Source organism: Streptomyces sp. NPDC031426, assembly GCF_055581585.1.
This window is the reverse complement of the sequence record NZ_JBVIJE010000005.1, coordinates 135,281-185,569: the sequence shown is the minus strand read 5'-3', so window position 1 is coordinate 185,569 and position 50,289 is coordinate 135,281. Positions and strand designations below refer to the sequence as shown.

Sequence of the window (50,289 nt, the reverse complement as noted above, 5' to 3'; positions counted from 1 at the left end):
CCGCCGAAGTGCCGCCGTGGTTGGCGCATGCATTGCCCACGGCCGGGTTGAGCAGCCCGACGATGTTCACGGTGTTGCCGCAGACGTTCACCGGCACGTGCACCGGTGCCTGCACGACGTTGCCGGACAGTACGCCGGGTGAGCCGGCGGCGGCGCCGGACGCGCCCGCGTCGGCGTGGGCGTAGCCGCTCGCGGCGGCGATCACACCGGTCGCGGCGGCCATGGTCATCAGGCCCTTGCGGGTGCTCTGTCGCATGGTGGGTTCCCCCCTGCCTTCGTTTCGGTTCTTCGAATCCCCGAGACCGGGTCCGAATGCGTGTGAAAAGACCGGTCGGCCTCGGAGCGCATGGCGCGCGCTACGAGGCCGACGGCTCGTGGAAGACGCCCCCTCGGGACCAACGCCCCCTCAGGGAGCCGACGTCAGTGGTTGACGCAGGTGTTGCCGAAGGCGGGGTTCAGGAGCCCGATCACGTTGACCGTGTTGCCGCAGACGTTCACCGGCACGTGCACGGGCACCTGGATGACGTTGCCGGAGACGACGCCCGGGGACTGCACGGCGGCTCCCTGGGCACCGGAGTCGGCGACGGCGAGGCCCGCGCCCGCGAGAACCAGCCCACCGGTGGCAGCCGCAGCAGCGACGACCTTCTTGATCATTCTTCCTCCTTGTTGGCAATGCGATCCCAAGGTGCGGGATCGCATCACCTGTAACGAGGAGGGAGTAATGGGGCTACGAGCTTATGGTCGCATTCACCCTTCTCAGTCGGTCTCGTACGACTGCCCGAATCCTCAGGGCCACGGCCTGACCACGCGTCCCGCCTTGGCCCGGGGGCTCACGACGCGTCGATGAACCGGTCGAGCACCCGCACGCCGAACTGCAGCCCGTCCACCGGCACCCGCTCGTCCACGCCGTGGAACATGCCGGCGAAGTCCAGCTCCGGCGGCAGCTTCAGCGGGGCGAAGCCGAAGCCGCGGATGCCGAGGTCGTCGAAGGACTTGGCGTCGGTGCCGCCGGAGAGCATGTAGGGGATCGCCTTGGCGGTGGGGTCCTCGGCGACGAGTGCGGACTGCATGGCATCCACCAGTGCCCCGTCGAACCCGGTCTCGACCGCCTTGTCGGTGTGCACGTCCTCGCGCCGCACATGGGGTCCGAGCAGCCGGTCGAGGTCGCCGAGGAACTCCTCCTCGTAGCCCGGCAGGAAGCGCCCGTCGATGTGTGCGGTGGCCTCGCCCGGGATGACGTTGACCTTGTAGCCGGCGCTCAGCTGGGTGGGGTTGGCGGTGTTGCTGAGGGTGGCGCCGATGAACTTGGCGATGCCGCCGAGCCGGACGAGGGTGGACTCCATGTCCTCCGGGTCCAGCTCGGTGCCGAGCGCGTCGCCGAGCTCGTCGAGGAACGCCCGGGTGGTCTTGGTGACCCGCACCGGGAACTTGTGCCGGCCGACGCGGGCCACGGCCTCGGACAGCTCGGTGATGGCGTTGTCGCGGTGGATCATCGAACCGTGCCCGGCGGTGCCGGCCACGGTCAGCTTCATCCAGTGCATGCCCTTCTCGGCCGTCTGGATCAGATAGAGCCGGCGCTGCTCGTTCACGGTGAACGAGAACCCGCCGACCTCGCTGATCGCCTCGGTGACGCCCTCGAACAGCTCGGGGTGGCGGTCGACCAGGTGGCGGGCGCCGTACGTGCCGCCCGCCTCCTCGTCGGCGAGGAAGGCGAGCACGATGTCCCGCGGGGGCCGCCGCCCGCTCCGGAGCCGGTCGCGCACGACCGCGAGGGTCATGGCGTCCATGTCCTTCATGTCGACGGCCCCGCGCCCCCACACGCACCCGTCGGCGACCTCGCCGGAGAACGGGTGGTGGGTCCAGTCGATGGCATTGGCCGGTACGACGTCCAGATGGCCGTGGATCAGCAGCGCGGGCCGGGACGGGTCCTCCCCCTCGATGCGGGCCACCGTCGAGGCGCGGCCCGGGTGCGACTCGAAGATCTCCGGTTCGAGACCGACCTCGGCGAGCCTCTCGGCGACCCACTCGGCGGCCTGGCGCTCGCCGGGGCCGGAGTGGTCGCCGTAGTTGCTGGTGTCGAATCGGATCAGCTCGCGGCAGAGGTCCACGACCTCGTCCTCGCCGGTGACGCTCCTGGCCGTGTCCGTCTCGCTCACGTGCTTCCTCCCGCGCTGTCGCTGCTGGTGGTCGTCCTCATCCTCCCTCTCCCCCGCCCGCGGCCCAAGACCGGTCCCGGCCCGTCACACACCGTTCACGGGCGGCCGGCGCCGCAGGCGGGGGGTGATCAGCCACCCTCGAAAGCCTGGTAATGTTTCCTTCGTCGCCGCGAGGGAAACCCCGCCGAAAGGGTTCCCCGAGCACGACAGACACCTTGTCCGGGTGGCGGAATGGCAGACGCGCTAGCTTGAGGTGCTAGTGCCCTTTATCGGGCGTGGGGGTTCAAGTCCCCCCTCGGACACCAGTGAGGGCCCCTGCTCAGCAGGGGCCCTTCGCTTTGCCCGCGAGTAGACGCGGAAGACCCAACCACCCCGGCACACCCCCTCCTTGACGGTGTGTGAGGCATGTCTCGCCCGGCGTGAGGATCGGCAGGTCAGGGCCCCGAAGTCGCGGTAGGCCAGTCACCCGAACGGCCCTCTCGGGCGGCCGGACGAAGGGAGTGGACCCTAACGTCGTACTAATATTTCCGGCTTGTCACTCAGCCGGACACGACGTGAGGACCCGATGGCAGCCATAGACGAGAGCAGCGCTCTCGGCCTGCTCGACGAAGAGATCCGCACGCAGTTCGGCGACCTGGCGCGCTTCTCCGCCGGGCCCGCCGCCTCGCCTCGCACGCTGGTCGACGTCTTCGAGGCGACCGTGCGGTCCCATCCGGACGAGCCGGCGCTGGACGACGGTACGACGTGCCTGAGCTACCGCGCGCTGGCCGGCGAGGTGGAGCGGCTGCGGCGGCGGCTCGCCGGGGCGGGCGTCGGGCTCGGGGACCGGGTCGGTGTGCGGGTGCCCTCGGGGACCAACGAGCTGTACGTCGCCGTCCTCGCCGTCCTCGCCGTCGGTGCCGCCTATGTCCCCGTCGACGCCGAGGACCCGGACGAGCGGGCCGACCTGGTGTTCGGGGAGGCAAAGGTGCGGGCCGTCATCGGGGCCGGGCACACCATCACCGTCCAGGGCACCTCCGGCTCCCCCGCGGCGCGGCCCGGCATCGAGCACGACGCCTGGATCATCTTCACCTCGGGGTCCACCGGGAAGCCCAAGGGTGTCGCCGTCACGCATCGCAGCGCCGCCGCGTTCGTGGACGCCGAGGCGGCCCTGTTCCTCACGGAGGAGCCGATCGGGCCCGGCGACCGGGTCATGGCCGGACTCTCCGTCGCCTTCGACGCCTCCTGCGAGGAGATGTGGCTGGCCTGGCGGTACGGCGCCTGTCTGGTGCCCGTGCCCCGGTCGCAGGTCAGGAGCGGTGCCGATCTCGGGCCCTGGCTGGTCGAGCAGGAGATCACCGTCGTCTCGACCGTTCCCACGCTGGCCGCGCTGTGGGAGCCGGAGACACTCAACGACGTACGGCTGCTGATCTTCGGCGGCGAGGCCTGCCCGCCCGAACTGGCGCAGCGCCTGGTCATCGAGGGACGCGAGGTGTGGAACACCTACGGGCCGACCGAGGCGACCGTCGTGGCCTGTGCGGCACTGCTGACCGGTGCCGAGCCCATCCGGATCGGGCTGCCGCTCGACGGCTGGGAGCTGGCCGTCGTCGACGAGGCCGGTGAGCCGGTGCCCATGGGCGGCAGCGGGCAGCTCGTGATCGGTGGGGTCGGGCTCGCGCGGTATCTCGATCCCGGGAAGGACGCCGAGAAGTACGCGCCGCTGCACTCGCTGGGCTGGGAGCGGGCCTATCGCAGTGGTGACCTGGTCAGGGCCGAGCCCGAGGGGCTGATCTTCCTGGGCCGGGCCGACGAGCAGATCAAGCTCGGCGGGCGGCGGATCGAGCTCGGTGAGGTGGACGCCGCGCTGCAGGCCCTGCCCGGGGTCGCCGGGGCCGCGGCCGCCGTGCGCACCGCCCGCGGCGGCAATCAGCTTCTCGTCGGTTACGTGGTCACCCAGGACGGCTGGGACCATGCGGGCGCCGTGGAGAAGCTGCGGGCCGAGCTGCCCGCCGCGCTGGTGCCGCTGCTCGCGCCCGTCGCCGAGCTGCCGACCCGGACGTCCGGCAAGGTGGACCGAAACGCCCTCCCGTGGCCCCTGGAGGGCGTCGAAGCGCCCAAGGCCGAGCTGTACGGCACCGAGGCCTGGCTGGCCGAGCAGTGGGCCGAGGTGCTGGGCATCCCGGTGACCGGCGCGTCCGACGACTTCTTCGCGATCGGCGGCGGCTCGCTGGCCGCCGCCCAGCTCACCACGCGGCTGCGCACCCGCTACCCGAGCGCCGCCGTCCTCGACATCTACCAGCAGCCGACCCTGCGCAAGCTGGCCCGGCGGCTGGAGGCCTCGGCGCAGGACGACGGCGGGGCCCGCACGATCGTGCCGGTTCCGGTCCGCGCCCAGGCCGTCCAGCTTCTGCTGCTGCTTCCGCTGGTCACCCTGCTCGGGCTGCGCTGGACGGTGGTCCTGGCCGCCGCCGGGAACCTGCTGGCCGGCTACTCCTGGCTGCCGACCGCCCCCTGGTGGCTGCTCGCGGCCGCCGCGCTGCTGTTCTTCACCCCGCCCGGCCGGATCGCGCTCGCGGCGGGCGGGTCGCGGCTGCTGCTGCGGGGCGTGCAGCCCGGCCGGTACCCGCGCGGCGGCAGCGTGCATCTGCGGCTGTGGACGGCCGAGCGGCTGGCCGAGTTCAGCGGGGCCACCTCGCTGACCGGGTCCTGGCTGGAGCGGTACGCGCGGGCGCTGGGCGCGAAGGTCGGGCCCGAGGTGGACCTGCACTCGCTGCCGCCGGTCACCGGCATGCTCAAGCTGGGCCGGGGCGCGGCCGTGGAGTCCGAGGTCGATCTGTCCGGGCACTGGCTGGACGGCGACCGGCTGGAGATCGGCCCGGTCAAGGTCGGCGCGCACGCCACCGTCGGCACCCGCAGCATGCTCTTCCCGGGCGCCCGCGTCGGCAAGCGGGCCGAGGTGGCTCCCGGCTCGGCGGTCGGCGGGCAGGTCCCTACCGGCCAGCGCTGGGCGGGCGCGCCCGCGGTCAAGCTCGGCAGGGCCAAGCGCAACTGGCCGAAGGAGCGGCCGCAGCGGGGCACGTACTGGCGGGTGATGTACGGCATCACCGGATTCGCGCTGAGCGCGCTGCCGCTGCTCGCGGGGGCGGCCGCGCTGCTGGTCGCCCGGGTCTTCGTGACGCCCGGAGGCTCGCTCACCAAGGCGTTGCGCGGAGCGGCTCTCGGGCTGGTGCCGGCCACGCTCGCCTACGGGCTGGCGTACGCGCTGCTGATCCTGGTCGCCGTACGCGTGCTGGGTCTGGGGCTGCGCGAGGGCACGTATCCGACGCACAGCCGGGTGGGCTGGCAGGCGTGGACCGTGACGCAGCTGATGGACCGGTCCCGGGAAACGCTGTTCCCGCTGTACGCGGGGCTGGTCACGCCGGTGTGGCTACGGCTGCTGGGCATGCGGATCGGGCGCCGCGCCGAGGTGTCGACGGTGCTCGCGCTGCCGAGCCTGACCACGGTCGGCGACGGGGCGTTCCTGGCGGACGACACGCTGACGGCGCCGTACGAGCTGGGCGGCGGCTGGGTGCGGATCGGGCGTGCGGAGATCGGGCGGCGGGCCTTCCTGGGGAACTCCGGGATGACCGGGCCGGGCCGGAGCGTGCCGGACGGCGGGCTGGTCGGCGTGCTGTCGGCGACGCCGAAGAAGGCGAAGAAGGGCACCTCGTATCTGGGGCTGCCGCCGGTGAAGCTGCCGCGCAGTGCGGCCTGCGGGGATCAGAGCCGTACCTTCGAGCCGCCGGCCCGGCTGCTGTGGGCGCGCGGTCTGGTGGAGCTGTGCCGGATCGTGCCGGTGCTGTGTTCGGCGGCGCTGGCCGCGGCGACGGTGGCGGCGCTGTGCGTGCTGGGGCCGTGGGCCTGGGCCCTGTCGGGGGCGGTGCTGCTCGGGGCGGGTGTGGTCGCGGGGGTCGTCTCGGTCGTCGCGAAGTGGCTGCTCGTGGGGCGGCACCGGGCCGGGGAGCATCCGCTGTGGAGTTCCTTCGTGTGGCGGAACGAACTGGCGGACACGTTCGTCGAGGTGCTGGCGGTGCCGTGGCTGGCCGGGGCCGTGCCGGGGACGCCGGTGCTGACGGCGTGGCTGCGCGGGCTCGGCGCGCGCATCGGCAGGGGCGTGTGGGTGGAGAGCTACTGGCTGCCGGAGACGGACCTGGTGACCCTTCAGGACGCGGCGACCGTCAACCGTGGCTGTGTGCTGCAGACACACCTCTTCCACGACCGGATCTTGCGGACGGATACTGTGGTCCTCCGTGAGGGCGCCACGCTGGGCCCTGGCGGCATCGTGCTGCCCGGCAGCACGGTCGGGGCCCGTACGACCCTGGGGCCCGCGTCGCTCGTCATGGCCGCGGAGTCCGTCCCGGACGACACCCGCTGGCTCGGCAATCCGATCGAGGCATGGCGTCCCTGAGCGCGGGCCACTCGGTTCCGGCCCCGGCACCCAGTGGTGGCACAGCGCAGGGAGCGGACACAGCAGTGGCAGTTCAGCAGTCGGCCGGACGGGACCCGTACTTCCCGGACAACGGTGACGCCCGGTACCGGGTGCACCGCTACGAACTCGCGCTGGACTACCGCCCCGGCCCGAACCGGCTGTCCGGCACGGCCCGGATCAACGCCATAGCGGGACCGGCGCCGCTCACCGAGTTCCAGCTCAACCTGGCGGGCTTCAGGATCGGCCGGGTCCGGGTGGACGGCCGGCAGCCGCACTTCACGCACCGCGGCGGACGGCTGCGGATCCGCCTGGCCAAGCCCGTCCGGGCCGGTGCCGCGTTCACGGTGGAGGTCCAGTGGTCCGGCAACCCCAAGCCGGTGGCCAGCCCGTGGGGCGGGCTGGGCTGGGAGGAGCTGGCCGACGGGGCGCTGGTGGCGAGCCAGCCGATCGGGGCGCCGTCCTGGTACCCGTGCAACGACCGGCCCGCCGACAAGGCCTCCTATCTGATCTCGGTCACCGTCCCGTCCGCGTACGCGGTCGTCACGGGCGGGCGCCTGCTGACCCGTACGACGAAGGCCTCGACGACGACCTGGGTGTACGAGCAGTCCGCGCCCACGTCCAGCTATCTCGTGGGCCTGGCGATCGGCCGGTTCCAGACGGTGCTGCTGGGCGACCCCGGTCCGGGGGGCGTGCCGCAGCACGGGCACATCCCGGCGCGGCTGCTGCCGGAGTTCTCCCGGGACTTCGCGCGGCAACCCGCGATGATGGAGCTGTTCCAGGAGCTGTTCGGGCCGTACCCGTTCGACGGTTACGCGGTCGCGGTGACCGAGGAGGAGCTCGATGTGCCGGTCGAGGCACAGGGGTTGTCGCTGTTCGGCTCCAACCACGTGGACGGTGCCCGGGGTTCGGAGCGGCTGGTGGCGCACGAGCTGGCGCACCAGTGGTTCGGCAACTGCGTGACCATCGCCGACTGGCGGCACATCTGGCTGAACGAGGGCTTCGCCAAGTACGCGGAATGGCTGTGGTCCGAGCGCTCGGGCGGCCGCAGCGCGCAGCAACTGGCCGCGGCGGCACACCGGTTGCTGGCCACGCTGCCGCAGGACCTCAGGCTGGCCGATCCGGGCCGCAAGGCGATGTTCGACGACCGGCTCTACGAGCGGGGCGGCCTGGCCCTGCACGCGGTGCGCTGCGCGCTGGGTGACGACGCGTTCTTCCGCATGCTGCGCGGCTGGGTGCGGCTGCACCGGAACGGGTCGGTGACGACGGAGGCGTTCACCGGGCACGTGGCCCGGTTCGCTCAGGAGCCGCTCGACGGGCTGTTCCAGGAGTGGGTGCACGGGGCGAAGCTGCCGTCACTGCCGGTGCTCGGGGGAGTTTCCTAGACTTGAAGGGTGGCCCGGCCCAATGACGAGGTCGAGGCGCTCCTGCGGGAGTACGCGGACCTCATCGCGATCACCGGAGGCGACGCCTTCAAGGCGCGCGCCTACGAGAAGGCGGCACGTGCCATCGGCGGGTATCCGGCCGACATCTCCAAGCTGGACGAGGGCGGCCTGAAGGAGATCCCGAACGTGGGGAAGTCGATCGCCGACAAGGTGGCCGAATACCTGCGCACCGGGAAGATGGCGGTCGTCGAGGAGCGCCGGGCGAAGATCCCCGCCGGGGTCCGGGAGCTGATCACGATCCCCACGCTGGGCCCGAAGAAGGCGCTGCGGCTCTACGAGGACCTGCACATCTCGTCGGTGAACGAGCTGGCCGCGGCGATCGAGGCGGACGCGCTGGCCGATCTGAAGGGCTTCGGCGAGAAGACGCAGGACAACATCCGGCACGGCATCGAGCTGCTGCAGCGGGCGGGCGCCCGGGTGCCGCTGTCGCTGGCCCTGGACACCGCCGAGGAGATCGTCGCGGAGCTGTCCGCGGTGACCGGGTGCAAGCGCTGCGCGTACGCCGGGTCGCTGCGCCGGATGCGGGAGACCGTAGGGGATCTGGACGTCCTGGTCGCGGCGAAGAAGTCGGAGCCCTTCATGGCGGCGCTGTGCGAGCTGCCGGCCACCGCCGAGGTCATCGCGCGGGGCTCGAAGAAGACGTCGATCCGCACGGGCAAGGGGCTCCAGGTGGATCTGCGGGTGGTGCCGCCGGAGTCGTGGGGTGCCGCGCTGCAGTACTTCACCGGCTCGAAGGCGCACAACATCCGTACTCGCACCATCGCCGTGCACCAGGGTCTGAAGCTGTCCGAGTACGGCCTGTTCGACGCCGAGAGCGGGGACTCGCTGGCCTCCCGCACCGAGGAGGAGGTGTACGCCCGGCTCGGGCTGCCGTGGATCGAACCGACGCTGCGGGAGGACCGCGGGGAGATCGAGGCGGCCCTGAACGACGGGCTGCCCGAGGTGGTCACCGAGAAGGACATCCGCGGTGACCTGCACACCCACACCGACCTCACCGACGGTCTCGCCCCGCTGGAGGAGATGGTGGCGGCGGCCGCCGAGCGCGGTCACAAGTACTACGCGGTCACCGACCACGCGCCCAACCTGTACATGCAGCGCATGACCGACGAGAAGATCCTCGCCCAGCGGGAGCGGGTGCGGGAGCTGGACGGCACCCGTCACAGGATGCGACTGCTGCACGGCACGGAGCTCAACATCGACCCGGACGGCTCGGTGGACTGGCCCGAGGAGTTCCTGGCCGGCTTCGACCTGTGCGTGGCCTCGCTGCACTCGCACTTCGACCTGGACCGCGAGGCCATGACCCGGCGGCTGGTGCGGGCCTGCGAGAACCCGTACGTCAACATCATCGGGCATCCGACGACGCGGCTGATCGGCAAGCGGCCGGGCGTCGACGCCGACTGGGACGAGGTGTTCGCGGCCTGCGCGCGCACCGGCACCGCGCTGGAGGTCAACGCCCAGCCGGACCGTCTCGACCTGCGCGACGAGGACATCCTGCGCGCCCGGGAGCAGGGCGTGAAGTTCGCCGTGAACAGCGACGCGCACTCCGTCCCGCACCTCGCGCAACTGCGCTACGGCGTCGGCACCGCGCAGCGCGGCTGGCTCACCGGGGAGGACGTGATCAACACCTGGCCGCTGACCCGGCTGCGGCGGTTCCTGCAGAAGGGCCGCGGGGGCGGGTGAGGGGCGTCATTCCCGGTCCAGCCACAGGGGTGACAGGTCCTCCTCGGTTTCCGCCGCTCCCACCGCCTTGATGTCCCCGTCCGCGGCGCGCAGCAGCCTGCGGCCCATGGCGATCAGGGCGCGTCCGGCGGCGAGTTCGTCGCCTATCTCCGGTACATCGGGGTCGTAGGGGTTGCGGCGGGCCTCCGCGTGGCTCTCCAGGACGTTGTCGCCGGTGTCCAGGACGATCCGGGCGGTGGTGTCCGGGTCGTGCTCGGAGAGGTACAGGTTCAGCCGCCACTCCTTGACGGTCGGAGGACGGCTGGTCACGGGTCGGGTCATGGTCCGCCTCCCTGGGCTGCACTGCCCTTCCACTGTGCACCCCGCCCGGGACGAACGCCTCCCCTGGTGCGGGCACAATGATGGCCATGACCTCGCGCACCTGCCCGTGTGGACTCCCCCAGCCCTACGACGCCTGCTGCGGCCGTTTCCACTCGGGGGCCGCGAGCGCGCCGACCGCTGAACTGCTCATGCGCTCGCGGTACAGCGCGTTCGTGAAGGGGGACGCGGGGTATCTGATGCGCACCTGGCATCCGCGGACCCGGCCCGGGCGGCTGGACCTCGACCCGCCGATGAAGTGGACGGGACTGGAGATCCTCGGCACCACCGACGGGTCCGCCTTCCACAGCACGGGCACGGTGACCTTCCGCGCCTCCTACCGGGGCGGCTCGCTGCACGAGCGGAGCCGGTTCGAGCGGGTCGACGGGGCGTGGGTGTACGTGGACGGGGACTTCCTGGACTGAGACCTGCGCGAACAACCCGAACTAGGGCGCCAGGATGTCCAGTTCGTGCAGGGCGCCCACGGTGATCTCCCTGGTCAGCTGTTCGGCGCGGGTCGCGTCGCCCGCGCGGACCGCCTCCGCCACCTGCACATGCAGGGTGACCGCCGCCGGGTCGGGGTCCTCGAACATGACCTCGTGATGGGTGCGGCCGGCCAGCACCTCCGCGACGACGTCGCCGAGCCGGGCGAACATCTCGTTGCCCGAGGCGTTCAGGATGACCCGGTGGAAGGCGATGTCGTGGACCAGGTACGCCTCCAGCTTGTGGCCGCGTGAGTTGGCCACCATGCCGAGCGCGCACTCGGTGAGTTCGGCGCACTGCTGAGCCGTGGCGTGCTTGGCGGCGAGGCCGGCCGCGACCGGTTCGATCGCGGAGCGCAGCACGGTCAGCGAGCGCAGTTGGTGCGGGCGGTCGGCGCCGGCCAGGCGCCAGCGGATGACCTGCGGGTCGTAGACGTTCCACTCGGACTTGGGGCGGACCGTCACGCCCACTCTGCGGCGGGACTCGACCAGGTGCATGGATTCGAGCACCCGGACCGCTTCCCGCATCACGGAGCGTGACACCTCGAAGTGCTGTGCCAGCTCGTCGGTGCGCAGCACGCTGCCCGGCGGGTACTCGCCCGCGGTGATCGCGGGGCCGAGGGTGTCCAGTACATGGCCGTGCAGCCCCCGGCCCGGTGTGGTCATGCACTCAGCGTACGGCGTGGATCACCGGCGGAAAAAGTCAGACTTATATGTCACAGAGTCTTGAATTCGTCGTACCTAATGGGTTTCAGTGTGGCGACGCCGCTGCGGCGTCGGATGTCGAGGAAGACAGCGAGGCAGTAATGCGAACCCCCCAGGTCGTCGTCGTGATGGGCGTCGCGGGGACGGGCAAGACCACGATCGGTCCCTTGCTCGCCGCGCGGCTGGGCGTCCCGTACGCCGAGGGCGACGACTTCCACCCGCAGGCCAACATCGACAAGATGTCGGCCGGGGTCCCGCTCGACGACACCGACCGTTGGCCCTGGCTGGACGCCATCGGTCACTGGGCGCACGGGCGGGCCGGACTGGGCGGGGTGGTCAGCAGCTCGGCGCTGAAGCGGTCGTACCGCGACCGGCTTCGGGCCGCCGCTCCCGGAGTGGTGTTCGTGCACCTCTCCGGCGACCGGAAGCTGATCGAGGACCGGATGACACAGCGGCAGGGGCACTTCATGCCGACCGCGCTGCTGGACTCCCAGTTCGCGACGCTGCAGCCCCTGGAGCCGGACGAGGCGGGAGTCGCCGTGGACGTCAGCGGCAGCCCCGAGGAGATCACCGAGCGTGCCGTGAAGGCACTCGAAGCGCTTCCCGACACCACCGCGTAGCACTCACCCCCGTCCCCCCGTAACGCAAGGGAACCCCCGTGACCAGACTCAGCGTCGAGATGCTGGCAGCGGACACACCTCCGCCGATCACCTCCGCCGGACACGCCCAGCTGGGCATCGCGGTGCTGGTGGGCATCGCCGTGATCGTCCTGCTCATCACCAAGTTCAAGCTCCATGCCTTCCTGGCGCTGACCATCGGGTCACTGGCGCTCGGGGCGGTCGCCGGAGCGCCGCTCGACAAGGCCATCACCAGCTTCACCACTGGGCTCGGCACCACCGTGGCCGGCGTGGGCGTCCTGATCGCGCTCGGGGCGATCCTGGGCAAGCTCCTCGCCGACTCCGGTGGCGCGGACCAGATCGTCGACACGATCCTCGCCAAGGCCGGCGGGCGCGCCATGCCCTGGGCGATGGTGCTCATCGCCTCCGTGATCGGCCTGCCGCTGTTCTTCGAGGTCGGCATCGTGCTGCTGATCCCGGTCGTGCTGATGGTCGCCAAGCGCGGCAACTACTCCCTGATGCGCATCGGTATCCCGGCGCTCGCCGGTCTGTCCGTGATGCACGGTCTGATCCCGCCGCACCCCGGCCCGCTGGTCGCGATCGACGCGGTCAAGGCCAACCTGGGCGTGACCCTGGCGCTGGGCATCCTGGTCGCCATCCCGACGGTGATCATCGCGGGTCCGCTGTTCTCCAAGGTCGCCGCCCGCTGGGTGGACGTCCAGGCGCCCGACCGGATGCTGCCGCAGCGCGCCTCGGACGAACTGGAGCGCCGTCCCGGCTTCGGCGCGACGCTCGCCACCGTGCTGCTGCCGGTGGTGCTGATGCTCGCCAAGGCGCTGGTGGACATCGTCGTCGACGACCCCACGAACATGAACCAGCGGGTCTTCGACATCATCGGCTCCCCGCTGATCGCGCTGCTCGCGGCCGTGATCGTCGGCTTCTTCACGCTGGGCCGGCCCGCCGGCTTCAGCAAGGAGCGGCTGCAGCAGACCGTCGACAAGGGCCTGATGCCCATCGCCGGCATCCTGCTGATCGTGGGCGCGGGCGGCGGCTTCAAGCAGACGCTGATCGACTCCGGTGTGGGCCACATGATCCTGGACATATCCAAGAGCTGGTCGATCCCGGCACTGCTGCTGGCCTGGCTGATCGCGGTCGCGATCCGGCTGGCCACGGGTTCGGCGACGGTGGCGACGGTCTCGGCGGCGGGCCTGGTGGCTCCCCTCGCGGCCGGCATGTCGACCACCCACACCGCCCTCCTGGTCCTGGCCATCGGCGCCGGCTCGCTCTTCTTCAGCCATGTCAACGACGCCGGCTTCTGGCTGGTGAAGGAGTACTTCGGGCTGAGCGTCGGGCAGACCGTCAAGACCTGGTCGGTGATGGAGACGATCATCTCGGTGGTCGCCGGCGGTCTGGTGCTGCTGCTGTCACTGGTCATATAGGAGCGGTACGACGATGACGGCTCACCCTCTCTTCGACATCAGCGGCCGCACCGCCCTGGTCACGGGCTCCAGCCGGGGCATCGGCCTCGCGCTGGCCCGGGGCCTGGCCGAGGCCGGCTGCACGGTGGTCCTCAACGGGCGCGACCCGGACCGGCTGGCAAAGGCCGCGTCCGAACTGCCCGGCGACCGGGTCCGTACGGCGGTGTTCGACGTGACCGACGGACCGGCCGTGGCCGCCGGCATCGCGGACGTCGAGGAGCGGGTGGGCCCGCTCGACATCCTCGTCAACAACGCGGGCATGCAACTGCGCGCCCCGCTGCTGGAGTTCACCGACGCCGACTGGCACCGGATCCTGGGCACCAACCTCACCAGTGCGTTCCTCGTCGGCCGCGAGGCCGCCCGGCGGATGACGGAACGCGGCCACGGCAAGATCGTCAACATTTGCTCGCTGCAGAGCGAGGTGGTCCGGCCCGGCATCGCGCCGTACGCCGCCACCAAGGGCGCGCTGAAGATGCTCACCAAGGGCATGTGCGCGGACTGGGGGCCGTACGGCGTCCAGGTCAACGGCCTGGGCCCCGGCTACATCGAGACCGAGCTGACCCGGCCGCTGGTGGCGGACGAGGAGTTCAGCGCCTGGGTCCGCCGGCGCACCCCGGCGGGCCGCTGGGGCCGCACCCAGGACCTGGTGGGCGCCCTGCTCTTCCTCGCCTCACCGGCCTCCGACTTCATGGGCGGACAGATCCTGTACGTCGACGGCGGCATGACGAGCGTGCTCTGAAGGGGGCTGCGGGGATGCTTGGTTGTGTGATCCACGGCGCGGGCGAGCTGCGGGTGCAGGAGCTGCCGGTGCCCGAACCCGGGCCCGGCGAGGCCGTGGTGGCCGTCCGCTACGGCGGGGTGTGCGGCTCCGACCTGCACTACTGGCGGCACGGCGGCGTCGGGGACTTCCGGCTCCGGGAGCCGATGGTGCTCGGGCACGAGGTGGTGGGCACGGTGGTGTCGTACGGCGCCGGGGCCTGCGGTCCCAAGCCGGGTACGGCCGTCGCCGTGCACCCTGCGACCCCGTGCGGGCGCTGCCCGGAGTGCGCCGACGGGCGGGCGAACGTGTGCCGGGACACCCGGTATCTGGGCAGCGCGGCCCGCTTTCCGCATGTCCAGGGCGGCTTCGCCGAGCGGATCGCCGTACCGGCCGGTCAGCTACGGGCGCTGCCGGTCGGGCTCGGGCTGCGGCGGGCCGCGCTCGCCGAGCCGCTGTCGGTCGCGCTGCACGCGGTGCGGCGGGCCGGGGACCTGTCCGGCCGGCATGTGCTGGTGACCGGGGCGGGGCCGATCGGGTGCCTGGTGATCGCGGCGGCGAAGGCGGCGGGCGCGGCACGGGTGACAGTGACGGATCCGGTGCCGGAGGCGCTGCGTCACGCCGCCGCGGCCGGCGCCGACACGCTCGTACGGGCCGACGATCCCGGTGATGCCGGATGGCCGGACGAGGTGGACGCGGCCGTCGAGGCGTCGGGGGTCGCGGCCGGGCTGGACACCTGTCTGCGGCGGGTGCGGCGCGGCGGTGTGGTCGTACAGCTCGGGATGCTGCCGCCGGGGCAGTCGCCGTTCGCCGGGAACCTGCTGGTGAGCCGGGAGATCGAGCTGCGAGGGGCGTTCCGGTTCGACGCCGAGTTCGGCGACGCGCTGGAACTGCTGGCCGCACGGGACCAGTTCGACGGGCTGGTCAGCGCGGTGGTTCCGGTGCGGGACGCTGCCGCTGGGTTTGCGCTGGCCGCTGACAGGAGCCGGTCCTGCAAGGTCCTGCTGGACTTCGGGAACTAGGGCCGCCACAGCGGGTGTTCCCGCTTCGCCCACTCCCTGCTCACCGTCCCGGTGCGCAGGCCCCGTCTCGCCTCCGGATCGCCCAGGGCCATGCCGATGTGGCCGGCCAGGACCACGCCGATGGTCAGGGCGAGCCAGTCGTGGACGAAGGTCGCCGAGGTGCGCCACACCAGCGGGGCGAGGTGGGTGAACCACATCAGCAGGCCGGTGCCGAGCATGACCAGGGTGGCGCCGGCGATCCAGGCGGCGTAGACCTTCTGGCCGGCGTTGAACTTGCCCGCCGGGCGGGAGGAGCGGCGTTTGTCGCGGACCAGCGCGGCGCGCAGCCATACCTTGTCGTGCGGGCCGAAGCGGTTGAGGAAGCGCAGGTCGGCGCGGAAGGCGCGGGAGGCGAGGCCCAGCAGGACCGGCACGGGGAGGGCGAGCCCGGCGCACTCGTGGACGCGGACGACCAGTTCCCGGCGGCCGACCAGCACCGCCAGCTCGGGGATGTAGAGCACGGCCGCCGTGACCACGCAGATCCCCATCAGCGCGGCCGTCGTGCGGTGGACCCAGCGTTGGACCGGGCCGAAGCGGCGGATTCGGGCGCTCGGCGGGGCCGGGGTGTCAGTTCGTAGGCTCATCGGTCCGTCCGTTCGACCGGCCGACCCAGGCGTCGACGTCGTAGCCGAGGCGCTCCCAGTAGCCGGGCTCGACGCTGTCGGTGACCGTGATGCCGGAGAGCCACTTGGCCGACTTGTAGAAGTACATGGGGGCGACATAGAGGCGGACCGGGCCGCCGTGGTCGTGGGAGATGTCCTTGTCCTGCATGCGCAGGGCCACCAGGACGTCCGGCCGGCGGGCCTGGTCGAGGGTGAGGCTCTCGGTGTAGGTGCCGTCGAAGCAGGTGAAGTGGATCGCCTTCGCACCGGAACGGACCCCGGCCGCGTCCAGGAGGTGGGAGAGGCGTACGCCCTCGAAGGGGGTGCCGGGGACCCGCCAGCCGGTGACGCACTGGACGTCCTTGACCAGCCGGGTCTGCGGCAGGGCACGCAGATCGGCCAGGGTGTAGGTGTGCGGGCGGTCGACCAGGCCGCCGATCTTCAGGTGGTAGTCGGTGGCGTTCAGACGCGGCACCGACGCGGCGACGGAGTAGTAGCGGAAGCCGCCGCCGTTGGGCAGCAGGCCGGTCAGGCCCGTGGGGTCCTTGCCGGCCACCGAGCCGAGGAAGCCCTCCAGGCCGCGTTGCAGCGAGGGCGCGGCGACCACGCCTAGCGCGCCCAGGCCGAGGGTGCCCAGGAAGACCCGGCGGCCGATGGGCTTGCCGTCCCGCTCCTCGGATTGTTCAGAGTTCACGCGTTCATTCGAGCACTCGGGGCCCGAGGGGGCCAGGGGATCCGGTCAGTGGTCAGGGTTCTGTAATCACTTCTTGCGTACGTGCCGCAGGGGCGTGCCGTTCAATGCCCGAGCGCACGCGTGCGGGCCGTCCGGAAGGCGGCGCGGGGGTCGCGGCGGGCGTAGGACCAGGGTGCCGGGGTGGCGTGCCGGCCGATGCGCCGGAACAGGGCCGCCGCCTCGGCCGGGCGGCCGGCGCAGGACAGGGCGAAGGCGAGGTGGTTGAGGTCGATGTGGCGGCGGGGGTGTTCGTCGTGCTCCCACTCCAGCCACCAGTCGAAGCAGGCGCGCAGGATGCGGCGGGCCCGGGGGCCGGACCAGTGCCCGGAGACGGGCGGGTCGGCCGGTGCCAGTCCGGCGGCGGCGAGGACCCGGTAGCGCTCGGCGTAGGCGACGACCGGCAGGACGGCGAGCGGGGAGTCGGCCGGGGCCTCGGCGGCGGCCAGCTCGGCCAGGTCGTACACCTCGTGGTCCTCGGCCGCCCGGCCGCCGGAGGGCCGTTCGGCGAGGCGGGCGAGGAGCAGATGGTGGGCGTGGTGGTGCTCGGGGTGGCGGCGGCGCAGCTCGGTGAAGGTGCCGAGCACCTCACGCTCCGGGCCGAGGGTGCGGGCCAGCAGGAGTGAGCCGAGCCAGGGGGTGGGGTCGTCGGGGGCGAGCGCGGCGGCGGTGGCGCAGGCCTCGCGGGCCCGGTCGGGGTCCTCCTTGCCGCGCAGGGCGCGCTGGACCAGGGCGAGGGCGTACAGTGCGGCGGCGTCGGCGGAGCCGGGTTCGGCGTGCAGCCAGTCGCGGGCCCAGGCCACGGCGTACGGCTCCCGGGCGAGCACGGTGAGGCGGTGGCCGCGGCGGTCCCAGTCGTCGCCGGTGTGCCGGAGCAGGGAGCGGGCGGCCTGCCGCCGGCCCTGGGTGAACGCGGCGCGTGCGGTGCGCAGTTCGGCGTCGTCGAAGGTGTCGTCGAAGACGGCGTCAGAGCCGCCGTCGAAGGCGCCGGAGTCGTCCGGGGCGGTGTCGCCGGACTGGTCCGTGGGGGCCCGGCGGTCGCCGAGCAGGAGTGGGAGAGGGGGCACCGCGGGACTTCCTGTTTCTCGGGCTGCCATCGGCCGATCACGCACAGCAAACCCTCAGCCAAGGTTTGCGTCAAGCGGAACCGGGCTGTTAATGGGTTCAACTACATTGACCTGCAGGGAAGTTGAGGAAGTCCGCACAGGTGGGCCGGGGCCCGGGCGGGGGTGCGGGCGGCCCGCTGTGGCGTACGCCATGGCGCGGAGCCGGCCGGCTCAGGAGCATGGCGAGTCAACCGCCCTGTTCCGCGCACTTACGGGTCATTGCCGTCCCGGGGGCGCTACAGTCGGCCACTACGCACCCGTGGTCCGGCCGGATGATCGAGGTACGCAGCGTGTCCGTTCTGGTTCTCCTTCTCGCCGTGAGTGCTGCCTGCTGTCTGGGCTTCGGGTTCGTACTCCAGCAGAACGCGGCGCAGAAGGCACCACTGAGCGACTTCCTGTCCTTCCGGCTGCTGCTCGACCTGATGCGGGTGCCGCGCTGGCTGGGCGGGCTCGGCCTGATGATCGCCGGCATGGTGCTCGGCGCGATGGCCCTCGGCAGGGGCGAGATCTCCCTGGTCGAGCCGCTGCTCGCGACCAATCTGCTGTTCGCGCTCGCCCTCTCCCGGCACCAGACCAGACAGCCCCTGGGCCGCCAGGGCTGGGCGGGGCTGCTGCTGCTCGCGGGCGGGGTGAGCGCGTTCATCATGGCGGGCGAGCCCCGGGCCGGCAGCGCCATCTCGGATCCGCTGCGGCACTGGCTGATCATCGGGGCGATGGTCGGCGCCGCCCTGGTGCTCACGACGTACGGCAAGCGCTCCCGGCTGAGCTGGGGCCCGGTGCTGCTGGCCACCGCCGCCGGGCTGCTGTACGGCGTGCAGGACGCGCTGACCCGGGTGAGCGGCACCCGCTTCTCCGAGGGCGGCCTCACCGAGCTGTTCACCGGCTGGCAGCCGTACGGCGTGCTGGTGTGCGGGGTCACCGGTCTGGTCCTGGTGCAGAGCGCCTTCGAGACGGCCCCGCTGCGCATGTCGCTGCCGGCGCTCACCGCGGCCGAGCCGCTCGCCGGGATCCTGTGCGGTGTCGGCTTCCTCGGTGACCGGCTGCGCACCGACACCGGGGCGCTGGCCTGGGAGGCGGCCGGGCTCGCGGCGGTGGTCGCGGGCATCGTGCTGCTCGGGCTGCATCCGGCGATGCCGTGCGGCGCGGGGGAGACGGAACCGTCGGCCCGGGACCTCCAGCGGCGCTGAGCGGCCTGCTTGGATGTGGGGCATGAACCCTGCTGACGAGATCCTCGACATCGTCGACGAGAACGACCAGGTGCTTGGCCAGTCCCCGCGCGGCGAGGCGTACGCCCGCGGACTGCGCCACCGGTGCGTGTTCATCCAGGCCCGGGACGCGTCCGGCCGGCTCTTCGTCCACCGGCGCACCGCGACCAAGCTGGTCTTCCCGGCGCTGTACGACATGTTCGTCGGCGGCGTCGTCGGAGCGGGCGAGTCCTACGACGAGGCGGCGCTGCGGGAGGCCGAGGAGGAGCTGGGGGTGACGGGGCTCCCCCGGCCGACGTATCTCTTCAAGTTCCTGTACGACGACGGGGCCGGGAACAGCTGGTGGTCGGCGGTGTACGAGGTGCGCTGCGAGCTGCCCGTACATCCGCAGGTGGAGGAGGTCCAGTGGCACGACTTCCTGCCCGAGGAGGAGGTCGAGGGGCGGCTCGGCACGTGGGAGTGGGTGCCGGACGGGCTGGCGGCGTACGAGAGGCTGAGGGCGTTCCGGGCGGGCCGGTGACCGCCGGGTAGGGTCGACCGCGTGAGCGAATTCGTACGGAACATCCGGCTGTGGTTCGCGCCGGAGCAGGTGCGGGACGAGGGCGGCACACCCGACTACCGGTTCTCGCTGGCCAACGAGCGCACCTTTCTCGCCTGGCTGCGTACGGCGCTCGCGCTGATCGGCGGCGGATTCGCGGTGGACCAGTTCCTGCCGGACCTGCGCTGGGCGTGGCGGGTCGGACTCGCGCTCGCCCTGCTCGGCGCCGGGGTGCTGTGCTCGCTGCGCGCGGTGAACCACTGGGTGCGCTGTGAGCGGGCGATCCGGCGCGGTGAGGACCTGCCCGCATCCCGGTTCCCGGCGCTGCTGAGCCTGGTCGTCGCGGTGGTGGCGGTGGCCATGGTCGTGGTGGTGCTGGCCGGATGGGCGGGGTGAGCACGGCCGGGCGCGACCCCGGGCTGCAACCGGAGCGCACCCGGCTGGCCTGGCGTCGTACGACCCTCTCGGCCGCCGTGGCCGCCGTACTCGCCGTCAAGGCCGCCCTGCACGGTGGCGCCTCGGCCACCGAAGTGACCGTGTGCGCCCTGTGCTGCGTGCTCTTCCTGGGCTTTCTGGCGGTGGCCCACCGCCGGATCCGGGCCCTTGCGACCGGTCGCCGCCCGCGGGCGCTCGCTCCCCGGCACGCGACGGCGGCGGCGCTGTGCGCGGTGGCACTGGCGTTGTGCGCGGCGGCGCTGGTGGTCTAGAAGGTGCCCTCCTGACTCCTGCGGTAGAGGGTGCCCTCTTCTCCCCTGGTCCAGATGGCGCCCTCCTCTTCCTCCCGGCCCACTGTGACCACGATCTTGCCGCGGGTGCGGCCCGTCTGGTTCGTCCGGTGCGCGTCCGCCGCCCGCTCCAACGGGAAGGTCTCCTGGACGTGCACCGAGACGACACCCCGTTCGGCCAGCCGGGAGAGCGTGCTCAGGTCCTGGGGGTCCGGGCGGACGAAGTAGTAGCGGCCGCCGAGGCTCACCACCCCCGGGTCGGCGATCGACGCCAGCCGGCCCTCCGGGGCGAGCAGGTTGGCCGAGGCCTTCAGGGTGCCCCCGCCGACGGTGTCGAAGACCGCCTCCACGCCGTCCGGGGCCAGCGCGCGCACCCGTTCGGCCAGGCCCTCGCCGTAGGTCACCGGCGCGCCGCCGAGGCCGCGCACGAAGTCGTGGTTGTGTTCGCTCGCCGTACCGATGACCCGGGCGCCGAGGTGGGCGGCGATCTGGACGGCGAGGGAGCCGACCCCGCCGGCCGCCGCGTGCACCAGCACGGTCTCGTCGCGCGCCACCTCCAGCACCTTGACGAGAACCTGATAGGCGGTGAGCCCGGCGAGCGGCAGGCCGGCGGCCTCCTCGAAGGACAGGTTGCGCGGCTTGCGGGCCAGGGTGCGCACGGGCGCGGCGATGTACTCGGCGAAGGTGCCACGGCAGAGGAAGTCCTCGCGGCAGTAGCCGATGACCTCGTCGCCGACGCCGAACTCCGTGACGGAGGCACCGGGCTGGACGACCACCCCGCTGACGTCCCAGCCGGGGATCACCGGGAAGACGGCGTCCAGGATCGCGTCGAGATGGCCCTCGCGGCACTTCCAGTCGACCGGATTGACGGCCGCGGCACGGACCTTGACGAGCACCTGGTCGGGGCCGACCTTCGGGTCGCGCACCTCGCCGTACTCCAGCACCTCGGGTCCGCCGTAGTGGCGGTAGCTGATGGCCTTCATGTCCTCGACCCTCCGGGGTACTCGGACGCCACGCAAGCCGTATGAACCGATATGCACTGATTCACCCCATAGCCTGTGCGTCGCCGACACCCCGTCCCTCCGAAGGTGAGCACCATGACCACCCCTCACCACGAACACACCGAACACGGCGCGCACTGCCACGGCCCGGACTGCGGGCACAACGCCGTGCCGCACGGCGACCACCTGGACTACGCGCACGACGGGCATCTGCACCGCGAGCACGAGGGCCACTGGGACGAGTGCGAGCCGGCCGGACACCTGGTCCACGAGGGCCATGAGCACGTGCACTACGACGAGTGCGGGCACGCCCAGGTGCCGCACGGCGATCACATCGACTATCTGCACGGCGGCCACCGGCACGCCGAGCACGAGGGCCACTGGGACGACCACTGACGCGGGACCGCGACAGGGCCGACGGCTCCCCGGGCAGCGCACCGGGGGGCCGTCGGCCTATCGTGGCTCCGGTCACGTTTGGCCGCGTGATCGCTCCGCGCACTGGACTACATACCGACCGGTCGGCATCATGAGTCGGGTCCTGTTCACCCGTTCGTAGGAGTGATGTATGAGCGCCGACCACCCGCCCGGACTCGACCTGGACCGGCTGCGCGCCCACCTCGACCGCGAGCGCCCCGGACTGGTGACCGGCCCCCTCACCGGCCGGCTGATCGAGGGCGGACGGTCGAACCTCACCTACGCGCTCTCCGACGGCACCGCCAAGTGGGTCGTACGCCGGCCCCCGCTCGGTCATGTGCTGGCCACCGCGCACGACATGAAGCGTGAGCACCGGGTGATCAGCGCCCTGCACCCGACCCGGGTTCCGGTCCCCCGCCCGGTGCTGCTGTGCGAGGACGAGGAGGTGCTCGGGGCGCCCTTCTACGTCATGGAGTTCGTCGAGGGCACCCCGTACCGCACGGCCCAGCAGCTGGCCCCGCTGGGTCCCGGGCGCACCCGGAACGCGGTGCTGTCCCTGGTGGACACGCTGGTCGAACTGCACGCGGTCGACCCCGCCGAAGTCGGACTCGCGGACTTCGGGCGCCCCGAGGGCTTCCTGGACCGGCAACTGCGCCGCTGGGGCAAGCAGCTCGACGCCTCCCGCAACCGCGAACTGTCGGGCATCGACGAACTGCACGCCGCCCTCGGCCGCTCGCTGCCCACCTCTCCCGCCCCGGCCGTCGTCCACGGTGACTACCGGCTCGACAACGTCCTGATCGGCGACGACGACAAGATCAAGGCCATCCTCGACTGGGAGATGTCGACCCTCGGCGACCCGCTCACCGACCTGGGCCTGCTGGTGATGTACAGCCAGCCGCTGGGCATGGCCGAGTCCCCGGTCTCCACCACCGCCGAGGCCGCGGGGCACCCGTCCCCGCGAGAGCTGATCGAGCGGTACGCCGAGCGCTCGGGACGCGACGTCTCCGGCGTCTCCTGGTACACGGCGTTCGCCTGGTTCAAGCTCGCCGTGATCCTGGAGGGCATCCACTACCGGTACACGCTGGGCCAGACGGTCGGCCGCGGCTTCGACCGGATCGGCGACCTCGTGCCCGTCTTCATCGACCACGGACTGACCACTCTTCAGGAAGGCTGATCCGGACATGGACTTCGCGTTCGACGCGCGCACCGAGGAGCTGCGCGCCAAGCTGCTCGCCTTCATGGACGAGTACGTCTACCCGGCGGAGGCGGTCGCCGAGGAGCAGCGCGCCGCGCTCGCCTCCCCGTGGGACACCCCGGCCGTGGTCGAGGAGCTGAAGGCCGAGGCCCGCAGGCAGGGCCTGTGGAACCTCTTCCTGCCCGACGCCGAGTACGGCGCCGGGCTCACCAACCTCCAGTACGCGCCGCTCGCCGAGATCACCGGCCGCTCCCCGCACCTCGCGCCCACCGCGACCAACTGCGCCGCGCCCGACACCGGGAACATGGAGGTGCTGGCGCAGTTCGGCAACGAGCAGCAGAAGAAGCAGTGGCTGGAGCCGCTGCTGGCCGGTGAGATCCGCTCGGCGTTCGCGATGACCGAGCCGGAGGTGGCCTCCTCGGACGCCACCAACATCACCACGCACATCGAGCGGGACGGCGACGACTATGTGATCACCGGCCGCAAGTGGTACATCTCCGGCGCGATGAACCCGGACTGCAAGATCTTCATCGTGATGGGCAAGACGGACCCGGACGGCGCCGACATCCGCCGCCAGCAGTCGATGGTCCTGGTGCCGCGCGACACCCCCGGCGTCACCGTCAAGCGCGCCATGCAGGTCTTCGGCTACGAGGACCACTCGCACGGCGGCCACGCCGAGGTGGTCTTCGACCACGCGCGCGTGCCGGTCACCAACCTCATCGGCGAGGAGGGCGGCGGCTTCGCCATCGCCCAGGCCCGGCTCGGCCCCGGCCGGATCCACCACTGCATGCGGCTGATCGGCATGGCCGAGCGGGCCATCGAGCTGATGTGCCGGCGGGCGGTGTCCCGTACGGCGTTCGGCAAGGCACTGGCCCAGCAGGGAGTGGTCCAGAACTGGATCGCCGACGCCCGGGTCACCGTGGAGCAGTTGCGGCTGCTGGTGCTGAAGACGGCCTGGCTGATGGACACCGTCGGCAACAAGGGCGCCCACGCCGAGATCCAGGCCATCAAGATCGCCACGCCGCGTGCGGTGGTCGGCATCCTGGACCGCGCGATCCAGCTGCACGGCGCGGGCGGGGTGAGCCAGGACTTCCCGCTGGCCGAGCTGTACGCGAGCGCCCGCACCCTGATGCTGGCCGACGGCCCGGACGAGGTGCACCAGCGGTCGCTGGCGCGGCGGGAGTTGAAGCAGTACCTCTGAGGGGCGTCTAGTAGCCGCCCGAGCAGTGGTGGTCCGCGCGGGCGAGGGCCCGGAGGAAGGACAGAAACCGGTGCAGGAGAATCGGTCCGCATGTCATGCGTCCAGCGTGGCCCGACTTCCGCGCGGGCACCGGGCTGGAGACGGCCGTACGGCGCCTCGCCGCCCACTGCGGCCTGGACCGCCGTATCACCTGTGACGTCACCCAGATCGGGCTGCTGGTGGACCTCGTCCGGGCCGGTATCGGGGTGGCGTTCGTGCCCCGGGCCACCGGCGAGCGGGCCGGGCTGCCGTGCGTGCGGATACGGCAGCCGGAGCCCGGCCGTACGGTCGTTCTCGCGGGACGCGGCCCACAGCCCCGGAACCCGGCTGCCGCGGCCCTCGTCCGTCACCTCACGGACGCAGTGCCCGCAGCAGCAGGTCGGCCAGGTGGTCGGCGACCTGCTGAGGGGTGAGGGGGCCGTTCGGGCGGTACCAGGTGGACAGGTGGTGGACGGAGCCGAAGTGGTAGTCCACGACCAGGTCGGCCGGGGTCGCCGTGGAGAAGACGCCCGCCTTCTGGCCCTCCTCGATGAGCGCGCGGAACCGTTCGTGGTAGCGCCGGCGCTCGGCGCGCACCTGCTTGTTCTTCTCCGGGCTGAGGTGGTGCATGGACCGGAAGAAGATCATCGCGTCGTCGAGGTTGTCGATCGTGGTGACGACCACGTCCGCCGCGGCGGCTCTGAGCCGTTCCTCCACCGGCGCGTCCATCTCGGCGAAGTGGTCGAGCCGCTCCTGCTGGACGCGCAGCACGCGCGCGTACACCTCGTGCAGGAGGTCGTCCTTGGAGCCGAAGTAGTGGTACAACGCCCCCTTGGTGACGCCGGCCGCCTCCACGATCTCCTGCACGGAGGTGCGGTCGTAACCCCGCTCGGCGAAGAGCCGGGTGGCGGCGGCCAGCAGCCGCTGCGGAACGGGCGTCCCGTCTCCGTCCGTCGTCCTGGGCACTGCCGCCACCTGCCTTTCCGTGATGCTTACCGAATGTCCTGCGCGAGGTCCTGCGCGTGGGATCGCAGTTCCCGCCGGAGGATCTTCCCACTCGCCGTCTTGGGCAGGTCGGGCAGGATCTCCACCTGACGCGGGTATTTGTAGGCGGCCAGTCTCTCCTTGCAGTACACCGCGAGTTCATCCGGGGCCGCCTCCGCGCCCGGACGCAGGCTGATGTACGCCTTCACGGTCTCGCCACGGTAGCCGTCGGGGACGCCGACGACGGCCGCCTCGCGCACCGCCGGGTGGGTGTACAGCACGTCCTCGACCTCGCGGGGCCACACCTTGAAGCCGGACGCGTTGATCATGTCCTTCTTGCGGTCGACGACATAGAGCCAGCCCTGGGCGTCCATGAAACCGATGTCGCCGGTGCGCAGCTCGCCGTCCGGGAAGGACTCGGCGGTGGCGTCCGGGCGCCTCCAGTAGCCGGGAACGACCTGGGGCCCGCGCACGACGATCTCGCCCTGCGCCCCGAAGGGCACCTCCTCGCCCTGCTCGTCCACGATCCTGACGACCGTGTCGGCGCCGGGCAGGCCCACCGACAGCGTCCCGGAGACGGGGTCCACGGGTGCCTCCAGGCCGGGCGGGACCGAGGCGCAGGGGGCGGTGCACTCGGTGAGTCCGTAGCCGACCCGGATGTACGGCCCGAAGCGCTCGCGGAACTTCTCCACCAGGGCCGGGGGTACGGGCGCGCCGCCGGAGGAGATGTTCACGAAGGAGACGAAGTGCTCGCGGGTGGCGTCCGGGTGGGCGGCGAGCGCCATGTAGGCGGTGGAGGGGCCGACCGTGTAGTGCGGGTGGTGCTCGGCGAAGGCCTCCAGGACGAGTCCGGGCTCGAAGCGGTAGGTGAGCACGAGGGTGCCGGAGCTGTTCAGGCAGGCGCCGAACTGGCACACCATACCGGTGATGTGGAAGAGCGGCGCGAGCGCGTAGTAGACGGGCGGCTCGGGCAGCGCGAGCCCGGTCCGCTGCCGCTCGGCGTTGTGCATGATGTTGCCGTGCGTGTTGGTGGCGCCCTTGGGGGTGCCGCTGGTGCCGGAGGTGTAGCTGATCAGCGCGATGTCGTCCGGGCGCGGGTCACGGCCCTCGGGCGCCTTGCGGCCCTGGCGGGCGACGGCCACGAGGTCGTCGGCGTCCGGCGTCTGGGGCAGCCGCTCGAAGCCGAGCACGCGCGCGTCGTTGCGAGTTTGGAAGTCCAACTCGCTCGCGGTGAGCACGACCCGCACCGGCGAGTCGGCCGCGGTCTGCCTGAGGTACGACTCCCAGGCCCGCTCGGAGCAGATCAGCGCGGCGACATCTCCGTCCCGCAGGATGTGCCCCATCTCGGCCGACTTGTACATGGGATTGACCGGGACGACGGTCGCGCCGGCCTTCCAGGCGCCGAGGACGGCGAGCACGAAGTGCGGGGAGTTCTGCAGCAGCACCGCCACCCGGTCCCCGCGCTCCAGCCCCCGCGCGGCGAGGTGGGCGGCGACGGAGTCGCTCAGCTCGTCCACCTCGCGGTAGCTCAGCCGGGCGTCGAAGTAGGCGAGGAACGCGCGCTCGGGTGCCTCGGCCACGGCCGCCCGCAGGGCGTGCACCAGCGAGTCCGCGGGGTCGATCGGGGCACGCTGGGCGTCGTCGAGCAAGGCCAGCCAGGGCCGTGCGGCGTACCGGGAGGTGGTCACCGCGCCTCCTCCCACTTGCGCTGGATGTGGTTCATGCCGCTCAGCCAGCGGTCCGGATCGCCGGCCCGCGCCTGGTAGTACCCGGCCACCTCGGGGTGCGGCAGGATCAGGAAGCGGTCCTCCTCGATGCCCCGGAACAGGGCGTCGGCGACGGCCTCCGGTGCGATCGCGGTCGGCTGCAGCACCAGGTCCCCGGCACTGCCGGTGGCGGCCAGCATGTCCGTGCGCACGCCCTGCGGGCAGATCGCGTGCACCTTCAGGCCCCGGTGGCGGTACGTCAGGGACAGCCACTCGGCGAAGGCGTAGGCACCGTGCTTGGTGACGCTGTAGGAGGGCGCGCCGATCATGGTGAGCAGCCCGGCGGCGGACACGGTGGACACGAACCGCCCGGCACCCCGCTCCAGCCAGGAGGGCAGCAGCTCATGGGCGGCGCGGACGTGCGCCATCACATTGACGTCCCAGGCGACCGCCCAGGACCGTTCGTCGAGCGGCTCGCCCGCGTCGCCGTCCTCGAAGGCGACACCGGCGTTCGCGCAGTAGACGTCGATGGTGCCGCCGAGCGCGTCACGGGCGTCGCCGACGATCGCGGAGGCGTCGCCCGGCACGGCGATCCCGCCGATCTCCCCGGCCACCGCCTTGGCCTTCTCGCCGTCGAGGTCGTTCACGACGACCCGGGCCCCCTCGGCGGCGAACCGCCGGGCCAACGCGGCTCCGATCCCCCCGCCGGCCCCGGTGACGACCACTCCCGCATCCTGCACGGCTTCCACCATCGGTCTCCTTCGACACGACTCAGCGCGGCGCGCATCGGCTCTGGTCGGGTCAGACTAACCGGTCGGTATGTGTGAAGGAAGGGCCACCGCTCCAACCTCTAGCCATGCATCTGTCTCGACGGAACCTCCTCGCATCGGCCTCGTTGGCGGCCCTGCCGGCCGCGCTGCCGGCCGCCCCCGAACACCGCGAAGAACTGCGCACCGGCTTCGAGAGACTCGCCGTCGACGGTTACTCCCTGCTGAAGGGCCGGCGCGTCGGCATCGTCACCAACCCCACCGGCGCCACCCGTGACGTCCGGCACATCGTCGACGTCATGCACGCCGACCCCCGGGTGAACCTGACGGCCGTCTTCGGCCCGGAGCACGGTTTCCGGGGCACCGCACAGGCCGGCGGCTCCGAGGGCCGCTATGACGACCCGGCGACCGGACTGCCCGTGTACGACACATACCTGAAGAACGGACAGCAGCTCGCCGACATCTTCACCGCCTCCGGCGTCGACACGGTCGTCTTCGACATCCAGGACGTCGGCGCCCGCTTCTACACGTACATCTGGACGCTCTACGACTGCATGGAGGCCGCGCAGCTCGCCGGCAAGCGGTTCGTCGTCCTGGACCGGCCCAATCCGGTGACCGGCCGTGAGACCCAGGGCCCGGTCCTGCACAAGGAGTTCGCCACGTTCGTCGGCCGGCAGCCGATCGCACAGGCGCACGGGATGACCGTCGCGGAGCTGGCGCGGCTGTTCAACGGGGAGTTCCTGAGCAAGCCCGTACCGCTGGACACCGTGCTGATGACGGGCTGGAGGCGGACGCAGTTCTACGACGCCTCGGGGCTGCCCTGGGTGCCGCCGAGCCCGAACATGCCGACCCCGGACACCGCTCTCGTCTACTCCGGCACCTGTATGTTCGAGGGCACCAACGTCTCGGAGGGCCGGGGCACGACCAGGCCGTTCGAGCTGCTCGGCGCCGAGGGCGTCGATGGCCGCTGGGCCGCCGCCGTGAACGAACTGGCGCTGCCCGGCGTGCGGTTCAGGGAGGCCTACTTCGCGCCCACCTTCTCCAAGTTCCAGGGCAAGACGGTCGGCGGGGTGCAGATCCATGTGGACGACCGGGCCGCCTACGATCCGGTCCGCACCGGGATCGCGCTGCTGGTGACCGTCAGGAAGGTCTGGGACGGCTTCGCGTGGCGGCCGGACAACTGGATCGACAAGCTCACCGGCTCCGCCCGGGTGCGCACGATGATCGACGCGGGGGCGAACACCGACGAGGTGACCGGCGCCTGGCAGGAGGAGCTGGCCGCGTTCCGGCGGGTTCGAAAGGAATATCTCCTCTACAGGTGAGGCGCGGTGTATGGCCAACCTTGCCCCGGAGCAGGACGATGCGTCCGCAGCACAGCGTTACGCATCGTTTCCGGCGGGACGAGGGAGCCTGGCATGGCGGATCCCGGGATGAGCGTGAATCCCTACTGGGAGCTGACCTTCGACGCGGACGGGGACGTGGACGGTCCCGAACGCGACCGTCTGATGACCCAGGTCACGGCGCACGGCGTCCGTGACCTGCTCGTCTTCGCACACGGCTGGAACAACGACCGCTCGGGCGCGACCGCCCTGTACCGGAGCTTCTACACACCAGTCCCGGCGCTCGCGCCACAGGCCCGGCTCGGGTACGTCGGCGTGATCTGGCCGTCGATGCGGTTCAGCGACGAGCCGATCCCGGACTTCCCGAAGTCGGTGGCGGCCGTGGCGGCGGAAACGGCACCGGGTCCGGCGCTGGACAAGGACACCCGGCGCGCCCTGCTGGAGACCTTCCCGGGGCGGGCCCCGGTGATCGACCAGCTGGCCCGGATGCTGGACGAACGGCCGGACGGCGCCGGTCGTCTGGCCGAGTTCGGGCGGCTGGTGCGGCTGCTGGTGGACGACGGGCGGCAGCGGGGCGTGGCCGACACCGACGAGGAGGGCGAGCCGACGGTGTTCACCGAGGATCCGGCGACCGCCTGCGACGAGTTCGCAGAGGCGCTGGCCGCCGTCCGGTCGCCCGGCGCACCGGCCGGGTTCAGCATCCCGAACCCCTGGGAGGGCGCAAAGGAGCTGCTGCGGCAGGCGACGTACTACACGATGAAACGGCGGGCCGGGACGGTCGGCGAGCACGGGCTCGGGCCGGTGATCGGCCAGTTGGCGCAGGCGGCGGCCGGGGTGCGGGTGCATCTGATCGGGCACAGCTTCGGCGGGCGGCTGGTGTCGTTCGCGCTGCGCGGGCTGCCGGACGGGGTGGACACGGTGAAGTCCGTGACCCTCCTCCAGGGTGCCTTCTCGCACTACGCGTTCGCCGGCCGGCTGCCGCAGGACCCGGCCAAGGCGGGGGCGCTCAAGGACCGGCAGCAGCGGATCGACGGCCCGCTGGTGTGCTGCTACTCGCACTTCGACGCGGCGCTCGGCACGTTCTATCCGCTGGCCTCCCGGCTGTCCGGGGACGACCGCTCGTGTGCGGGCAGCGAGATCGCGGCCGTGCTGGGGCCGGAGTGGGGCGCCATGGGGCACGACGGGGTGCAGGCGGTGCCGGGCACCGCCCGGCTGGACCTCGCGACGGCCCTCGCCGGACCGCTGCCCGCGTCGGGGTGCGTGAACGTCGACGCCGCCGCGGTCGTCTGCCACGGCGGCCCGCCGTCCGGGGCGCACAGCGACATCGTCCACCCCGAACTGGCCCGGCTGGTGCTGACCGCGGGCCGCGTCACCTGACCCGCCGCGGGCGTCGTCGGCCCACTGATGTTTGCCAACGACCGATGGCCTACTGGTGTTGGCCAACGGCCGTGGGCTGCCGACGTCGGCCGACAAGCGTTGACCTGATGGGCGTCGGCCCAGCGGTGTTGGCAAACCGGCGTTGGCAAACCGGCGTCGGCCCAACGGCGTTGGCAGACCGGCGTTGGCAAACCGGCGTCGACCCACCGGCGTCGGCAAACCGGCAGCGGCCCACCGGCGTCGGCAAACCGGCCTCGGCAAACCGGCGTTGGCAAACCGGCATCGGCCCACCGGCGTCGGCAAACCGGCGTCGGCCAACAGCTGTTTGCCAGCGCCGGTTTGCCACCACTTGGTCACCGGTGCGACGTGTACTCCACCACCTGCTGGAACGTCGGCCGGTTCTGCCAGCTGATCTTGCCGTGCTTGATGCCGCCCAGGGTGCGCTGGACGATCGAGTCGGCGCACCACTGGTCGCCGGCCGAGCACTGGTCGTCGCCCGGGTAGACCTGGGCGGCGGTCATCTGGGCCGCCTGGTCGAGGGTGCCGATCAGGGCGTCCCGGCAGGCGCTGAGGCTGCCACCGCCGCAGTACTTCTCGGCGAGCCCGCCCTGCACGTTCTCCCCCAGCACCGCCCGGATGTCCTTGTCGACATAGCTCCACCAGCCGTACTGGAAGGAGCTTCCGGCGTGCGAACCGGTCGGGCCGTGGCCGGCGGACGGTGCCTCGTCGATCGGCAGGTCGTTGGTGAAGGCCGTGTACAGGTCACTGCCGAGGCCCGGTTCGAACTCCGCCTTGACCAGCAGCGGCCACCAGGCGTCCAGGATGCGGATCGCGTCGGCGTCGGCGTACGCCTTCGAACCGGCGGAGGTCTCCGTGCGCCTGGCGCCCTTGTCCACCCACGCCTGCAGCTTGCTCACCGCCGCGGCGGCCGTGGAGTCGGTCACCGTCGAGGAGTCGATCACCTTGAGCAGCTTCGGCAGCACGTCCTCGGCGCGCAGGTCGGCGAGGGCCGCGTCCGCCATGGCCTGCACCAGCTTGGTGCGGGTCACCCCGCCGGCCGCGACCAGCTTCTTCACCCGGTCCTGGAGCAGGTTGCCGCGGTGCACGGAGCCGTCGCCCCAGGACGCGGTCGTGTAGTCCTTGGCCTGCTTGTTGTTCCAGGAGACGTAGTAGTCCTGGTCGACGGAGTTGGGGTGGGCCGAGGCCGGGGCGTAGTCGGCGGTGTTGGTGGCCGGGTCCCAGTTCTGCCACTCGTACGCCGGCTGCGCCCAGACCGGGAACTCGGCGTCGACGCCGGCCGCCCGGACCGGGTTGTCGCCGCTGTTGTAGTACGCGGTGTGCTGGGAGTCGGCGTAGAACCAGTTGAAGGTGTAGTTGATGTGCTGCGCCGCGCTCTGGAAGTCCTTCGGGCCCTTGACGTAGTCGGGGTCGTTCAGCATCTGGAAGCCGATGATCGAGTCGGCCTCGTGCAGATACGAGGAGCGCAGCGTGGTGTAGGCGACCTTCTTGCCGCCGACCGTCGCGCGGTACTCCACCGGGCCGTACTTCGTCCGCCACACCCGCATGGTGTACGACCCCGCCGGTGTGCTGTCGGCCGTGGTCGGCGACCAGGAGTTCTTCTGCTCGACCTCGTCCATGGCCGTACAGGTGCCGTGGTACAGGTAGTGGTGGTCGTCCTGGCACAGCTCGACGGCGTAGGTGTCGATGATGTCCTGGCCGGAGGTGGTGGCGCTCCAGGAGTAGTCCTGCCCGCGGCCGAGTTCGACGTACATGCTCAGACCCGCGAAGGAGGCCCCGCGGGCACTGATGCCCGGGCCCTGGATCTCCTGGAGCATGAGCAGCTGCGGGGCGAAGTAGCCGGTCTGCGGTCCGAAGACGGCGATCGGATGGCCGCTGGCGGTGTACTTGCCGCTGACCACGAGCGCGTTGGACATCCCGCGCCTGGCGGAACCGAGCGTGGTCCTGGCGGCCGTGGCCGAGGTGCTCTTGGCCGCCGCGGTGGCCGCGCTGCCCGTACGGTCGTAGACCAGCGGCTCCTGGGTGACCGAGCCGGCGTCCGGGAGGGCCTGGCCCTTGGCGTCGGCGGGCTTGCCGCCGTACGGGAAGCTCGTGCCGTCATGGACGGTCAGGGCGGCCTCGGGGTCGTTGCGCTCGCGGAAGGACTCCCAGACCTTGGTGCCCTCCTCGACACCGTACTTCTGCTGGGCGGCGAGCAGCGAGAGTGCGTTGGTGACCTCGCCGCCGCCGCCGGAGCCGAACAGCGAGCCGATCACGGAGGCCAGTGCCACGAGGTCGGTGACCTTGAAGTGATCGATGGTGCCGGCGTTGGTGATCGGGTCCTTGTGGCCGGTCAGGTCGTACTCGCCGGGGAAGTAACGGCCGCTGTCGGAGGCGTCGATGTAGGCGTTGACGCCGTCGAGATAGGCGTTGACGTCGGCGAGGGCCTGCCGGCCGCGGGCGCCGTTCTTCGCGACGGCGTTGTCGATCTGCGCCTGGAGGTCGGCCTCGGTGTAGGGCGCGCTGCGGTAGAACTGCTGTTCCAGGCCCTGGTTGGCGGCCGCGCCGCCGGCGAAGGAGGTCAGCCGGCCGCGGCCGACGTGCCGGAAGACGTCCATCAGCCACAGCCGGTCCTCGGCCGCCGCGTAGCCGGCGCCGTACTCGGTGCCGTAGCGGGTCACGCCTGTGATGTGCGGCACACCGGTCTTCTTGTCCCGGACGATCGTCACGTCGCCGCGTCCGCCCGGCTTCTCGGTGGAGGCGACCTGGTCGGAAGGTACGCCGAAGGAGGCGTCGTTGAAGAAGTTGTCGATCGTGGAGTCGGTCAGGCCCGAGTAGCCGGTCGCCAGGTTCGCGTACGGGCCGAGCTGGTCCTCGGCGTGCGAGGGCTGGGTACCGAAGGCCTGGTTGAGCAGGATCTGGGCGAGCGTGGCGTTGCCGTTCTCGCCGGGCGGCAGGATGTCCGAGCACTGGCCGCCGCAGTAGTCGTTCGAGGCGGTGGCGGTCGCGGCGGTCGCCGTCTGGGTGAGGGGCGAGAGAAGTCCGGCGACGAGAACGCATATCGACGCCGTCTTCAGGAACCCGGAGAAGCGGCGGGACGTTCTCAGTCTGTCAAGGGGGATACGTGGGGTTCGCCGTGGCATGGCAGCTCCTAGCGACAGGGGTGGCCGAAGGTTACCGCCGGTATCCCCAGCTTTAAAGATGAACATGCGTCAGTTTCCGGAGTTCGCAAGGAGCACGCATGAGGAGACCACGAGAAGAGACGGAGCCGAATCGCCTGTCGATACGTCTATTCGGCGACGTCCGTGCGACGACGCCGAAGTGACCGAAGTACAGGTGCAGGTGTGACGGAGGTGCAGGGCGATGGCCGGTTTCCGGAGTCTGGCGAGACAGGTACGCGATCCGGACTGCGATCTGGCACTGCGGCGCTACTCACTGCGCAAGTGCCTTGAGAAGTTCGCCCCTTACGGGCATCGGGCGACCTGGGACCATCTGTGCTCCCGGGCGGGCTTCGGCCCCGAGGACCGCTCCCCCGATCCGGCGCGGCTCGTGGCCGCACTGGAGGAGCTGGAGGAGGCGCGGTCCGTCTGGCTCGCCTATGAGACCGACTTCACCGAGCGGCGCAGGAAGGAGAAGCACGACGGGCTGCGCCGGCCGGGCAGCGTGGACGACTGGCACCGGCTGACCTGGGGAGGGTTCGGGGTCGCCTGGTGCGACGACCCGCGGATCCACCCCGCCGAGCCGCTGGCCGAGGTGCTGCGCCGGCTGATCGCCGCCCTGGAGCGGGAACCGGGCTCGGGCTGCCCGGTGTGCGGCGGGCATCGCCTGGTCTGGCGCTACGGCCTGGACCACGAGCCGTCGTCCGGCCCGGTCTGCACGGACTGCGGCATCCTGGTGCCGCGTCCGGTACTGACGCCGCAGGCGCTGGAGTTCGCGAGGCGGGGGCGGCTGCTGATGTCGGCCTGAGCAGCGAGGTACCAACGGGGGGCATGTCCGGGGGGTGCGTTGGGGGATGCCGCGCCCCCTGCTGTGCGGTGACCGGAGCCGTTGTCGGTGCCGGCCGGCACCATCGACGGCATGGTGCAGGTGTGTCTCAATGGAAGCCGTTCGGCCGCCGACGGCACGGGGCTGCCGATGTCGCCCGAGGAGATGGCCCGTTCCGCGGCGCAGGCCGTGGCGATCGGGGCCACCTCGGTCCACGTTCACCCGAAGACGCCGTGCGGACACGACAGCCTCTCGCCGCGCGTCCTCGCCCCCACCCTGGAGGCGATACGGGCGCGGGTGCCGGTGCCGGTCGGGGTGACCACCGGTGCCTGGGCGGAGCCCGATCCGGCAGAAAGGCTCGCACGGGTGCGCAGCTGGTCCGTGCTGCCCGACTTCGCCTCGGTCAACTGGCATGAGCCGGGCGCCGAAGCGGTCGCCGAACAGCTCATCGCCATGGGCGTGGGCGTAGAGGCCGGCATCTGGTCCGGCACCGACGGCGCGACCCGGTTCGCGGCCTCACCCCTCGGCCCGCGCGTGCTGCGCGTGCTCGCGGAGGTGACCGACCAGGACCCGGCGACCGCGGAGGCCTCGGCGCGGGCCCTGCTGGCCGAGTTGGACTCCGCCCACGGCCGCCCGGTGCTGCTGCACGGCGAGGAGGGCGGCACCTGGCCGGTGCTGCGGCTGGCCGGACGCCTGGGCCTGGCCACCCGCATCGGGCTGGAGGACACGCTGTTCCTGCCGGACGGCACACCGGCGACAGGGAATGCTCAGCTGGTCGCGGAGGGTCTGGTCCAGTACGGGTCGTTCCAGCGCTCGTCGTAGGGCAGGCCGACGAACCGGGCCGGGTCGCCAGATCCGGCTCCCCCGGGGCCCGCAACCGCTCGGGTGCGTGCCGGGCGAGCCAGGACCGCAGTTCGGCGACAGCGGCGGCCTCGTCCTCCGGCTCCCACCGGGTGAACGGCCAGTCGTCGCTGACCAGGTCGTACAGCCAGGAGCGGGCGCAACCGACGAGGTGGGCGTCGGCGACGGGACCGGCCGGCCACCGGTCGAGCAGCGGGGTGATCGTGCGCAGGATCGAGGCGCAGGTCTCGAAGACGTGCTCGGGGCTGTACGGCGGCTCGGACGCCGCGAGCACGTCCTCCCACCAGGCGAGCACGAACGCCTCGACGGCCGAGGCCTGCTCGGCCGGCCAGGATCGCCAGTCCACCCGGCTGAGCCCGTGCGGAGCCCAGCCGACGTCGTCCAAAGTGCCGTCCGCCATCGCGTGCGCGCACTGGGGCAGCAGGCGCCGCATGACGGCGGTGTGGTCCTCGAAGTGGCCGGGCACCTCGTGGACGAAGCGGCTCAGCAGCTCCGACGGGAGCCCGGTGCAGGGCGTGCGCAGATACGCCGTCTCCTCCGGTGCGTAACAGCGCTCGCAGCCGGTCTCCGTGGGGCTGGAGAAGCCGTTGAAGACGGTGTCGATGTCCGCGAGCGCGGCGGCGAGGGCGGGCGTGGGCAAGGGAGTCGGGCCCCGTCCGGTACTCCGTGCGCGGCACCGGGGCCGGCCGAAGGGGCCGACGCTATCAGCCGTAAATCGGCTCGCTCCACCCGATTCCCGTCCGGACAGTGGAGCCGATGAAGCCGAACCCATGAACAACACGGGGAGTCCCATGTCCACGCTGCGGGTCACCGCCGAAGTGCTGACCGTCCACGAGCATCCGAACGCCGACGCGCTGGAGTTGGCCCAGGTGGGTCTGTACCGGGCCGTCGTCGCCAAGGGCGCGTACCGCACCGGTGAGGCCGCCGTCTACATCCCCGAGCAGTCCGTGCTCCCGGCCGAGCTGATCGAGGAGCTGGGGCTGACCGGACGGCTCGCGGGCGGCGAGGCGAACAGGGTCAAGGCGGTGCGGCTGCGCGGCGAGCTGTCGCAGGGCATCGTGTGCCGGCCGAAGGCGCTGGCGGACGTGGACCTGGCGCGGGCGGCGGCCGAGGGGACGGACTTCGCCGAGCGGCTGGGCATCGCCAAGTGGGTGCCACCGATCCCGCCGACCATGAGCGGCGAGGTGGAGTCCGCTCCCGGCCTGCTGCCGTGGGTCGACATCGAGAACATCCAGCGTTACCCGGGCATCTTCACCCCGGGCGAGCCCGTCGTCCTGACGGAGAAGCTCCACGGCTCGGCCTGCCTGCTGACGTACGTCGCCGGCGAGGATCGGGTGTACGTCTCCTCCAAGGGCTTCGGCGCCAGGTCGCTGGCCCTGAAGGAGGATCCGCGGAACCTGTACTGGCGGGCGGTCCGGGGTCACGGGGTCGCCGAGGCGGCGGCCCGGCTGGCCGAGCGGCTCGGGGCGCGCCGGGTCGGCATCTTCGGGGAGGTGTACGGCGCGGGGGTGCAGGATCTGTCGTACGGCGCGGACGGACGCCGGGACACGCTGGGGTACGCGGCGTTCGACGTCTCGGCGGACGTGGACGGCACCGTGCGCTGGCTGGACGCGGCGGAGGTGCTGGAGGGGGAACTGCCGGTGGTGCCCCGGCTGTACGCGGGGCCGTACGACATCGAGCGGGTGCTGGAGTTCGCGAGCGGACGGGAGACGGTGTCCGGGCGGGGGCTGCATCTGCGGGAGGGCGTGGTGATACGGCCGGCCGTGGAGCGGTACAGCACGGTGACCGGGGGGCGGGCGATCGCCAAGGCGGTGAGCCCGGCGTACCTGACGCGCAAGGGCGGCACCGAGTACGAGTGACCGGTCGCCCGGCGCGGTGGCCGGGCGCCGGATCTCACCGCCCCTCCGCGAACAGCCGCGACCCCGTGAGCCGGTCGCCGAACACGTCGTCCGGGTTGGACAGGACACAGTTCTCCAGGGAAAGACACCCGCACCCGATGCAGTCGGTCAGGTGGTCGCGCAGACGGTTGAGCTGCCTGATGCGTTCTTCGAGCTCCGACCGCCACTTCTCCGACAGCCGCGCCCAGTCCTCCCGGGTCGGTGTCCGTTCCTCGGGAAGCTCGGCCAGGGCGTCCCGGATCGTGGACAGCGGGATGCCGACCCGCTGCGCCGCCCGTACGAAGGCGACCCGGCGCAGGGTGTCGCGGCTGTACCGGCGCTGGTTGCCGGGCGTGCGGCGGCTGCTGATCAGGCCCTTGGACTCGTAGAAGTGCAGCGCGGAGACGGCGGCGCCGCTGCGCGCGGACAACTGGCCGACGGTCAGCTCGTGGATCTTCTCGGGGATCTGGGGCACCCCTCAGAGCCTAGGCCCTGTCACCCGGCGCCGGTCGCGATCCGTTGACAGGCGCCTCCCACCCGACCATGCTAAGCAGTTGCTTAGAGGCGCGAGAGAGACGCGACCGAGACGCGAGCGAGAGGCCGGGAACATGGCAGAACCGAGGACCTTCACCTCCCCCGACGAGCTGAAGGCGGCCGTGGGCGAGCAGCTGGGGTACACCGACTGGCTGGAGGTCGACCAGAAGCGCATCGACCTGTTCGCCGAGGCCACCGGCGACCACCAGTGGATCCACGTGGACCCGGAGAAGGCCGCCGCGGGCCCCTTCGGGACGACCATCGCGCACGGCTATCTCACCCTCTCGCTGCTCCCGCTCTTCGGCCCGCAGCTGATCCGGGTCGAGGGCGTGAGGATGGGCGTGAACTACGGCACCAACAAGGTCCGCTTCCCCTCCCCCGTCCCCGTCGGCTCCCGGCTGCGCGCCACCGCGACGATCAGCGGCGTCGAGGACGTCGCCGGCGGCGTCCAGGTGACGGTCGCCTTCACCGTGGAGCGCGAGGGCGGCGACAAGCCGGTGTGCGTCGCGGAGTCGGTGGCCCGGTACTACCTGTGACCCGGCGGGCGCCCTACTTGGCGCCCACCATCCGGAGCACGAGGTCGGCGTAGAGCGCGCCGACCTCGTCGGGGGTGAACGGGCCGTCCACGTTGAACCAGCGGGCCACGTCGATGCACAGCGACAGCACGGCGAGCGTGGTCCCCTTGACGTCGAGCACGTCGAACTCGCCCGAGGTCACGCCGTCCTCGATGATCCCGCGCACCGCGGCGTCGACCTGGTGGCGCAGCGCGACGATCTCGGCGCGGGCCTCGGGGCCGAGGGCGTCGAGTTCGTACTGCACGACCCGGGCGGTGGTGCGCCGCCCCGCGTGCCAGCGGACGAAGGAGCCGACCGCGTCGGCCAGCCGCTCGGTCGCGGTGCCCTCCCGCCGCGCGGCCGTGCGCAGGATGTCGAGGGCCTTGTCGTGACCGATGCGGCTGATCCGGTGGAGCAGCTCTTCCTTGGTCTTGTAGTGGATGTAGAGCGCGGCCGGGCTCATGCCGGCCCGGCCCGCGATGTCCCGGGTGGTCGTCGCGTGGTACCCGCGCTCGGCGAAGGCCTCCACGGCGGCGACGAGCAGCCGCCGGGCCGCGTCCGGGGTGACCTCTTCCCACGGCTCCACTTCGCCGCCGGTCGTCTCCTCCGCCGTACTCATCGCTCGCTCGCCCCTCTCGGTGACAGGAACACCACCATACCGCCGACGGTGAGCGAGCGCTTAGCGCGCCTGCTCAGATCTTCTCGAAAGGGTCGTGCTCGGCGAGGAGCTTCTCCAGCCGCGCCTGGTCGACCCGGCTGACGATCTGCCCGGCCTCCTGGCGGTCCCGGATCACCTTGGCGAGGGTGAAGGCGGAGGTGACGAGGTACAGCACCGCGATCGCGAGGAAGGCCCGGACCCAGGCACTGGTGTCCAGCTGGTAGATGCCGACGGCCGTGGCCGCCATGGCGATGGAGAACGAGGCAACGGCCTGACCGTAGAAGGCGGCCGTGCTCTGCTGCTTGACCGGTGTGTCACTCATGGGAGAAGCATCGGCGGACGTGGTCCGCGCCACATCCGCCGAAGTACTCAGACGCGTACTCAGACAGCGGCGCTCAGAACGCCGAAACCCCGGTCAGGGCACGGCCGATGAGCAGCTTCTGGATCTGGCTGGTGCCCTCGTAGAGGGTCATCACACGGGCGTCGCGCAGGAGTTTGCCGGCCGGGTACTCGTCGATGTAGCCGTAACCGCCGAAGACCTGCAGGGCGTTGTTGGCGGCGCGGACGGCGGCCTCGGAGGCGAACAGCTTGGCCTTGGAGGACTCGACGGCGAACGGCTGACCGCGGTCGATCAGATCGGCGACCCGCCAGGTGAGCAGCCGGGCGGCGTCCACGTCGACGGCGATGTCACTGATCAGCTCCTGCACCAGCTGGTGGTGGGCGATCGGCCTGCCGAACTGCTCGCGCTCACCGGCGTACCGCACGGCCGCGTCCAGTGCGGCCTGGGCGATGCCGACGCAGCCCGCGGCCACCGACATCCGCCCCTTGGCCAGTGCGGACATGGCCACGGAGAAGCCCTTGCCCTCCTGGCCGAGCATCGCCGTCGCCGGCACCCGCACGTCCTGAAGGACCAGCTCGGCGGTGGCCTGTCCGCGCAGGCCGAGCTTGCCGTGGATGGTGCGGCGGGTCAGGCCGGGGGTGTCGGTGGGCACCAGGAAGGCGGAGACGCCCTTGTGGCCGGGGGCGTCGGTGGAGCGGGCGAAGAGCAGCACCACATCGGCCCAGGTGCCGTTGGTGATGAACATCTTGGCGCCGTTGATGACGTAGTCGTCGCCGTCGCGTACGGCGCGGGTGGTGAGGTTGCCCGCGTCGGAACCGGTGCCGGGCTCGGTGAGGCCGAAGCAGCCGACGTACTCGCCCGCGGTCAGCCCCGGCAGCCAGCGCCGCTTCTGCTCCTCGTCGCCCCAGGCGGCGATCGTCTTGGCGACGAGTCCGAGGGACACGGACACGATCCCGCGCACGGAGGAGTCGCCGCGCCCCAGTTCCTCGGTGACCAGGCAGTAGGCGAGATGGTCGCCGCCCGAGCCGCCGTACTCCTCGTCGACGGTCAGCCCGAGGAAGCCGACCTCGCCCAGCTTCTTCACCATGTCCCGGTCGACCGCCTCACTCCGGTCCCATGCCACGACGTGCGGGGCGATCTCGCGCTCCACGAAGTCCCGGGCGAGCTGCCGTACGGCGGCCTGCTCCTCGCTCAGCTCCAGGTTCACCACGTGATCACCCCACACAGAAAGGATCCATCGACGGATCTTGAAAGCCGTACATTTAAATTAGCACTGCTAGTTTCCGGTCGCAGCCCTACTATGTGCGCCATGGCCCGACCGCGCAAGCCCCTCCTCAGCACCGACCGGATCGTCGAGACGGCCCGGGAACTCGTGGACCGGGAGGGCCTGGCGACCGTCTCCACCCGTCGGCTCGCCGCCGAGCTGGGCGTGAGCGGGCCCTCGCTCTACAACCACTTCCGCACCAAGGACGAGATCCTGGAGGCAGTCGCCGACTCGGTGAGCGCGCTGGTGGACCTGTCGATGTTCGAGGACGGCCGGGACTGGCGCACCGCGCTGCACGACTGGGCCGTCTCCTACCGGGCCGCCCTGCGCGACCACCCGAACATCGTCCCGGTGCTGGCCAGGGGTCCGGGGCGCCGCCCGGCCGCACTGCGACTGGCCGACGCCGTGTACGGCGCGATGGTCGACGCCGGCTGGCCGCCGGCCCAGGCGACCTCCATCGGCGCGCTGATGCGGTACTTCATCATGGGCTCCGCGCTCGGTTCGTTCGCCGGGGGCTTCGTGGACGACGCGAGCGCGTACGACCCCGCCGACTATCCCCACCTCGGCCAGGCCCATCTGCTCGCCGAGCAGCAGGAGAAGATCGACGAACGGGCCTTCGAGACCGGCCTGACGGCGCTGCTGGACGGGCTGGCGCAGCAGTACGAGCAGGTACGGCAGCAGGTGCAGCAGGGCACGCAGCGATAATTCGGTGGGCGCCGAAGTGTCCGTACCGCATGCTGGGCGGTATGACCGCCAAGGACCCACAGGCGGCGGGCCTGGCCGCGCTCGCCTCTCTGATCGCCGACGAGACCCGGGCGGCCTGTCTGCTGGCGCTGCTCGACGGGCGGGCCTGGACCGCCGGTGAACTGGCCCGGCGCGCGGGGGTCGCCGCGTCGACGCTCAGCGAGCACCTGGGCAAGCTGGTGGCCGGGGACCTGCTCGCGGAGGAACGGCAGGGGCGGCACCGGTATGTCCGGCTGGCCGACACGCGGGTGGCGGCGTTGGTCGAGGATCTCGCCGCGCACCTGCCTCCGGCGGCTGTACGGCGGTCTCCTCGCACCCTGCGCGAGTCGAGTGCCGGGTCGGCCATGGCTCGGGGGCGTACCTGTTACGACCATCTCGCGGGGCGGCTCGGGATCGCGGTCACGGACGCGCTGACCGTGCGGGGGTTGCTGCGGCAGGACACCGGGTTCGCGCTGACGGACGCAGGCGTGGACTGGTTCCGTGCGGCGGGGATCGCCCTTGAGGTTTCGGGGCGGCGTCCGCTGGCCCGCGCGTGCCTGGACTGGACCGAGCGGCGGCCTCATCTCGCGGGGGCGGCGGGGGCCGCGCTGTGCCGGCATGCGCTGGATGCGGGGTGGTGCGTGCGGATCGGGTCGGAGCGGGCGGTGAAGGTGACTGCGTCGGGGGAGCGGGAGTTGGCGTCCTTGCTGGGCATCTCGCGGGAAGAGCTGTGCTGATGGCGGCTGCTGGGGTGGAGAGTTCGGTCGTCCGCCGGGTGCGGTCCGTGGTGGGCTGGTCGCACCCACGCGGCGGTAGCCGCATATCAAATACAGCCCCGCGCCCCTCGGGGCGCTTCCCCGTCCGATTTCCGCCGGCCCTGGCAACGACCGGAACCTAACCTCGGGAGCATGATGAGCACCGTCCCACGTCAACGTCTTCTCCCCGCCGGCGCCGCCTGCGTGACCGTCGTGCTCTGGGCGTCGGCCTTCGTGGCGATCCGGAGCGCGGGGCAGGAGTACTCCCCCGGCGCGCTGGCCCTGGGGCGGCTGGCCTCGGGGGCCCTCGCGCTGGGGGTCATCTGGGCGATACGCCGGGAGGGGCTGCCACCCAGGGCCGCCTGGCGCGGCATCCTGCTCTCCGGGCTGCTGTGGTTCGGGTTCTACATGGTCGTCCTGAACTGGGGCGAGCAGCAGGTGGACGCCGGTACCGCCGCCCTCGTCGTGAACGTCGGCCCGCTGCTGATCGCCCTGCTCGGCGCCCGGCTGCTCGGTGATCCGATGCCGCCCCGGCTGCTGGCCGGGATGGCCGTGTCGTTCGCGGGCGCGGTGACCGTGGGGCTGTCGATGTCGGGCGGCGGCCGCAACTCCGTGCTCGGCGTGGTGCTGTGCCTGCTCGCCGCCGTCGCGTACGCCTCCGGTGTCGTCGCGCAGAAGCCGGCCCTGGGGCAGGCGAGTGCCCTGCAGGTGACGACGTTCGGGTGTCTGGTCGGGGCGGTGGCGTGTCTCCCGTTCGCCGGGCAACTGGCGCACGAGATGGCCCACGCGCCCGCATCGGCGACCCTGAACATGGTCTACCTGGGCGTGTTCCCGACCGCCCTGGCCTTCACCACCTGGGCCTACGCCCTGGCCCGCACGACCGCCAGCCGGATGGGCGTGACGACGTACGCCGTGCCCGCGCTGGTGGTGCTGATGTCGTGGCTGGTGCTCGGCGAGGTGCCGGGCGTGCTCACGCTGGGCGGCGGTGTGCTGTGTCTCGCGGGTGTGGCGGTGTCGCGGTCCCGCGCCCGTGGTGGCCGGACGGTGCGGGTCGCGGCCGGTGAGAAGCCGCGACCCGAGAAGGTCACCTGAACCTCAGAACACCACCAGCGCCCGGCCGCCCTTGCCCGCGAGCATGTTCTCGAAGGCGGCCGGGATGCCCTCCAGGGCGATTCGTTCCGTCACCAGCGCCGAGAGGTCCAGGCGGCCTTCGCGTACATGCTCGGCGAGCACCGGCACGTCGCGGGCGGGATCGGTGTTGCCGTAGACGCAGCCGGACAGGGTGCGGCCCCAGTGGAAGAGCTCCAGGGCGTTGAAGGTGACCTCCTGGTCCTTGCCGCCGATGCCGACGACCGTCGTACGGCCGCCCCGGCGGGTGGAGTCCCAGGCCGCGCGGATCGACACCGCGCGGCCCACGCACTCGACGGCGACGTCCACGCCCTGCTTGCCGGTGAGGGCGCGGATCTCACGCGGTGTGTTCTCGGAGGCGAGGACGTAGTCGGTGGCGCCGGCGGCGCGGGCCAGGTCCTCCTTCGCCGGGGAGACGTCCACGGCGATGATCCTGGACGCGCCCGCGATGCGCGCCGACTGGAGGGTGGCCAGGCCGACCCCGCCCGCGCCGAACACGGCCACCGTCTCGCCCGGGCGGACCTTCGCCGAGTGGTGGACGGCACCGTAGCCGGTGAGGACGGCGCAGCCGAGGAGGGCCGCGTCCACCAGCGGCACACCCGCCGGGAGGGGCAGTACGCAGGACGCGGCGACGACCGTCTCCTCGGCGAACGCGGCCACATTGAGGCCGGGATGCAGGTCGGTGCCGTCGGTGGTGCGGGCATAGACGTCGGCGGCGCCGTTCAGGGCGTTGGCGCACAGCCAGACCTCGCCGAGCGCGCAGGCCTGGCAACTGCCGCAGGACGGGGCCCAGTTGAGGACGACGGGGTCGCCCTCGACGACATGGGTGACGTCCTCGCCCACGGCCACGACCGTGCCGGCGCCCTCGTGGCCGAGGACGGCCGGGACCGGGACGCGCATGGTGCCGTTGGACAGGGACAGGTCGGAGTGGCAGACACCGGCGGCGGCGAGGCGGACCCTGACCTGTCCGGGGCCCGGGTCGGGCAGCTCGATGCCGGTGATCTCCAGGGGTGCGCCGATGGCGGGCAGGACGGCGGCTCGTACGGCCATGGCTCGGGTACTTCCTTAGAACTGGAGGGACTTGGTCTGGAGGTACTCGGTGAGTCCGTACGCGCCGAGTTCGCGGCCGACTCCGGACTGCTTGTAGCCGCCGAAGGGGGCCAGGGGGTTGAACCGGCCGCCGTTGATGTCCACCTGGCCGGTGTCCATGCGCCGGGCGAAGGCCACCGCCTCGGCCTCGTCGCCCGCCCAGACGGCGCCGGCGAGGCCGTAGACCGTGCCGTTGGCGATGCGCAGGGCGTCCTCCTCGTCGTCGTACCGCAGAATCGACAGGACCGGGCCGAAGATCTCCTCCTGGGCGATGGTCATCTCCGGGGTCACGTCCGCGAAGACCGTGGGGCTGATGAAGTAGCCCTTCTCCTGCGGGGATTCGGGGCTGCCGGCGACCAGGCGGGCGCCCTCGGCGATGCCCTTCTCGATGTAGCCGCGCACCCTCGCCCGCTGCTTGGCGTTGACGACCGGGCCGATGCGGTCGCCGTACTTGGCGGCGGCCGCGGCGGCCAGTTCGACGGCCTCGTCGTACTGGTCGCGGTGGACCAGCATGCGGGTCCAGGCGCTGCAGGTCTGCCCGGAGTTGGACATCACGTTGGCGACGCCGACGTTCACCGCCTTGGCGAGGTCGGCGCTCGGCAGGATGACGTTGGCGGACTTGCCGCCGAGTTCGAGGGCCACCTGCTTGACGGCCGCGCCCGCCACCGCGCCGATCTGCCTGCCGACCGCCGTGGAGCCGGTGAAGGAGACCAGATCCACGCCCGGGTGCTCGGCGAGCGCCTGGCCGGCGACCGGGCCGAGGCCGGTGACCAGGTTGAACACACCGGCCGGCACGCCCGCCTCGTGCACCGCCTCGGCGAACAGCTGGGCGGTGAGCGGGGTGTCCTCGGCGGGCTTGAGGACCACCGTGCAGCCCGCGGCAAGCGCCGGGGCGGCCTTGGCGACGATCTGGTGCAGCGGGTAGTTCCAGGGGGTGATCGCGGCGACCACGCCGACCGGCTCGTGCAGGACCGTGGAGTTGCCGACCTTCTCCTCGAAGGAGTGGGTCGCGGCCAGCTCGGCGTAGGAGCCGGCGACGGCGATCGGCACGGCCGCGTGCACGGCCTGGGAGAACTGCAGCGGGGCGCCCAGTTCGGCGGTGACGGTCTCGGCGATCTCGTCCTTGCGGGCCACGAGGACGTCACGGAGGGCGGCGAGGCGCGCGGCGCGTTCGGCCGGCGGCGTGGCGGCCCAGGCGGGCAGGGCGGCGCGGGCCGCGCGTACGGCGGTGTCGACGTCCAGGGCGCCGCCCGCCGGGACCCTGGCGATGACCTGCTCGTCGGCCGGGTTCACGACCTCGATCACATCCGTGCTCTCGGCGGGGCGCCAGGCGCCGTCGATGTACAGGCCGTCGTGTGCCTTCATACTGCTTCCTCCCGGCGGGTCTGCGTCGTCCGGCACACAAACTAGCGACGTTAGTTTTTTGGCGCCAGCGGTTGCCGGACGTACCCGGACATCATCGCCGGGGCGGCCGGTGCCCACGCGTGCAGGTGGGGCAGCTCACTCGTCCAGGTCGGGCAGCCGGTCGGGGGCCGGGCAGATGCGGTCGCCCTGCTGGTCGAAGACGAAGAGATGCGCGAGGTCGACGAGGAGCGGGACCTGCATGCCGTGGTGCAGCCGGAGGTCCGGGGTGGTGCGCACCACCAGGTCGCCGGGGAGCCGGCCCTCCGGGGGCGCGGGCTCGGGCCCGCCCTCTCCCCCGGGTTCGAGCACGACCACCGGCCCGGCGCGCCGCGCTCCGGCCCGTTCCCGCAGCTGGTCCAGTGCGGAGGGGCCTTCCCTGCGCCGCCGTCGCGTCGGCCGGGCGGCGGGGCGCGGGGCCTCCAGTTCGGGTACGACGGCGGGCCGGGAGCCGGTGTCGAAGTGGACCAGGATCTCGTGCCCCTGGAACTCCACGTGCTCCACGAGCCCGGTGATCGCCACCTCCCCGGGCCGGGCGGAGCTGTGCTTGGCGATGCGCACCGCCTCCGACCGCAGTCCCACGATCACCTCCCGGCCCTGCTGCACGCGCAGCAACTGGTGGTCCAGGCAGAGCGGTTCGGGCAGCCGCAGAGCCTGTTTGCCCAGGCTGATGGTCATGGCGCCGTCCAGCGGGGCGCGGACCAGGCCGCGCAGCAGGTTGATGCGCGGGGTGCCGATGAAGGCGGCGGTGAAGACGTTGCGGGGCAGGGCGTAGACCTGGCGCGGGGTGCCGACCTGCTGGAGCACGCCGCCGCGCAGTACGGCGACCCGGTCGCCGAGGGACATCGCCTCGGCCTGGTCGTGGGTGACGTACACCGTGGTGACGCCCAGCTCTCGGGTGAGCTGGGATATCTCGGCGCGCAGGTGGTTGCGCAGCTTGGCGTCGAGGTTGGACAGCGGCTCGTCCATCAGGAAGGCGGAAGGGTGGCGCGAGATGGCCCGGCCCATGGCGACCCGCTGCCGCTCGCCGCCGGAGAGCTGGCTCGGGAAGCGGTCGAGCAGTTCCTCGATGCCCAGCATGCGGGCGGTGGCCGAGACGCGGGGAGCGGGATCCGCGCCGGGGTCCTCGATGCGCAGCGGGAAACCGATGTTGTCACGGCTGGTCATGTTCGGATACAGGGCGAAGTTCTGGAAGACCATGGCCATGCCCCGCTCGGAGGGCTGCCAGTGGTTGGCGTACTCGCCGTCGAGCAGCAGCTCGCCCTCGTCGATGTCCTCCAGTCCGGCGATCATCCGCAGCACGGTGGACTTGCCGCAGCCGGACGGGCCGAGCAGGACCAGGAACTCGCCGGGGGCGATGTCCAGCGAGAGCCCGTCGACCACGCGCGGGCCGCGTGCGTAGGACTTGCTCACGTCGTGCAGTTCGATGGCGCGTGTCATGCCTGCCGCCCCCGGGGGCTGTCCGGAGCGCCGCTGCTCCGTGGTCCGAAGACCCCGCGCGGGTCGAACGGGGCCTGTGGGTCACGGAAGTTAACGGAATGTGCCCGGCCGGGGGAAGACATCGCGCGGCCCTGCGTGTCACTTGGTCGCGGTCAGGTGGGCGAAGACCACCACGTTGCTGGTGTAGCCCGTCCGCCGGGTGTAGAGGCCGCCGCAGGTGAGCACGCGCAGTTCGGGGCGCCGGGTCCGGCCGTAGACCTCCTGGTCCGGAAACCCCGCCTTGTCGAAGACCTTCACCTGGTCGACGCTGTAGACGGCGGTACGGCCGTCGGCGCGCCTGACCTCGATGGGTTGGCCGGGTTTGACGAAGGCGAGGGCGGCGAAGACGGCGGGCCCGGTCCTGGTGTCGCGGTGGCCGACGGCGATCGCGGTGCCGGACTCGCCCGGTGTGGGGCCGCCCTCGTACCAGCCGACCAGCTTGGGCCGGTCGACCGGCGGCGTCGCCAACTGCCGCTCCCCGTCCAGCCGGACGGCCGCGACCGGGGCGTCGATCCCCAGCGAGGGGATGCGGAAGGACGTCGGCCGGGACCGGGGCAGCGGACGGGGCGGGGGCGTGGGGCGCCCGTCGGCGCTTGAGACGCCCGGCCCGGCGGCCGCCACCCCGTCCGGGTCGCCGGCCTGGCCGGCCCCGCCGTGTCCCCCGCACCGGCTCCCGGTCGTCACCAGGACGGTCACCAGCAGGGCCGTCCTGGTGAGGCGGTAGGCGCGGGTCCGGTACCACGGCCTGCGTCTGCGCCTACGCGGCGCCATGGGGCCGCCGGCGGTTCCGCCGGACGTACACGGCACCGCCGACCGCGGTCAGGCCCACGACGCCCGCGGCGGCCACCGGTGAGTATGCCGCGGCGGTGTCGATCAGGCCGCCGCCGCCCGCGTGCACGCCGCCCCTCGGGTCGTAGTGGTCACCACGCCCCCATGTTGCGTCGTCCCGGTGGTCGTCGGAGATCTGACCGCCCGGTTCGTGTTTCTCCTCGTGTCTCCTGCCATGGCAGCTGACCCGGAAGATCTTCTGCTTGGTGGCGCCGGACACGACCCAGGTGAGCGTGTACTGCCCGTCGGCGAGCCCGATCGTGTCCGTGTGACCGGCGCCGCCGCCGAGTTGGATGGTGCCGGTGGTCGTGGCCGCCGTGGGCAACGGGGGCTGCGCCGTGATGGTGTAGGGGATGGTGGGCAGAGCATCGAAGTTGATGGCGTCCAAATAGAACTTGCACACCAGCGGGGCGTCCGTCGTGTTGTCGGGGCCCGCCGGGCCCACGGGATGGATCCTGATGTCGCCGTTCTCGCCGGCCTGGGCCGCCGCGGTCGGTGCCACCACCCACGACACAACCGCCGCGGCGAGGGCGGTGAGGACAACAGTGGCGCCCGCACGGGAACCGAAGGCACGTGGTGAGGTCAGGGTGGGCATGCACATTCCTCCGCGTCAGACGATTTTCATACAATCCCTCTTTCATCTGGACTGTGCTTTATGTGGCACATATCTGACGAACCGACACCCGGCGCGTCGTCAGAGATCGCTCGGGCGGCGCAATGCCGAGCGCGGTGGCCTGCGACGCGCGGTCCGCCCCTCGCCCTCCGTCTCCTCCGGCTTCTCCGGCTTCTCCGGCTTCTCCGGCTTCTCCGGCTTCTCCGGCTTCTCCGGCGACCGCAGCGCCACCCCTGCGGACAGCAGCAGCAACGCCCCCAGCAGGACGAACGGCGCCGCGACCCCCGCCAGGCCCGCGACCAGGCCCGCCGCGGCCGGCGCGGCCACCTGGCCGAGCCGGTTGCCGGTCAGGCGCAGTGCGAGCGCCGTGGAGCGGGCCTCCGCCGGCGCCGCCTGCACCACCGTCGTCATCGACAGCGGCTGGCCCACCCCCAGACAGAAGCCCAAGAGCGTGAGCATCAGACCGAGCACCCACACCGGCACCGGCACCGCGGCTCCCGCGCACAGCACCGCCGCCAGGAAGCAGGTCAGGGTGAGCAGCGCGGGGCGGCCCAGCAGCAGGAGCAGCGGGGTGAGCACCAGGCGGCAGGCGATCGTGGCGCCCGCCCGCAGGCTGAGCAGGACGCCGACCACCGAAGGGGCGATGGCCCGGTGTTCGCCGACCACCGGGAGATACGCGGTGAGGATGTCCGTCGCGGACAGGACGGAGAGGCTGATCAGCATGCCCGCGGGTACTCCACGGGCGCGCAGGATGCGGCCCACCGGCACGCGGTCGCCCTGCCGCGCACCGGACTTGACGGGCGTACGGTCCTCGATGCGCCACAGCGAGGTGAAGGCGACGGCCGCGCCCGCGCCCGCCACGACCAGGGCGACCGCGCTGCTGTGCGCCATGGCGGGGCCGCCGATCAGGGCGCCGGCGGCGACGGGGCCGATGAGCTGGCCGAGGGAGGCGCCGATGGTGAAGTGCCCGAAGTTGCGGTCCCGTTCGTGCGGCGCGGACTGGCGGGCGACGAGCGTCTGGGCGCCGATGACGAAGCAGAGGTGGCCGAGGCCCATCACCCCGCTCCACAGGGCCATCGCCCAGAGGGAGCCGGCCAGTCCGCTCAGCGCGCAGCCGCCGGAGATCAGGACCACGCCCGCCGGCAGCAGGGGTGCGCAGCGGCCGTGGTCGGTGCGCCGGCCGAGCGGTACGGCGGCGAAGAGGGGCAACAGGGCGTAGACGCCCGCGATGACGCCGACCGCCCGCTCGTCGGCGCCCAGCGCGAGGGCCCGGTAGGAGACGGCGGGCCGGGCCATCGACACCGCCCCCTGCGCGAAGCCGAAGGCGAGGACGAGGCGGAGCAGCCAGCCGCGGTTCCCACCGGGCGCCATGGAAAGTCCCTTTCCGGAGAGTCAGATGATGCCGAAGAGGATTCCTGCCCCGAGCACCACCAGACGATCGCGAACATGAGCATCGCCGCGGTGGGGGCGAGGCCGGTGACGCCGTCGATGACGTAGTGCCCAGCTTGGCACCCTTGCCCACGAACACGCAGAAGAGCGCGGGTATGAGCACGAGCGCCGCGATCGGCGACATCTTCTTCGGCATGATCAGGACCAGGAAGGTCGCGATCATGGCGAAGCCGAGGATGGTGAGCATATGAGTGGATACCTAACGTTCGCCCTTGAACATCCCACCTGGGGGTCGGCGGTGCGATGACGTCAGATCCCGTCGGCCGGCCTCAACAAGATGTTGACGCGTGAGCAATAAGCGCGAAAGTCCAGGTCACAGGCTTGCGGTGAGCTGGACGGGGACGCCGTTGAGGACCGCGTTGCCGGAGAGCGGGTCGAGCAGGCTGCCGTCGAGGAGCTGGTTGACGTTGACTCCGGGGGTGGTGGTGGCGTGGCCGAGGCGGGTGCCGGGGCGGTCGTGGCCCCAGCCGTGCGGCAGGCTCACCACCCCGGGCCGTACGGCGTCGGTGACCTCGGCCGGCGCCACCACCTCTCCCCCGGCGCCCTTCACGCGTACGTCCGCCCCGTCCCGGACGCCGAGGCGGGCCGCGTCCTCGGGGTGAATGTGCAGGGTGCAGCGGTTGGAGCCGCCGGTGAGGGCGGGCACGTTGTGCATCCAGCTGTT

49 protein-coding genes, 1 tRNA gene and 2 pseudogenes (1 of these 52 running past the window's edge) are annotated in these 50,289 nt (G+C 71.9%); 27 read left to right on the top strand and 25 right to left on the bottom strand.

Going from position 1 to position 50,289, the window contains the following annotated elements:
• The 3 genes from ACZ5NH_RS11555 to ACZ5NH_RS11545 all read right to left on the bottom strand — a co-directional run.
• A partial coding sequence (locus ACZ5NH_RS11555; protein ID WP_468774486.1) for a chaplin occupies positions 1 to 256 on the bottom strand: 256 nt, incomplete at its 3' end.
• A gap of 164 nt (positions 257 to 420) precedes the next feature.
• Entirely contained in the window at positions 421 to 654 is a 234-nt protein-coding gene (gene chpH, locus ACZ5NH_RS11550; protein WP_388626431.1) for a chaplin ChpH, read from the bottom strand.
• 176 nt (positions 655 to 830) lie between these two features.
• The gene (locus ACZ5NH_RS11545; protein WP_468774485.1) at positions 831 to 2,156 is read right to left on the bottom strand and encodes a M20/M25/M40 family metallo-hydrolase; all 1,326 of its coding nucleotides are present in this window, start codon (positions 2,154 to 2,156) and stop codon (positions 831 to 833) included.
• Between the two features lie 217 nt (positions 2,157 to 2,373).
• On the opposite strand from ACZ5NH_RS11545, the gene ACZ5NH_RS11540 reads away from it, so the two are divergent.
• From ACZ5NH_RS11540 to polX, 4 genes are all read left to right on the top strand, one after another.
• Positions 2,374 to 2,461: transfer RNA gene (locus ACZ5NH_RS11540), tRNA-Leu, on the top strand.
• 260 nt (positions 2,462 to 2,721) lie between these two features.
• On the top strand, positions 2,722 to 6,582 hold the full coding sequence (locus ACZ5NH_RS11535) for a Pls/PosA family non-ribosomal peptide synthetase (protein ID WP_468774484.1): 3,861 nt from the start codon (positions 2,722 to 2,724) through the stop codon (positions 6,580 to 6,582).
• A gap of 65 nt (positions 6,583 to 6,647) precedes the next feature.
• On the top strand, positions 6,648 to 7,985 hold the full coding sequence (locus ACZ5NH_RS11530; protein ID WP_468774483.1) for a M1 family metallopeptidase: 1,338 nt from the start codon (positions 6,648 to 6,650) through the stop codon (positions 7,983 to 7,985).
• A gap of 9 nt (positions 7,986 to 7,994) precedes the next feature.
• On the top strand, positions 7,995 to 9,725 hold the full coding sequence (gene polX / locus ACZ5NH_RS11525; RefSeq protein ID WP_468774482.1) for a DNA polymerase/3'-5' exonuclease PolX: 1,731 nt from the start codon (positions 7,995 to 7,997) through the stop codon (positions 9,723 to 9,725).
• 6 nt (positions 9,726 to 9,731) lie between these two features.
• Here the strand turns inward: polX and ACZ5NH_RS11520 are convergent, their stop codons facing one another.
• A complete protein-coding gene (locus ACZ5NH_RS11520) occupies positions 9,732 to 10,046 on the bottom strand; it encodes a dsRBD fold-containing protein (RefSeq protein WP_468774481.1) in 315 nt (104 codons plus the stop codon).
• Between the two features lie 86 nt (positions 10,047 to 10,132).
• Between ACZ5NH_RS11520 and ACZ5NH_RS11515 the strand changes: the two genes are divergently transcribed.
• The gene (locus ACZ5NH_RS11515) at positions 10,133 to 10,507 is read left to right on the top strand and encodes a YchJ family protein (protein ID WP_388626441.1); all 375 of its coding nucleotides are present in this window, start codon (positions 10,133 to 10,135) and stop codon (positions 10,505 to 10,507) included.
• A 21-nt stretch (positions 10,508 to 10,528) separates the two neighbouring features.
• On the opposite strand, the gene ACZ5NH_RS11510 is transcribed toward ACZ5NH_RS11515, so the two are convergent.
• On the bottom strand, positions 10,529 to 11,230 hold the full coding sequence (locus tag ACZ5NH_RS11510) for a FadR/GntR family transcriptional regulator (protein WP_388626443.1): 702 nt from the start codon (positions 11,228 to 11,230) through the stop codon (positions 10,529 to 10,531).
• Positions 11,231 to 11,370: 140 nt separating this feature from the next.
• Between ACZ5NH_RS11510 and ACZ5NH_RS11505 the strand changes: the two genes are divergently transcribed.
• From ACZ5NH_RS11505 to ACZ5NH_RS11490, 4 genes are read left to right on the top strand one after another with little or no spacing between them, the layout of a single operon-like run.
• The gene (locus ACZ5NH_RS11505) at positions 11,371 to 11,889 is read left to right on the top strand and encodes a gluconokinase (RefSeq protein ID WP_388626445.1); all 519 of its coding nucleotides are present in this window, start codon (positions 11,371 to 11,373) and stop codon (positions 11,887 to 11,889) included.
• 38 nt (positions 11,890 to 11,927) lie between these two features.
• Positions 11,928 to 13,325 carry a GntP family permease gene (locus tag ACZ5NH_RS11500; RefSeq protein ID WP_388626446.1) on the top strand — a complete coding sequence of 466 codons (1,398 nt, stop codon included), beginning with the start codon at positions 11,928 to 11,930 and terminating at the stop codon, positions 13,323 to 13,325.
• Between the two features lie 13 nt (positions 13,326 to 13,338).
• Positions 13,339 to 14,103 carry an SDR family oxidoreductase gene (locus ACZ5NH_RS11495; RefSeq protein WP_468774476.1) on the top strand — a complete coding sequence of 255 codons (765 nt, stop codon included), beginning with the start codon at positions 13,339 to 13,341 and terminating at the stop codon, positions 14,101 to 14,103.
• A 14-nt stretch (positions 14,104 to 14,117) separates the two neighbouring features.
• Entirely contained in the window at positions 14,118 to 15,143 is a 1,026-nt protein-coding gene (locus ACZ5NH_RS11490) for an L-idonate 5-dehydrogenase (protein ID WP_468774474.1), read from the top strand.
• On the opposite strand, the gene ACZ5NH_RS11485 is transcribed toward ACZ5NH_RS11490, so the two are convergent.
• The 3 genes from ACZ5NH_RS11485 to ACZ5NH_RS11475 all read right to left on the bottom strand — a co-directional run bounded on the left by ACZ5NH_RS11485 (position 15,140) and on the right by ACZ5NH_RS11475 (position 17,581).
• A complete protein-coding gene (locus tag ACZ5NH_RS11485) occupies positions 15,140 to 15,766 on the bottom strand; it encodes a cytochrome b/b6 domain-containing protein (protein ID WP_468774472.1) in 627 nt (208 codons plus the stop codon). The two genes, ACZ5NH_RS11490 and ACZ5NH_RS11485, sit on opposite strands and share 4 nt — an antisense overlap.
• Positions 15,750 to 16,478: a molybdopterin-dependent oxidoreductase gene (locus ACZ5NH_RS11480; protein WP_388626453.1), complete on the bottom strand. Its 729-nt coding sequence runs from the start codon at positions 16,476 to 16,478 to the stop codon at positions 15,750 to 15,752. Before ACZ5NH_RS11480 ends, ACZ5NH_RS11485 begins: the two co-directional genes overlap by 17 nt.
• Positions 16,479 to 16,579: 101 nt before the next feature.
• Positions 16,580 to 17,581, bottom strand: a complete 1,002-nt coding sequence (locus tag ACZ5NH_RS11475) for a hypothetical protein (RefSeq protein ID WP_468774470.1) — start codon at positions 17,579 to 17,581, stop codon at positions 16,580 to 16,582.
• Between the two features lie 329 nt (positions 17,582 to 17,910).
• On the opposite strand from ACZ5NH_RS11475, the gene ACZ5NH_RS11470 reads away from it, so the two are divergent.
• From ACZ5NH_RS11470 to ACZ5NH_RS11455, 4 genes are read left to right on the top strand one after another with little or no spacing between them, the layout of a single operon-like run.
• Positions 17,911 to 18,807, top strand: coding sequence for a DMT family transporter (locus ACZ5NH_RS11470; protein WP_388626456.1), 897 nt, complete (start codon positions 17,911 to 17,913; stop codon positions 18,805 to 18,807).
• Positions 18,808 to 18,829: 22 nt separating this feature from the next.
• Positions 18,830 to 19,345 (top strand): NUDIX hydrolase, encoded by a 516-nt coding sequence (locus ACZ5NH_RS11465; RefSeq protein ID WP_388626458.1) that lies wholly within the window; start codon positions 18,830 to 18,832, stop codon positions 19,343 to 19,345.
• A gap of 21 nt (positions 19,346 to 19,366) precedes the next feature.
• Positions 19,367 to 19,759 (top strand): YidH family protein, encoded by a 393-nt coding sequence (locus tag ACZ5NH_RS11460; protein WP_351804116.1) that lies wholly within the window; start codon positions 19,367 to 19,369, stop codon positions 19,757 to 19,759.
• Positions 19,747 to 20,070 (top strand): DUF202 domain-containing protein, encoded by a 324-nt coding sequence (locus ACZ5NH_RS11455; protein ID WP_468774467.1) that lies wholly within the window; start codon positions 19,747 to 19,749, stop codon positions 20,068 to 20,070. Before ACZ5NH_RS11460 ends, ACZ5NH_RS11455 begins: the two co-directional genes overlap by 13 nt.
• Here the strand turns inward: ACZ5NH_RS11455 and ACZ5NH_RS11450 are convergent.
• Complete coding sequence (locus ACZ5NH_RS11450) at positions 20,067 to 21,071, bottom strand: NADP-dependent oxidoreductase (RefSeq protein ID WP_468774465.1); 1,005 nt, start codon at positions 21,069 to 21,071, stop codon at positions 20,067 to 20,069. The genes ACZ5NH_RS11455 and ACZ5NH_RS11450 overlap by 4 nt on opposite strands.
• A 114-nt stretch (positions 21,072 to 21,185) precedes the next feature.
• On the opposite strand from ACZ5NH_RS11450, the gene ACZ5NH_RS11445 reads away from it, so the two are divergent.
• The 4 genes and pseudogenes from ACZ5NH_RS11445 to ACZ5NH_RS11430 all read left to right on the top strand — a co-directional run.
• Complete coding sequence (locus tag ACZ5NH_RS11445; RefSeq protein ID WP_468774463.1) at positions 21,186 to 21,485, top strand: hypothetical protein; 300 nt, start codon at positions 21,186 to 21,188, stop codon at positions 21,483 to 21,485.
• 169 nt (positions 21,486 to 21,654) lie between these two features.
• Positions 21,655 to 22,677: a phosphotransferase family protein gene (locus ACZ5NH_RS11440; RefSeq protein ID WP_468774461.1), complete on the top strand. Its 1,023-nt coding sequence runs from the start codon at positions 21,655 to 21,657 to the stop codon at positions 22,675 to 22,677.
• 7 nt (positions 22,678 to 22,684) lie between these two features.
• Positions 22,685 to 23,899, top strand: a complete 1,215-nt coding sequence (locus ACZ5NH_RS11435; protein ID WP_451552505.1) for an acyl-CoA dehydrogenase — start codon at positions 22,685 to 22,687, stop codon at positions 23,897 to 23,899.
• Positions 23,900 to 24,012: 113 nt separating this feature from the next.
• Positions 24,013 to 24,351 (top strand): annotated as a pseudogene (locus ACZ5NH_RS11430) (LysR substrate-binding domain-containing protein); the annotation flags it as partial.
• Here ACZ5NH_RS11430 and ACZ5NH_RS11425 read toward each other — a convergent pair.
• Genes ACZ5NH_RS11425 through ACZ5NH_RS11415 form a run of 3 tightly spaced genes read right to left on the bottom strand, consistent with a single transcriptional unit; the run spans position 24,290 to position 27,359 of the window.
• Positions 24,290 to 24,883: a TetR/AcrR family transcriptional regulator gene (locus ACZ5NH_RS11425; RefSeq protein ID WP_450982367.1), complete on the bottom strand. Its 594-nt coding sequence runs from the start codon at positions 24,881 to 24,883 to the stop codon at positions 24,290 to 24,292. The pseudogene ACZ5NH_RS11430 and the gene ACZ5NH_RS11425 sit on opposite strands and share 62 nt — an antisense overlap.
• Positions 24,884 to 24,909: 26 nt before the next feature.
• On the bottom strand, positions 24,910 to 26,589 hold the full coding sequence (locus tag ACZ5NH_RS11420; RefSeq protein WP_468774458.1) for a class I adenylate-forming enzyme family protein: 1,680 nt from the start codon (positions 26,587 to 26,589) through the stop codon (positions 24,910 to 24,912).
• A complete protein-coding gene (locus tag ACZ5NH_RS11415) occupies positions 26,586 to 27,359 on the bottom strand; it encodes an SDR family oxidoreductase (protein WP_468774456.1) in 774 nt (257 codons plus the stop codon). The genes ACZ5NH_RS11420 and ACZ5NH_RS11415 overlap by 4 nt, the downstream gene beginning before the upstream one ends.
• Before the next feature lie 104 nt (positions 27,360 to 27,463).
• Between ACZ5NH_RS11415 and ACZ5NH_RS11410 the strand changes: the two genes are divergently transcribed.
• Both ACZ5NH_RS11410 and ACZ5NH_RS11405 read left to right on the top strand, forming a co-directional pair.
• A complete protein-coding gene (locus ACZ5NH_RS11410) occupies positions 27,464 to 28,696 on the top strand; it encodes an exo-beta-N-acetylmuramidase NamZ family protein (RefSeq protein WP_468774454.1) in 1,233 nt (410 codons plus the stop codon).
• Positions 28,697 to 28,789: 93 nt separating this feature from the next.
• On the top strand, positions 28,790 to 30,091 hold the full coding sequence (locus tag ACZ5NH_RS11405; protein ID WP_468774452.1) for an alpha/beta hydrolase family protein: 1,302 nt from the start codon (positions 28,790 to 28,792) through the stop codon (positions 30,089 to 30,091).
• Positions 30,092 to 30,444: 353 nt separating this feature from the next.
• Here the strand turns inward: ACZ5NH_RS11405 and ACZ5NH_RS11400 are convergent, their stop codons facing one another.
• Positions 30,445 to 33,231 (bottom strand): penicillin acylase family protein, encoded by a 2,787-nt coding sequence (locus ACZ5NH_RS11400; protein ID WP_468774450.1) that lies wholly within the window; start codon positions 33,229 to 33,231, stop codon positions 30,445 to 30,447.
• 220 nt (positions 33,232 to 33,451) lie between these two features.
• Here ACZ5NH_RS11400 and ACZ5NH_RS11395 point away from each other — a divergent pair, with 220 nt between their 5' ends.
• The 4 genes from ACZ5NH_RS11395 (at position 33,452) to ACZ5NH_RS11380 (ending at position 36,792) form a co-directional block, all read left to right on the top strand.
• Positions 33,452 to 34,054 carry a hypothetical protein gene (locus ACZ5NH_RS11395; protein WP_388626479.1) on the top strand — a complete coding sequence of 201 codons (603 nt, stop codon included), beginning with the start codon at positions 33,452 to 33,454 and terminating at the stop codon, positions 34,052 to 34,054.
• A gap of 111 nt (positions 34,055 to 34,165) precedes the next feature.
• The gene (locus ACZ5NH_RS11390; RefSeq protein WP_468774448.1) at positions 34,166 to 34,894 is read left to right on the top strand and encodes a 3-keto-5-aminohexanoate cleavage protein; all 729 of its coding nucleotides are present in this window, start codon (positions 34,166 to 34,168) and stop codon (positions 34,892 to 34,894) included.
• A 242-nt stretch (positions 34,895 to 35,136) separates the two neighbouring features.
• Entirely contained in the window at positions 35,137 to 35,481 is a 345-nt protein-coding gene (locus ACZ5NH_RS11385; RefSeq protein ID WP_468774446.1) for a hypothetical protein, read from the top strand.
• Positions 35,482 to 35,724: 243 nt separating this feature from the next.
• Positions 35,725 to 36,792 carry an RNA ligase (ATP) gene (locus ACZ5NH_RS11380; protein ID WP_451552498.1) on the top strand — a complete coding sequence of 356 codons (1,068 nt, stop codon included), beginning with the start codon at positions 35,725 to 35,727 and terminating at the stop codon, positions 36,790 to 36,792.
• Positions 36,793 to 36,826: 34 nt separating this feature from the next.
• On the opposite strand, the gene soxR is transcribed toward ACZ5NH_RS11380, so the two are convergent.
• A complete protein-coding gene (soxR, locus tag ACZ5NH_RS11375) occupies positions 36,827 to 37,285 on the bottom strand; it encodes a redox-sensitive transcriptional activator SoxR (protein ID WP_450982359.1) in 459 nt (152 codons plus the stop codon).
• Positions 37,286 to 37,418: 133 nt separating this feature from the next.
• On the opposite strand from soxR, the gene ACZ5NH_RS11370 reads away from it, so the two are divergent.
• Positions 37,419 to 37,880 (top strand): MaoC family dehydratase, encoded by a 462-nt coding sequence (locus ACZ5NH_RS11370; protein ID WP_388626488.1) that lies wholly within the window; start codon positions 37,419 to 37,421, stop codon positions 37,878 to 37,880.
• 13 nt (positions 37,881 to 37,893) lie between these two features.
• On the opposite strand, the gene ACZ5NH_RS11365 is transcribed toward ACZ5NH_RS11370, so the two are convergent.
• From ACZ5NH_RS11365 to ACZ5NH_RS11355, 3 genes are all read right to left on the bottom strand, one after another.
• The gene (locus tag ACZ5NH_RS11365; RefSeq protein WP_468774443.1) at positions 37,894 to 38,517 is read right to left on the bottom strand and encodes a TetR/AcrR family transcriptional regulator; all 624 of its coding nucleotides are present in this window, start codon (positions 38,515 to 38,517) and stop codon (positions 37,894 to 37,896) included.
• Between the two features lie 73 nt (positions 38,518 to 38,590).
• The gene (locus ACZ5NH_RS11360) at positions 38,591 to 38,878 is read right to left on the bottom strand and encodes a YiaA/YiaB family inner membrane protein (RefSeq protein WP_388626491.1); all 288 of its coding nucleotides are present in this window, start codon (positions 38,876 to 38,878) and stop codon (positions 38,591 to 38,593) included.
• 73 nt (positions 38,879 to 38,951) lie between these two features.
• Entirely contained in the window at positions 38,952 to 40,103 is a 1,152-nt protein-coding gene (locus tag ACZ5NH_RS11355) for an acyl-CoA dehydrogenase family protein (protein WP_388626621.1), read from the bottom strand.
• A 102-nt stretch (positions 40,104 to 40,205) separates the two neighbouring features.
• Between ACZ5NH_RS11355 and ACZ5NH_RS11350 the strand changes: the two genes are divergently transcribed.
• The 3 genes from ACZ5NH_RS11350 to ACZ5NH_RS11340 all read left to right on the top strand — a co-directional run bounded on the left by ACZ5NH_RS11350 (position 40,206) and on the right by ACZ5NH_RS11340 (position 42,730).
• Positions 40,206 to 40,865, top strand: a complete 660-nt coding sequence (locus ACZ5NH_RS11350) for a TetR/AcrR family transcriptional regulator (protein ID WP_388626493.1) — start codon at positions 40,206 to 40,208, stop codon at positions 40,863 to 40,865.
• A 41-nt stretch (positions 40,866 to 40,906) separates the two neighbouring features.
• Positions 40,907 to 41,620 carry an ArsR/SmtB family transcription factor gene (locus ACZ5NH_RS11345; protein WP_468774440.1) on the top strand — a complete coding sequence of 238 codons (714 nt, stop codon included), beginning with the start codon at positions 40,907 to 40,909 and terminating at the stop codon, positions 41,618 to 41,620.
• Positions 41,621 to 41,794: 174 nt separating this feature from the next.
• Positions 41,795 to 42,730, top strand: a complete 936-nt coding sequence (locus tag ACZ5NH_RS11340) for a DMT family transporter (RefSeq protein ID WP_388626622.1) — start codon at positions 41,795 to 41,797, stop codon at positions 42,728 to 42,730.
• Between the two features lie 3 nt (positions 42,731 to 42,733).
• On the opposite strand, the gene ACZ5NH_RS11335 is transcribed toward ACZ5NH_RS11340, so the two are convergent.
• From ACZ5NH_RS11335 to ACZ5NH_RS11300, 8 genes and pseudogenes are all read right to left on the bottom strand, one after another.
• Complete coding sequence (locus ACZ5NH_RS11335; protein ID WP_468774438.1) at positions 42,734 to 43,816, bottom strand: Zn-dependent alcohol dehydrogenase; 1,083 nt, start codon at positions 43,814 to 43,816, stop codon at positions 42,734 to 42,736.
• A gap of 15 nt (positions 43,817 to 43,831) precedes the next feature.
• Entirely contained in the window at positions 43,832 to 45,220 is a 1,389-nt protein-coding gene (locus ACZ5NH_RS11330) for an aldehyde dehydrogenase family protein (RefSeq protein ID WP_468774436.1), read from the bottom strand.
• A 135-nt stretch (positions 45,221 to 45,355) separates the two neighbouring features.
• Positions 45,356 to 46,696, bottom strand: coding sequence for an ABC transporter ATP-binding protein (locus ACZ5NH_RS11325; RefSeq protein ID WP_468774434.1), 1,341 nt, complete (start codon positions 46,694 to 46,696; stop codon positions 45,356 to 45,358).
• A 138-nt stretch (positions 46,697 to 46,834) separates the two neighbouring features.
• The gene (locus ACZ5NH_RS11320; protein ID WP_468774432.1) at positions 46,835 to 47,506 is read right to left on the bottom strand and encodes a class F sortase; all 672 of its coding nucleotides are present in this window, start codon (positions 47,504 to 47,506) and stop codon (positions 46,835 to 46,837) included.
• Positions 47,493 to 48,158: a hypothetical protein gene (locus ACZ5NH_RS11315; RefSeq protein WP_468774430.1), complete on the bottom strand. Its 666-nt coding sequence runs from the start codon at positions 48,156 to 48,158 to the stop codon at positions 47,493 to 47,495. Before ACZ5NH_RS11315 ends, ACZ5NH_RS11320 begins: the two co-directional genes overlap by 14 nt.
• Positions 48,159 to 48,257: 99 nt before the next feature.
• Complete coding sequence (locus tag ACZ5NH_RS11310; protein ID WP_468774428.1) at positions 48,258 to 49,547, bottom strand: MFS transporter; 1,290 nt, start codon at positions 49,545 to 49,547, stop codon at positions 48,258 to 48,260.
• A gap of 56 nt (positions 49,548 to 49,603) precedes the next feature.
• Positions 49,604 to 49,761 (bottom strand): annotated as a pseudogene (locus ACZ5NH_RS11305) (citrate:proton symporter); the annotation flags it as partial.
• Positions 49,762 to 49,938: 177 nt separating this feature from the next.
• Positions 49,939 to 50,289, bottom strand: the 3' portion of a protein-coding gene (locus tag ACZ5NH_RS11300; protein WP_468774426.1) for a molybdopterin oxidoreductase family protein. The gene runs 1,881 nt beyond the window's last position; 351 of the gene's 2,232 nt are visible here — the last part of the coding sequence; its start codon lies beyond the right edge, outside the window; it ends in the stop codon at positions 49,939 to 49,941.

Coding starts and splice junctions, on each gene's coding strand:
- ACZ5NH_RS11415 (WP_468774456.1), bottom strand. CDS start 27,359: ATGGTGGAAGCCGTGCAGGATGCGGGAGTGGTCGTCACCGGGGCCGGC.
- ACZ5NH_RS11380 (WP_451552498.1), top strand. CDS start 35,725: ATGTCCACGCTGCGGGTCACCGCCGAAGTGCTGACCGTCCACGAGCAT.
- ACZ5NH_RS11390 (WP_468774448.1), top strand. CDS start 34,166: ATGGTGCAGGTGTGTCTCAATGGAAGCCGTTCGGCCGCCGACGGCACG.
- ACZ5NH_RS11335 (WP_468774438.1), bottom strand. CDS start 43,816: ATGGCCGTACGAGCCGCCGTCCTGCCCGCCATCGGCGCACCCCTGGAG.
- ACZ5NH_RS11485 (WP_468774472.1), bottom strand. CDS start 15,766: ATGAGCCTACGAACTGACACCCCGGCCCCGCCGAGCGCCCGAATCCGC.
- ACZ5NH_RS11505 (WP_388626445.1), top strand. CDS start 11,371: ATGCGAACCCCCCAGGTCGTCGTCGTGATGGGCGTCGCGGGGACGGGC.
- ACZ5NH_RS11360 (WP_388626491.1), bottom strand. CDS start 38,878: ATGAGTGACACACCGGTCAAGCAGCAGAGCACGGCCGCCTTCTACGGT.
- ACZ5NH_RS11340 (WP_388626622.1), top strand. CDS start 41,795: ATGAGCACCGTCCCACGTCAACGTCTTCTCCCCGCCGGCGCCGCCTGC.
- ACZ5NH_RS11510 (WP_388626443.1), bottom strand. CDS start 11,230: ATGACCACACCGGGCCGGGGGCTGCACGGCCATGTACTGGACACCCTC.
- ACZ5NH_RS11370 (WP_388626488.1), top strand. CDS start 37,419: ATGGCAGAACCGAGGACCTTCACCTCCCCCGACGAGCTGAAGGCGGCC.
- ACZ5NH_RS11320 (WP_468774432.1), bottom strand. CDS start 47,506: ATGGCGCCGCGTAGGCGCAGACGCAGGCCGTGGTACCGGACCCGCGCC.
- ACZ5NH_RS11495 (WP_468774476.1), top strand. CDS start 13,339: ATGACGGCTCACCCTCTCTTCGACATCAGCGGCCGCACCGCCCTGGTC.
- ACZ5NH_RS11325 (WP_468774434.1), bottom strand. CDS start 46,696: ATGACACGCGCCATCGAACTGCACGACGTGAGCAAGTCCTACGCACGC.
- ACZ5NH_RS11310 (WP_468774428.1), bottom strand. CDS start 49,547: ATGGCGCCCGGTGGGAACCGCGGCTGGCTGCTCCGCCTCGTCCTCGCC.
- ACZ5NH_RS11345 (WP_468774440.1), top strand. CDS start 40,907: ATGACCGCCAAGGACCCACAGGCGGCGGGCCTGGCCGCGCTCGCCTCT.
- ACZ5NH_RS11515 (WP_388626441.1), top strand. CDS start 10,133: ATGACCTCGCGCACCTGCCCGTGTGGACTCCCCCAGCCCTACGACGCC.
- ACZ5NH_RS11490 (WP_468774474.1), top strand. CDS start 14,118: ATGCTTGGTTGTGTGATCCACGGCGCGGGCGAGCTGCGGGTGCAGGAG.
- ACZ5NH_RS11365 (WP_468774443.1), bottom strand. CDS start 38,517: ATGAGTACGGCGGAGGAGACGACCGGCGGCGAAGTGGAGCCGTGGGAA.
- ACZ5NH_RS11330 (WP_468774436.1), bottom strand. CDS start 45,220: ATGAAGGCACACGACGGCCTGTACATCGACGGCGCCTGGCGCCCCGCC.
- ACZ5NH_RS11440 (WP_468774461.1), top strand. CDS start 21,655: ATGAGCGCCGACCACCCGCCCGGACTCGACCTGGACCGGCTGCGCGCC.
- ACZ5NH_RS11520 (WP_468774481.1), bottom strand. CDS start 10,046: ATGACCCGACCCGTGACCAGCCGTCCTCCGACCGTCAAGGAGTGGCGG.
- ACZ5NH_RS11435 (WP_451552505.1), top strand. CDS start 22,685: ATGGACTTCGCGTTCGACGCGCGCACCGAGGAGCTGCGCGCCAAGCTG.
- ACZ5NH_RS11465 (WP_388626458.1), top strand. CDS start 18,830: ATGAACCCTGCTGACGAGATCCTCGACATCGTCGACGAGAACGACCAG.
- ACZ5NH_RS11405 (WP_468774452.1), top strand. CDS start 28,790: ATGGCGGATCCCGGGATGAGCGTGAATCCCTACTGGGAGCTGACCTTC.
- ACZ5NH_RS11350 (WP_388626493.1), top strand. CDS start 40,206: ATGGCCCGACCGCGCAAGCCCCTCCTCAGCACCGACCGGATCGTCGAG.
- ACZ5NH_RS11400 (WP_468774450.1), bottom strand. CDS start 33,231: ATGCCACGGCGAACCCCACGTATCCCCCTTGACAGACTGAGAACGTCC.
- ACZ5NH_RS11535 (WP_468774484.1), top strand. CDS start 2,722: ATGGCAGCCATAGACGAGAGCAGCGCTCTCGGCCTGCTCGACGAAGAG.
- ACZ5NH_RS11450 (WP_468774465.1), bottom strand. CDS start 21,071: ATGAAGGCCATCAGCTACCGCCACTACGGCGGACCCGAGGTGCTGGAG.
- chpH (WP_388626431.1), bottom strand. CDS start 654: ATGATCAAGAAGGTCGTCGCTGCTGCGGCTGCCACCGGTGGGCTGGTT.
- ACZ5NH_RS11410 (WP_468774454.1), top strand. CDS start 27,464: ATGCATCTGTCTCGACGGAACCTCCTCGCATCGGCCTCGTTGGCGGCC.
- ACZ5NH_RS11315 (WP_468774430.1), bottom strand. CDS start 48,158: ATGCCCACCCTGACCTCACCACGTGCCTTCGGTTCCCGTGCGGGCGCC.
- ACZ5NH_RS11445 (WP_468774463.1), top strand. CDS start 21,186: ATGACCACCCCTCACCACGAACACACCGAACACGGCGCGCACTGCCAC.
- ACZ5NH_RS11395 (WP_388626479.1), top strand. CDS start 33,452: ATGGCCGGTTTCCGGAGTCTGGCGAGACAGGTACGCGATCCGGACTGC.
- ACZ5NH_RS11455 (WP_468774467.1), top strand. CDS start 19,747: ATGGGCGGGGTGAGCACGGCCGGGCGCGACCCCGGGCTGCAACCGGAG.